The 55,571-nt window shown below is 71.9% G+C and carries 56 protein-coding genes (2 of these 56 cut by a window edge); 24 read left to right on the plus strand and 32 right to left on the minus strand.

What is annotated here, in order from left to right; translation table 11 throughout:
- Nucleotides 1-969, minus strand: the 5' portion of a protein-coding gene (locus OG408_RS15440; protein WP_266779540.1) for a peptidoglycan recognition protein family protein. The gene continues 360 nt to the left of window position 1, outside the view; only the first 969 of its 1,329 coding nucleotides appear in the window; its start codon is at nt 967-969; the stop codon falls past the left edge of the window.
- A gap of 138 nt (nt 970-1,107) precedes the next feature.
- Here OG408_RS15440 and OG408_RS15445 point away from each other — a divergent pair, with 138 nt between their 5' ends.
- The 4 genes from OG408_RS15445 to OG408_RS15460 all read left to right on the plus strand — a co-directional run bounded on the left by OG408_RS15445 (nt 1,108) and on the right by OG408_RS15460 (nt 7,211).
- Entirely contained in the window at nt 1,108-1,857 is a 750-nt protein-coding gene (locus OG408_RS15445; RefSeq protein ID WP_326670361.1) for a TIGR03089 family protein, read from the plus strand.
- A 234-nt stretch (nt 1,858-2,091) separates the two neighbouring features.
- The gene (locus OG408_RS15450) at nt 2,092-3,471 is read left to right on the plus strand and encodes an LCP family protein (RefSeq protein WP_326670363.1); all 1,380 of its coding nucleotides are present in this window, start codon (nt 2,092-2,094) and stop codon (nt 3,469-3,471) included.
- A gap of 447 nt (nt 3,472-3,918) precedes the next feature.
- Complete coding sequence (locus tag OG408_RS15455) at nt 3,919-5,457, plus strand: LCP family protein (RefSeq protein ID WP_266779546.1); 1,539 nt, start codon at nt 3,919-3,921, stop codon at nt 5,455-5,457.
- A 266-nt stretch (nt 5,458-5,723) separates the two neighbouring features.
- Nucleotides 5,724-7,211, plus strand: coding sequence for an LCP family protein (locus tag OG408_RS15460; protein WP_323178041.1), 1,488 nt, complete (start codon nt 5,724-5,726; stop codon nt 7,209-7,211).
- 63 nt (nt 7,212-7,274) lie between these two features.
- Here the strand turns inward: OG408_RS15460 and OG408_RS15465 are convergent, their stop codons facing one another.
- On the minus strand, nt 7,275-8,306 hold the full coding sequence (locus OG408_RS15465) for a glycosyltransferase family 2 protein (protein WP_326670366.1): 1,032 nt from the start codon (nt 8,304-8,306) through the stop codon (nt 7,275-7,277).
- A gap of 120 nt (nt 8,307-8,426) precedes the next feature.
- Between OG408_RS15465 and OG408_RS15470 the strand changes: the two genes are divergently transcribed.
- Nucleotides 8,427-9,950 carry an LCP family protein gene (locus tag OG408_RS15470; protein ID WP_442806031.1) on the plus strand — a complete coding sequence of 508 codons (1,524 nt, stop codon included), beginning with the start codon at nt 8,427-8,429 and terminating at the stop codon, nt 9,948-9,950.
- A 33-nt stretch (nt 9,951-9,983) separates the two neighbouring features.
- Here OG408_RS15470 and OG408_RS15475 read toward each other — a convergent pair whose 3' ends face one another.
- Nucleotides 9,984-10,532 carry an acyl-CoA thioesterase gene (locus OG408_RS15475; protein WP_266779576.1) on the minus strand — a complete coding sequence of 183 codons (549 nt, stop codon included), beginning with the start codon at nt 10,530-10,532 and terminating at the stop codon, nt 9,984-9,986.
- Nucleotides 10,533-10,651: 119 nt separating this feature from the next.
- Between OG408_RS15475 and OG408_RS15480 the strand changes: the two genes are divergently transcribed.
- Nucleotides 10,652-11,944 carry an LCP family protein gene (locus tag OG408_RS15480; protein WP_326670371.1) on the plus strand — a complete coding sequence of 431 codons (1,293 nt, stop codon included), beginning with the start codon at nt 10,652-10,654 and terminating at the stop codon, nt 11,942-11,944.
- 61 nt (nt 11,945-12,005) lie between these two features.
- On the opposite strand, the gene OG408_RS15485 is transcribed toward OG408_RS15480, so the two are convergent.
- The 8 genes from OG408_RS15485 to OG408_RS15520 form a co-directional block, all read right to left on the minus strand.
- On the minus strand, nt 12,006-12,812 hold the full coding sequence (locus OG408_RS15485) for a class I SAM-dependent methyltransferase (RefSeq protein ID WP_326670373.1): 807 nt from the start codon (nt 12,810-12,812) through the stop codon (nt 12,006-12,008).
- Nucleotides 12,809-13,285: a hypothetical protein gene (locus tag OG408_RS15490; RefSeq protein ID WP_266779582.1), complete on the minus strand. Its 477-nt coding sequence runs from the start codon at nt 13,283-13,285 to the stop codon at nt 12,809-12,811. The genes OG408_RS15485 and OG408_RS15490 overlap by 4 nt, the downstream gene beginning before the upstream one ends.
- Nucleotides 13,286-13,332: 47 nt before the next feature.
- A complete protein-coding gene (locus OG408_RS15495; RefSeq protein ID WP_266779584.1) occupies nt 13,333-13,779 on the minus strand; it encodes a hypothetical protein in 447 nt (148 codons plus the stop codon).
- Between the two features lie 275 nt (nt 13,780-14,054).
- On the minus strand, nt 14,055-14,648 hold the full coding sequence (locus tag OG408_RS15500) for a GrpB family protein (protein WP_326670377.1): 594 nt from the start codon (nt 14,646-14,648) through the stop codon (nt 14,055-14,057).
- Nucleotides 14,649-14,691: 43 nt separating this feature from the next.
- Nucleotides 14,692-15,147: a hypothetical protein gene (locus OG408_RS15505; RefSeq protein WP_266779588.1), complete on the minus strand. Its 456-nt coding sequence runs from the start codon at nt 15,145-15,147 to the stop codon at nt 14,692-14,694.
- Between the two features lie 60 nt (nt 15,148-15,207).
- Nucleotides 15,208-15,987: an NAD(P)-binding domain-containing protein gene (locus OG408_RS15510; protein WP_326670379.1), complete on the minus strand. Its 780-nt coding sequence runs from the start codon at nt 15,985-15,987 to the stop codon at nt 15,208-15,210.
- A gap of 54 nt (nt 15,988-16,041) precedes the next feature.
- A complete protein-coding gene (locus tag OG408_RS15515; RefSeq protein ID WP_326670381.1) occupies nt 16,042-16,500 on the minus strand; it encodes a hypothetical protein in 459 nt (152 codons plus the stop codon).
- 53 nt (nt 16,501-16,553) lie between these two features.
- A complete protein-coding gene (locus OG408_RS15520) occupies nt 16,554-17,516 on the minus strand; it encodes an alpha/beta hydrolase (protein WP_326670383.1) in 963 nt (320 codons plus the stop codon).
- A 109-nt stretch (nt 17,517-17,625) separates the two neighbouring features.
- On the opposite strand from OG408_RS15520, the gene OG408_RS15525 reads away from it, so the two are divergent.
- Nucleotides 17,626-18,264 carry a TetR/AcrR family transcriptional regulator gene (locus tag OG408_RS15525; RefSeq protein WP_266779593.1) on the plus strand — a complete coding sequence of 213 codons (639 nt, stop codon included), beginning with the start codon at nt 17,626-17,628 and terminating at the stop codon, nt 18,262-18,264.
- Between the two features lie 82 nt (nt 18,265-18,346).
- Here the strand turns inward: OG408_RS15525 and OG408_RS15530 are convergent, their stop codons facing one another.
- Complete coding sequence (locus OG408_RS15530) at nt 18,347-19,504, minus strand: acyl-CoA dehydrogenase family protein (protein ID WP_266786201.1); 1,158 nt, start codon at nt 19,502-19,504, stop codon at nt 18,347-18,349.
- Nucleotides 19,505-19,678: 174 nt separating this feature from the next.
- Between OG408_RS15530 and OG408_RS15535 the strand changes: the two genes are divergently transcribed.
- Together OG408_RS15535 and OG408_RS15540 are read left to right on the plus strand one after the other, a co-directional pair.
- Complete coding sequence (locus tag OG408_RS15535) at nt 19,679-21,022, plus strand: UDP-glucose dehydrogenase family protein (RefSeq protein WP_266779595.1); 1,344 nt, start codon at nt 19,679-19,681, stop codon at nt 21,020-21,022.
- A 63-nt stretch (nt 21,023-21,085) separates the two neighbouring features.
- Entirely contained in the window at nt 21,086-21,457 is a 372-nt protein-coding gene (locus OG408_RS15540; RefSeq protein WP_285564894.1) for a VOC family protein, read from the plus strand.
- A gap of 27 nt (nt 21,458-21,484) precedes the next feature.
- Here the strand turns inward: OG408_RS15540 and OG408_RS15545 are convergent, their stop codons facing one another.
- From OG408_RS15545 to OG408_RS15555, 3 genes are read right to left on the minus strand one after another with little or no spacing between them, the layout of a single operon-like run.
- Complete coding sequence (locus tag OG408_RS15545; protein ID WP_266779599.1) at nt 21,485-22,681, minus strand: dipeptidase; 1,197 nt, start codon at nt 22,679-22,681, stop codon at nt 21,485-21,487.
- Between the two features lie 5 nt (nt 22,682-22,686).
- On the minus strand, nt 22,687-23,226 hold the full coding sequence (gene purE / locus OG408_RS15550; protein ID WP_266779601.1) for a 5-(carboxyamino)imidazole ribonucleotide mutase: 540 nt from the start codon (nt 23,224-23,226) through the stop codon (nt 22,687-22,689).
- Nucleotides 23,223-24,362, minus strand: a complete 1,140-nt coding sequence (locus OG408_RS15555; protein ID WP_326670386.1) for a 5-(carboxyamino)imidazole ribonucleotide synthase — start codon at nt 24,360-24,362, stop codon at nt 23,223-23,225. Before OG408_RS15555 ends, purE begins: the two co-directional genes overlap by 4 nt.
- Before the next feature lie 198 nt (nt 24,363-24,560).
- Between OG408_RS15555 and OG408_RS15560 the strand changes: the two genes are divergently transcribed.
- Nucleotides 24,561-25,100 (plus strand): GtrA family protein, encoded by a 540-nt coding sequence (locus OG408_RS15560; RefSeq protein ID WP_266779605.1) that lies wholly within the window; start codon nt 24,561-24,563, stop codon nt 25,098-25,100.
- A 25-nt stretch (nt 25,101-25,125) separates the two neighbouring features.
- Here the strand turns inward: OG408_RS15560 and OG408_RS15565 are convergent, their stop codons facing one another.
- Both OG408_RS15565 and OG408_RS15570 read right to left on the minus strand, forming a co-directional pair.
- Complete coding sequence (locus OG408_RS15565) at nt 25,126-26,394, minus strand: ATP-binding protein (protein ID WP_266779607.1); 1,269 nt, start codon at nt 26,392-26,394, stop codon at nt 25,126-25,128.
- A 15-nt stretch (nt 26,395-26,409) separates the two neighbouring features.
- Nucleotides 26,410-27,087, minus strand: coding sequence for a response regulator transcription factor (locus OG408_RS15570; protein WP_018524728.1), 678 nt, complete (start codon nt 27,085-27,087; stop codon nt 26,410-26,412).
- Between the two features lie 419 nt (nt 27,088-27,506).
- Here OG408_RS15570 and OG408_RS15575 point away from each other — a divergent pair, with 419 nt between their 5' ends.
- Nucleotides 27,507-29,003, plus strand: coding sequence for a peptide MFS transporter (locus OG408_RS15575; RefSeq protein WP_326670388.1), 1,497 nt, complete (start codon nt 27,507-27,509; stop codon nt 29,001-29,003).
- 79 nt (nt 29,004-29,082) lie between these two features.
- Here OG408_RS15575 and OG408_RS15580 read toward each other — a convergent pair whose 3' ends face one another.
- The 6 genes from OG408_RS15580 to OG408_RS15605 form a co-directional block, all read right to left on the minus strand.
- Nucleotides 29,083-30,435, minus strand: coding sequence for a hypothetical protein (locus OG408_RS15580; RefSeq protein WP_266786203.1), 1,353 nt, complete (start codon nt 30,433-30,435; stop codon nt 29,083-29,085).
- Nucleotides 30,436-30,473: 38 nt separating this feature from the next.
- Nucleotides 30,474-31,607 carry a hypothetical protein gene (locus OG408_RS15585; RefSeq protein ID WP_266779612.1) on the minus strand — a complete coding sequence of 378 codons (1,134 nt, stop codon included), beginning with the start codon at nt 31,605-31,607 and terminating at the stop codon, nt 30,474-30,476.
- 17 nt (nt 31,608-31,624) lie between these two features.
- Nucleotides 31,625-32,671, minus strand: coding sequence for a COG1470 family protein (locus OG408_RS15590; protein ID WP_326670390.1), 1,047 nt, complete (start codon nt 32,669-32,671; stop codon nt 31,625-31,627).
- 45 nt (nt 32,672-32,716) lie between these two features.
- The gene (locus tag OG408_RS15595; RefSeq protein ID WP_266779616.1) at nt 32,717-33,382 is read right to left on the minus strand and encodes a peptidase; all 666 of its coding nucleotides are present in this window, start codon (nt 33,380-33,382) and stop codon (nt 32,717-32,719) included.
- A gap of 192 nt (nt 33,383-33,574) precedes the next feature.
- The gene (locus OG408_RS15600) at nt 33,575-34,123 is read right to left on the minus strand and encodes an ATP-binding protein (protein ID WP_326670393.1); all 549 of its coding nucleotides are present in this window, start codon (nt 34,121-34,123) and stop codon (nt 33,575-33,577) included.
- A 226-nt stretch (nt 34,124-34,349) separates the two neighbouring features.
- Nucleotides 34,350-34,718 carry an STAS domain-containing protein gene (locus OG408_RS15605; protein WP_285564910.1) on the minus strand — a complete coding sequence of 123 codons (369 nt, stop codon included), beginning with the start codon at nt 34,716-34,718 and terminating at the stop codon, nt 34,350-34,352.
- A gap of 281 nt (nt 34,719-34,999) precedes the next feature.
- Between OG408_RS15605 and OG408_RS15610 the strand changes: the two genes are divergently transcribed.
- Entirely contained in the window at nt 35,000-35,977 is a 978-nt protein-coding gene (locus OG408_RS15610; protein WP_266786205.1) for an RNA polymerase sigma factor SigF, read from the plus strand.
- 88 nt (nt 35,978-36,065) lie between these two features.
- Here the strand turns inward: OG408_RS15610 and hutI are convergent, their stop codons facing one another.
- The 4 genes from hutI to hutU all read right to left on the minus strand — a co-directional run bounded on the left by hutI (nt 36,066) and on the right by hutU (nt 41,636).
- On the minus strand, nt 36,066-37,253 hold the full coding sequence (hutI, locus tag OG408_RS15615) for an imidazolonepropionase (protein ID WP_266779622.1): 1,188 nt from the start codon (nt 37,251-37,253) through the stop codon (nt 36,066-36,068).
- A 53-nt stretch (nt 37,254-37,306) separates the two neighbouring features.
- Nucleotides 37,307-38,671: a formimidoylglutamate deiminase gene (locus OG408_RS15620; protein ID WP_326674545.1), complete on the minus strand. Its 1,365-nt coding sequence runs from the start codon at nt 38,669-38,671 to the stop codon at nt 37,307-37,309.
- Between the two features lie 23 nt (nt 38,672-38,694).
- Nucleotides 38,695-39,909 carry an allantoate amidohydrolase gene (locus tag OG408_RS15625; protein ID WP_326674547.1) on the minus strand — a complete coding sequence of 405 codons (1,215 nt, stop codon included), beginning with the start codon at nt 39,907-39,909 and terminating at the stop codon, nt 38,695-38,697.
- 65 nt (nt 39,910-39,974) lie between these two features.
- A complete protein-coding gene (gene hutU, locus OG408_RS15630) occupies nt 39,975-41,636 on the minus strand; it encodes a urocanate hydratase (protein ID WP_266779624.1) in 1,662 nt (553 codons plus the stop codon).
- Between the two features lie 234 nt (nt 41,637-41,870).
- On the opposite strand from hutU, the gene OG408_RS15635 reads away from it, so the two are divergent.
- The 4 genes from OG408_RS15635 (at nt 41,871) to OG408_RS15650 (ending at nt 44,036) form a co-directional block, all read left to right on the plus strand.
- Complete coding sequence (locus OG408_RS15635) at nt 41,871-42,281, plus strand: hypothetical protein (RefSeq protein ID WP_266779626.1); 411 nt, start codon at nt 41,871-41,873, stop codon at nt 42,279-42,281.
- Entirely contained in the window at nt 42,278-43,075 is a 798-nt protein-coding gene (locus tag OG408_RS15640; protein ID WP_266779628.1) for a transcriptional regulator, read from the plus strand. Before OG408_RS15635 ends, OG408_RS15640 begins: the two co-directional genes overlap by 4 nt.
- 38 nt (nt 43,076-43,113) lie before the next feature.
- Nucleotides 43,114-43,584 carry a roadblock/LC7 domain-containing protein gene (locus tag OG408_RS15645; protein ID WP_266779630.1) on the plus strand — a complete coding sequence of 157 codons (471 nt, stop codon included), beginning with the start codon at nt 43,114-43,116 and terminating at the stop codon, nt 43,582-43,584.
- 74 nt (nt 43,585-43,658) lie between these two features.
- The gene (locus tag OG408_RS15650) at nt 43,659-44,036 is read left to right on the plus strand and encodes a hypothetical protein (RefSeq protein WP_266779632.1); all 378 of its coding nucleotides are present in this window, start codon (nt 43,659-43,661) and stop codon (nt 44,034-44,036) included.
- A 471-nt stretch (nt 44,037-44,507) separates the two neighbouring features.
- On the opposite strand, the gene OG408_RS15655 is transcribed toward OG408_RS15650, so the two are convergent.
- Entirely contained in the window at nt 44,508-45,353 is an 846-nt protein-coding gene (locus OG408_RS15655) for a MurR/RpiR family transcriptional regulator (RefSeq protein ID WP_266779634.1), read from the minus strand.
- Between the two features lie 100 nt (nt 45,354-45,453).
- A complete protein-coding gene (locus tag OG408_RS15660) occupies nt 45,454-45,900 on the minus strand; it encodes a MarR family winged helix-turn-helix transcriptional regulator (RefSeq protein WP_266779636.1) in 447 nt (148 codons plus the stop codon).
- A 59-nt stretch (nt 45,901-45,959) separates the two neighbouring features.
- Between OG408_RS15660 and OG408_RS15665 the strand changes: the two genes are divergently transcribed.
- From OG408_RS15665 to OG408_RS15675, 3 genes are all read left to right on the plus strand, one after another.
- Entirely contained in the window at nt 45,960-46,343 is a 384-nt protein-coding gene (locus tag OG408_RS15665) for a hypothetical protein (protein WP_326670399.1), read from the plus strand.
- Nucleotides 46,340-46,669 carry a YrdB family protein gene (locus OG408_RS15670; protein WP_326670400.1) on the plus strand — a complete coding sequence of 110 codons (330 nt, stop codon included), beginning with the start codon at nt 46,340-46,342 and terminating at the stop codon, nt 46,667-46,669. The genes OG408_RS15665 and OG408_RS15670 overlap by 4 nt, the downstream gene beginning before the upstream one ends.
- 63 nt (nt 46,670-46,732) lie before the next feature.
- Nucleotides 46,733-47,158 (plus strand): hypothetical protein, encoded by a 426-nt coding sequence (locus tag OG408_RS15675; protein ID WP_266779642.1) that lies wholly within the window; start codon nt 46,733-46,735, stop codon nt 47,156-47,158.
- Between the two features lie 20 nt (nt 47,159-47,178).
- On the opposite strand, the gene OG408_RS15680 is transcribed toward OG408_RS15675, so the two are convergent.
- Nucleotides 47,179-47,940: an SDR family oxidoreductase gene (locus OG408_RS15680; protein WP_285564917.1), complete on the minus strand. Its 762-nt coding sequence runs from the start codon at nt 47,938-47,940 to the stop codon at nt 47,179-47,181.
- Between the two features lie 150 nt (nt 47,941-48,090).
- Here OG408_RS15680 and OG408_RS15685 point away from each other — a divergent pair, with 150 nt between their 5' ends.
- Complete coding sequence (locus tag OG408_RS15685; protein WP_326670403.1) at nt 48,091-48,966, plus strand: helix-turn-helix transcriptional regulator; 876 nt, start codon at nt 48,091-48,093, stop codon at nt 48,964-48,966.
- Nucleotides 48,967-49,229: 263 nt separating this feature from the next.
- Here the strand turns inward: OG408_RS15685 and OG408_RS15690 are convergent, their stop codons facing one another.
- A complete protein-coding gene (locus OG408_RS15690) occupies nt 49,230-50,642 on the minus strand; it encodes a cystathionine beta-synthase (RefSeq protein ID WP_266779648.1) in 1,413 nt (470 codons plus the stop codon).
- A gap of 163 nt (nt 50,643-50,805) precedes the next feature.
- On the opposite strand from OG408_RS15690, the gene OG408_RS15695 reads away from it, so the two are divergent.
- Nucleotides 50,806-51,867 (plus strand): SGNH/GDSL hydrolase family protein, encoded by a 1,062-nt coding sequence (locus OG408_RS15695; RefSeq protein ID WP_266786211.1) that lies wholly within the window; start codon nt 50,806-50,808, stop codon nt 51,865-51,867.
- A gap of 17 nt (nt 51,868-51,884) precedes the next feature.
- On the opposite strand, the gene OG408_RS15700 is transcribed toward OG408_RS15695, so the two are convergent.
- On the minus strand, nt 51,885-52,598 hold the full coding sequence (locus OG408_RS15700) for a GntR family transcriptional regulator (RefSeq protein ID WP_326670406.1): 714 nt from the start codon (nt 52,596-52,598) through the stop codon (nt 51,885-51,887).
- Between the two features lie 166 nt (nt 52,599-52,764).
- On the opposite strand from OG408_RS15700, the gene OG408_RS15705 reads away from it, so the two are divergent.
- The 3 genes in view from OG408_RS15705 to OG408_RS15715 are tightly spaced (each overlapping or abutting the next) and all read left to right on the plus strand, a layout consistent with a single transcriptional unit that may run on beyond the window.
- The gene (locus OG408_RS15705; RefSeq protein WP_326670408.1) at nt 52,765-53,763 is read left to right on the plus strand and encodes a BMP family protein; all 999 of its coding nucleotides are present in this window, start codon (nt 52,765-52,767) and stop codon (nt 53,761-53,763) included.
- Nucleotides 53,760-55,364 carry an ABC transporter ATP-binding protein gene (locus tag OG408_RS15710; protein WP_326670410.1) on the plus strand — a complete coding sequence of 535 codons (1,605 nt, stop codon included), beginning with the start codon at nt 53,760-53,762 and terminating at the stop codon, nt 55,362-55,364. Before OG408_RS15705 ends, OG408_RS15710 begins: the two co-directional genes overlap by 4 nt.
- Nucleotides 55,361-55,571 carry the 5' portion of an ABC transporter permease subunit gene (locus OG408_RS15715; RefSeq protein WP_266779656.1) on the plus strand. Its footprint extends 842 nt past the window's final position, so 211 of the gene's 1,053 nt are visible here — the first part of the coding sequence; it begins with the start codon at nt 55,361-55,363; the stop codon falls past the right edge of the window. The genes OG408_RS15710 and OG408_RS15715 overlap by 4 nt, the downstream gene beginning before the upstream one ends.

The following is a 55,571-nucleotide window of genomic DNA, read 5'->3' on the forward strand; positions in this document are numbered from 1 at the left end:
GATGTTTCCGCACTTGTCGACGGCGAAGTTGTACCCGATGTCACGCCAGCCGCTGCTCTTGACGTGGTAGCGGTAGATGCCGCGCAGGACCGAGGGCGCCTGGGAGCACTTGTAGTTGTTGCCGGTGGCGCTGTGGTGGATGAAGGCCGCCTTGACGGTCTTCGTGTACGCGAAGCCGCTCTCGCGGAGCTTCTCGTCGGCGCCCCAGCCCTTGCGGGTGACGATGCGCGGGCGGGGCCCGATGAACGGCTTGGCGCCGGGCGCGAGGCCGGCGGCCTCCTCGGTCGCGGTCCTGCTCAGGGCGGGGAGCGCGGTGGCGCCGAGCGGGGCGGTGCGGTCGGCGCCCGCCGCTCCGGTGGCGGTGGTCTCCTGCGGGTCCCTGCCGGGGTCGACGAGTTCGAGGTGCAGCCCGGCGGGCAGCGGTACGGGGGTCGCCGAGGCGTCCCTGGTGTCCGGGGTCTCGGGGCGCACCCGGACCTCGACGCCGTCGGAGTCGCCGACCCAGAGCGGGGCGGTGGAGCCGCGGGCGGCGCCCGAGTCGCGTTCGGCGGTGCCGGCGTCGGCGGAGTGTTCGGCGTTGTGCGTCTCCAGGTCCTGCCAGTCGGACCACCGGCCGGTGCCGGTGGCCCGGGTGCGGACCTGGGCGGTGCCGTGGAGTTCGGTGTTCACGTCGTCCCAGACGACGCCGACCATGGAGAACGGCCGGACGTCACGCTCGGGCAGCCCCTGCTCGGCGGCCGCCGCCGCGGGTGCTCCGGTGGCGCGTACGGACGGGGAGGCCAGCGGGTCCAGGGCCAGGGACTGCGTCGAACCGGGCACTTCGGCGGGGCCGGACGCCTCGGCGGGACGGGATCCCGCGGTGGTCGGGTGGGCGGGGGTGTCGGGGGCGGCGCCCGCGGGCGCGGCGAGCGGCAGTACGAGAGCTGCCGCGCAGGTGACACCAATGGAGGATGCAATGAAGGCACGCATACAAATGATCCTGGGCACAACCGGACAACTCCGGCGACCGGGGTTTCGCCGGGTAATTGACGGCCCGTCTGCCGAACCGGTGTACCGGACACCCGCCGCGCCCCGCCCCCTCCGTCACCGGCGCGTACCCTTCTGCGCATGAACGCCAGCGACCGCACCCCTGCCGACCTGCTGCGTTCCGCGCTCGCCGCGGACCCGGCCCGCCCCATGGTCACTTTCTACGACGACGCCACCGGAGAGCGTGTCGAACTGTCGGTGGCCACCTTCGCCAATTGGGTGGCCAAGACCGCGAACCTGCTGCAGGGCGACCTCGCCGCGGAGCCGGGTGACCGGGTCGCGCTGCTGCTGCCCGCGCACTGGCAGTCCGCGGTCTGGCTGCTGGCCTGCGCCTCGGTCGGCGTGGTCGCCGAGGTGCAGGGCGATCCGGCCGCCGCCGATCTCGTCGTCTCCGGGCCGGACAGCCTGGAGGCCGCGCGGGCCTGCCGCGGTGAGCGGATCGCCCTGGCGCTGCGCCCGCTGGGCGGCAGGTTCCCGCAGGCTCCCGAGGGCTTCGCGGACTACGCCGTCGAGGTGCCGGGCCAGGGCGACCGCTTCGCCCCGTTCGCGCCGGTGGACCCGGACGCCCCGGCCCTGACGGTCGGCGGTGCCGGGTTCACCGGGGCGGAGCTGGTCGCCCGGGCCCGCGAGGACGGTGCCGCGCTCGGTCTGGACGCCGGGTCACGGCTGCTGTCGGGGCGTACGTACGACACCTGGGACGGTCTGAGCGCCGGACTCTTCGCACCGCTGGCCACCGGCGGTTCCGTGGTCCTGTGCCGGCACCTCGGACAGCTGGGCGCGGACGCGCTGGCCCAGCGGGTGGAGAGCGAGCGGGTCACCCGGACCGTCTGACGGAGACGCGGGGACGCGAGGGGTACGGAGCAGCGGGGGTGCGCCGTACCAACACCGCGGTATGACAAGCGGTCTGAGGGCCACCCGTCCGGCCCAGCGTGGGCCGAGCCCTCCCGCCGATGCGTCAACTCCGGTACATGATCTGCGGTACAGACCACTCGAGGCACAACCAAGCGTGAGGTTCAGCCGTCTACTTGTGCGACCGGCGGCCCAGCGCGCTGCCGAACGTGAAGGATGGACGCAGACGTGACCGAAAGTGCCGGCACGCCGGCCGACCCCGACGACTCGGCCACGGGTGAGAACCAGCAGCCGGACAGCTCGGCCGCGGACCAGGAACGGACACCGGACGGATCGTCCGGCAAGGAACCCGGCGGGAAGGGCGCCCCGGAGGGCGGCCCGGGCGGTGAGACACGCAGCGGGTCGGGCAGCGGCCCGTCGTCGCACGAACCGTCGCCGTCCGGGGGTTCCGCGCCCGGTCCCACCCTCGACATCGTCGTCAAGCGCAAGCGGCACTGGCTGCGTTGGACCGCGCTGGGCGCCTCGTTCGTCGTGCTCGTCGCCGCGGGCGCCGGCTGGTGGCTGTACAAGAAGCTGGACGGCAACATCCGCACGGACACCTCCGCGGCCGCCGAACTCAAGGCGTACGAGAAGGAGCGTCCCGCGTCCGTCGTCCATGACGCGGAGAACATCCTGCTCATCGGCTCCGACAGCCGGGCCGGCGACAACCGCAAGTACGGCCGCGACGACGGCGGCAGCCAGCGCTCGGACACCACGATCCTGTTGCACCTGGCCGCGAACCGGAAGAGCGCCACGGCCATGTCCATTCCGCGCGATCTGATGGTGAACATCCCGGAGTGCCACAAGCCGGACAAGACCGTGAGCAAGCCGCAGTTCTCCCAGTTCAACTGGGCCTTCGAGTTCGGCGGCACCGCCTGCACCATCCGTACCGTCGAGAAGATGACCGGCATCCGCGTCGACCACCACATGGTCGTCGACTTCAACGGTTTCAAGAGCATGGTCAACGCGGTGGACGGGGTCGAGATCTGCCTCAAGAAGCCGATCGACGACAGCGACGCGCACCTCAGGCTGCCGGCGGGCCGCCACAAGCTCAACGGCGAGCAGGCCCTCGGATACGTACGGGCCCGCAAGTCCATCGGCAACGGCAGCGACACGGAACGCATGGACCGCCAGCAGCAGTTCCTGGGCGCGCTGGTGAACAAGGTGCAGAGCAACGGCGTCCTGCTCAACCCGACCCGGCTCTACCCGGTCCTGGACGCGGCCACCAAGGCACTGACCACCGATCCGGGGCTCGACAGCCTGAAGGACCTGTACGACCTTGTGCGCGGCATGCGCAACGTACCGACCGAGAAGGTGCAGTTCCTGACCGTCCCGCGGCAGGCGTACTCCGCCAACGTGAACCGGGACGAACTGGTACAGCCCGATGCGGACAAGCTCTTCAAGCAGTTGCGTGACGACGAGCCCGTCGCCGTGGTGCCCGCGGATCAGCTGAAGGATGACGACGGGAAAAACGCTGACGCGGACGACGCCTCCGGGCCGACTCCCACACCCACCTATTCGGGGAACAATGCGGCGACCGACCTGTGCAAGCAGTAAAGCAATGGCCAAGCGGACATCTACGTTCGGCGTGCAATGGGAAGAATGCCCTGTTGTAAGGGCCGTGGAATGTGTCACGCCCGTCGCTGGACGGCGAACGGGACGGATAGTGTGACGCGATCCGGTGCTACCGGCCATACGGCCGCGCACTTCCGGAGCGAAGAATGAGCGCCTTATCGGGGGAGGCGCCTCGCGTGGCACCGACGGAGGACTCAAGCGACCGTGGATGCAAAAGGCCGTGGGCGGGCGGAAGAAATCGACCCCGCAGACCAGTGGGTTCTCAACCCGGACACCGGCGACTACGAACTGCGACTGAATCAATCCGGAGGGGATTCGGGCAGAGCGTCGGGCGGTTCGGCCCCCCGGAGTTCCGGGCGCAGAAGTGCCGTACGTGACGGCGACGGCGCACGTCGCCCGGCGGGCGAGGGATCGCGTCGCGGGCGTGAGGTGCCGCGCCAGGGTGGCCGCCGTTCGGGCTCCGGCCCGCGCGGCCAGGAGGCTGCCGGCTCCGCGGAGAACAGCGCGGGCCGGCGCAAGCGCAAGGCCCCGAAGGCCCGTCGCAAGAAGGCGCTGCTCTGGACGGGCGGGGTGATGGCCTTCCTGCTGGTCGGCGTCTCGGCCGGCGGGTACTGGCTGTACCAGCACTTCAACGGCAACCTGAGCTCCGTCGACATCGGCGACCGCGGCAACAAGGACGTCGTCACGGCCAACGCACCCCTCAACATATTGGTCATCGGTACGGACAAGCGGACCGGCGCGGGCAACGAGGGCTACGGCGACGCGGGCAGCGTCGGGCACGCGGACACGAACATCCTGTTCCACGTGTCCAAGGACCGCACCAACGCCACCGCGGTGAGCATCCCCCGTGACCTCATGACGAACATCCCGGACTGCAAGGCCAAGCAGGAGGACGGTTCCGAGAAGACCATCCCGGGCACGCAGAACGTCCGGTTCAACACGAGCCTCGGCCAGGACGGCCGCGACCCGGGCTGCACGATGGACACCGTCAAGGAGCTCACCGGTCTGAAGGTCGACCACTTCATGATGGTCGACTTCAACGCGGTCAAGACCCTGTCCACGGCGGTAGGCGGCGTCGACATCTGCCTGGCCCACGCGGTCAAGGACGACAAGTCGCACCTCAACCTGTCGGCGGGCCCGCACAACGTGCAGGGCGAGCAGGCACTGGCGTTCGTACGGACCCGGCACGCCTACGCCAACGGCAGCGACCTCGACCGGATCAAGGGCCAGCAGCAGTTCCTCGGCTCGATGGTCCGGGAGATGAAGTCGGACGACACGCTGACGAGCCCGAAGAAGCTGTTCAAGCTGGCGGACGCGGCGACGAAGGCGCTGACGGTCGACTCGGCCATCGACTCGGTGCCGAAGCTGACCACGCTGGCCAAGGAACTCACCAAGATCGACACGAAGAACATCACGTTCGTCACGCTGCCGGTCATCGACAACCCGGCGGAGCCCACACCGGTCACCGTGGTCGTGGACCCGGTCAAGGCGCCCCAGCTGTTGTCGATGATGCAGGAAGACACCTCGCTGACCGAGGTGGCCGCGCAGAAGAAGGCCGCCAAGAGCAAGCAGGACGCGCTCCTCAAGGGAACCAAGGCGGCGGCGGCCGACGTCCGCGTCGATGTGTACAACGGTGGCGGGATCTCCGGCGCCGCCCAGCAGACCGTCACCTGGCTGCAGAACGAAAAGGGCGTTCTGAAGTCGACGAACAAGGCCAACGCCCCGGCGAAGGCCGCGAAGACGACGCTCGAGTACGCGCCGAACCAGGCCGACCAGGCCCGGGCGCTCGCCGAGATGATGGGGCTTCCCGCCACGGCGCTGAAGCCGGGCACCAAGGATGCCGTGGGACTGCAGGCGATGGTGCTGACACTGGGGGCTGACTTCAAGGGCGCGGGCACCCCCATCGCCGGGCCGGCCAAGATCGACATTCCGAAGGCCAGCGCCGACAAGGAAGTGTGCGCCAAGTGACACCGGGTCACCGCGCGATACCGCGAGTCTGAAGCAGCAGGGGGGTCCTGGTGGGACGAAGCAGCACGCCCGGGGAGGGGACGCGACCACGCGTCCGGCATGCCGGCCAGCTCGGCTGGGACGACGGCCTCTACGCGGAGGACGGCCCGGGCCCGCTCGCTGCGGAGGGCGAAGGCGGCGAGGGCGGCGAGAACGGAGGCGCCCGTTCGAGCCACCGGCGCGCCAAATCGCGGAAGCGGGCGGCCGCGAAGTCCCGCAAGCGCCGCGTGTTCCGGTGGGCGGCCATCACACTGGCCCTGCTGATATTCGGGACGGCCACGGCCGGGTACCTCTACTACCGGCATCTCAACAACAACATCCGCAGCAGTGCCCGCAGCGGCGGCGAGAGCGGTGTGAAGAAGGCCGCGCCCAACGCCGCGGGCGACACCCCGCTCAACATCCTGCTGATCGGCTCGGACAGCCGGAACAGCGCGGAGAACGTGAAGCTGGGCGGCAGCAGGGACACGGTCGGGGACAAGCCGCGGGCCGACGTCCAGATGCTGCTGCACATCTCGGCGGACCGGAAGAACTCCTCGCTGGTCAGCATTCCCCGCGACACGATCCTCCACATCCCCGATTGCACGGACTCCAAGACCGGTCAGAAGTACCCCGCGACGGACAACAGTCCGATCAACGAGTCCCTTCAGCGCGGTGGCCCCGGCTGCACGCTGACCACCTGGGAAAAGCTGACCGGCGTCTACATCGATCACTGGATCATGCTCGACTTCGCGGGCGTGGTGGCCATGGCCGACGCGATCGGCGGCGTGGAGGTCTGCGTGAAGACGGGTGTGTGGGACAAACCCACCCGCCTCGTCCGCGGCGGCTCCGGCCTCAAGCTGCCGGCGGGCCCCAACACCGTGCAGGGCAAGCAGGCTCTTCAGTGGTTGCGTACGCGGCACGCGTTCGGCAACGACCAGAACCGCGCCAAGGCCCAGCACATGTACATGAACTCCATGCTGCGCACGCTCAAGAAGCAGAATCTCTGGTCGGACGCGGGGCGGCTGACGAACCTCGCGGAGACGGCGACCAAGGCGCTCCAGGTGTCCGACGAGATCCGTTCGGTCAAGAAGCTCTACGACCTGTCGATGCAGCTCAAGAGCGTGCCGATCGACCGCATCACCATGGCGACCATGCCCACGGCCGAGTGGTCCCAGGACAGGAACAAGCTCGTCCCCGTCGAGAAGTCCGCGGACTCCCTGTGGCGGCTGCTCCGCGACGACGTGGCGTTCGACAAGAACGGCAAGGCCAAGACGAAGCCGAAGGCGAAGCCCTCGGGTCCCCCCGCGGCGGCCCCGGCCACCCTCGGTGTCTCGGTGGTGAACGGCACCGGTGTCGGCCAGGCGCCCAAGGACGGGCGGGCCGCCGAGGTCGCCGGCATCCTGCACGGCAAGGGCTTCGCCCAGGCCGATACGGAGAACGCCGAGCCGAGCAAGGACACGGAGGTCCGGTACCCGAAGGAGGACGGGGACCAGGGCAACGCGGACGCGCAGTCCGTCGCCAAGGCGCTGGGCCTGCCGACCACCGCGGTCAAGGCGGACCCGAAGGCCGGCGAGCTGACCGTCGTCGTCGGCGCGGACTGGCGCGACGGAACCGTGTACAAGGCCCCGAAGGTCGAGGCGGGTGATCTTCCGGACGGCGCGGACGACATCAACGCCGCGGACAAGAGCCAGTGCATGGACATCTACTCCGTCTACCGGTGGGACGGAAAGAGCTGACAGGCGGTACGCGAGAGGGGGCGCCCGGTCCGGCCGGGCGCCCCTTCTCGTCGTCTCTGCCGGTCAGGCCACCGGCGCGCCCGGCGCGGCGACCGCCGGCCGCCGGCTCGCGATGACCCGCTTCGCCAGCGAGCGCGGGCTCGTCAGGAAGCCGTAGCCCCACGACATGTGCATGGTTGCCAGCGCCACCGGGATCTGCGCCCGGGCCTTCAGCGGCAGGCCCTTGCCCGCCGGCAGGGAGCCCGCGACGATCGCCGCGACGTAACCGGCCGGGACGACCAGCGCCCACGGGGTGACGGCCGCGCCCACCACGAGGCCCGCCGCGATGGCGACGACGGCGGTCGGCGGGGCGAGGTAGCGGAGGTTGATCGAGCCGGAGTGGTAGCGCGCGACGACGTGGCGCCAGCGGCCGTAGTTCTTGTACTGCTTGGCCAGCTCCCGCACGGAGGGGCGCGGGCGGTACTGCACCCGCAGCTCGGGCGAGAACCAGATCAGCCCGCCGGCCTCGCGGATGCGGAAGTTCAGCTCCCAGTCCTGGGCGCGGATGAACTCGATGTTGTAGCCGTCCGCCTTCTCCAGGGCCTGCCGCCGGAAGACACCCAGGTACACGGTCTCGGCCGGTCCCGCCTCGCCGCCCGTGTGGAAGGCGGCGTTGCCGACGCCGATCTTCGACGTCATGGCCGCGGCGACGGCGTCCTCCCAGGCGTTCTCGCCCTCCGCGTGCATGATGCCGCCGACGTTCTGCGCGCCCGTCTCCTCCAGGAGCCGGACGGCGGTCGCGATGTAGTTCGGCGAGAGCATGCCGTGGCCGTCGACGCGCACCACTACGGGGTGGCTGGAGGCCTTGATCGCGGCGTTGAGCGCGGCGGGGGTGCGGCCGGTGGGGTTCGGCACGGTCTGGACCCGGGGGTCCTCCGCGACCAGCTCGGCGGCGATCTCGTCGGTACGGTCCGTGGACGGGCCGAGCGCGATCACCACCTCCATCTCGCCCGCGTACTCCTGTTCCAGGATGTGCCGGACGGAGTTCCGGAGGTGCCGCTCCTCGTTGAGAACCGGCATGATCACGGAGACGGCGGGGTGCTGCGCGGCAGACATGTGGTCCTCGGGGGGTCCTCGGGGGCGCCGGGGGTTCGCACCCCTCCAGGCGGCGGTATTCGGCCGCCACGTTACCGCGAATGGGGGACAGGGGCGCGCGCCGCCGGTCTGCTTCCCGGGATGCAGATCGTATGGGCCTACCGTGCGACAGATCCCCTTGCACCGCGGAGGTGTCCCCCCGTGCCCACGCCGCACCGCTCCCCCCGTCCGCCGCGGCCCCGTGCCGCTCCCCCGCAGCGCAGGCGGCCCAGAAAGCAGGACGAGAGACCGCGCTGGGGCATGCGGGTGGCGACCGGGCTCTCCGTTCTGGTGCTCGGCGCCGGCGGTATCGGCCATGCCGTGGTGACCAACCTGGAGACGGGCATCGACCGGATCGACCCGTTCAAGGACATGAAGAACCGGCCCCGGGCCGGCAACGGCATGAATCTGCTGCTCGTCGGCACCGACGGCCGCGACAAGATCACGGCGGCGGAGAAGAAGAAGTACCGGCTGGGCGGTGCGCCCTGCCACTGCACCGACACGATCATGCTGGTGCACCTGTCCGCGGACAAGGAGCGCGCCAGCATCGTCAGCCTGCCGCGCGACAGTTACGCCGAGATCCCCGCGCACCGGGACCGGACCACCGGCAAGGAGCACGCGGCCCACCCGGTGAAGCTGAACGCCGCCTACGCCGAGGGCGGCCCGAATCTGACCGTGCGGACCGTCGAGCACATGACGGGCGTCAAGGTCGACCACTACCTGGAGGTCGACTTCACCAGCTTCATGACGACGGTGGACACGCTCGGCAAGGTGAAGATCTGCACCACCCGGCCGATGAAGGACTCGTACACCGGACTCGACCTCGCGGCCGGCACCCATGAGCTGGACGGCGGCCAGGCACTCCAGTACGTCCGCTCCCGGCACATCGACGGCGCCGCCGACCTGGGCCGGATGCAGCGCCAGCAGAAGTTCATGGCCTCGCTGATCAAGCAGGCGACCAGCAGCGGTGTGCTGCTCAACCCGGTGAAGTTCCGCGAGGTCGCCTCGACGATGCTGAGGTCGGTCCGGGCCGACAAGGGCTTCGGTACGGAGCAGATGCTGGACCTCGGGCAGGCGATGCGGGGCTTCTCCGCCGCCTCGTCCGAATTCACCTCGGTGCCGATGGGGAACGTCGCGTACCAGGTCAAGGGCATCGGCTCGACGGTCAAATGGGACCCGAAGAAGTCGAAGCAGCTGTTCCAGGCGCTGCGGGACGACAAACCGCTGACCGTCGCCCGGCCCAAGCAGGCGCCGGCGAAGAAGGTCGACGTCGCCCCGCAGCAGATCCGGGTGCAGGTCTACAACGGCACCCCGAAGGACGGCCTGGGCTCCACGGTCGACGCGGCGCTGCACGCCACCGGCTTCAACACCACCCGCGCCCCGCTCACCGCGCCGCAGCGCGACCTCAAGCACACCCTGATCACGTACGACCCGCGCTGGGACCGGTCCGCGAAATCCCTGTCCGCCGCGCTGCCGGGTGCCGAGCTGAAGGCCGTGAAGGGGCAGGGCGGCACGATGAAGGTGACCGCGGGCGCGGACTACCGCGCGGTGGAGCGGGTCCGGGCCGAGGAGCCCGATCCGGGCAGGTTCGGCGCGGTGAAGGGCGACGAGGTGGCCTGCCCGTAAGGACCCGAGGCTTGCGGGGCCCTCGCGGGGCCCTCAGTCCTCGATGCCGTCGGCCGCGCGCTTCTCGCGCAGCTCCTTGATCGCGCGGCGGCGGGCCAGCCGGTGGGTACGGCGGATCTGCGCCTCCTGGTAGCGCCGGTTGTCGCGTTCCGTCTCCGGGACGACCGGCGGCACCCGGCGCGGCCTGCCGTCCGCGTCGACCGCCGCGAACACCAGGTACGCGCTGCCGACCTGCTGGGCGGGGGTCGACTCGTTCCACCGCTCGGCCATGACCCGGACGCCGACCTCCATGGAGGAGCGGCCGGTCCAGTTCACCTGAGCCCGGACGTGAACAAGGTCACCGACGCGGACCGGCTCCAGGAAGACCATCTCGTCCATCGAAGCCGTCACCGCGGGGCCGCCGGAGTGCCGGCCGGCCACCGCGCCCGCCGCGTCGTCGACCAGCTTCATGATCACGCCGCCGTGCACCGTACCCAGCAGGTTCGTGTCGCTGCCGGTCATGATGTGGCTGAGGGTGGTCCGGGACGCCGCGGTCGGCTTGCCCGGAATGTCACCCTCCGGGTGCGGGGCCTGATCTGTCATGCCCTCCACCTTATGCGGGGGCCACGAGTGCGTCGCAATGCATCAGCTTGGCAACAGCCCTGGTCCGATTTCCCTCACACCCTGTAATAGCAGTGGCCCGGACCTGCACACTGGATCGCATGAACGATAGGCCCGAGGGCTGGAACGGCGACGACCGCAGCGGAAACCGCTACGGGCAGGGAAGCGCGAGCGACCGGCCCGAGAGCGCCCGCTCGATGCCGCACGTCCAGCGGCGCCCCGCCCCGCCCCAGCAGCGCCCGGCGCCGCCGAGGCAGCCGCAGCTGCCGCAGCAGCCCGGCGGCTACGGCGACTCCCCGGAGTACGACAGCGGCTACAACACGGGCCAGGTCTACGGCGGCGGCAACGGCGGCCGCGGTGGTGGGCACGGGAGCGGGCCGGGCGACAGCGGCTATGTCCAGGGCCGGCCGGGGGCCGCGCCGAACTGGGGCCGCCGGATCAAGATCGGCGTGCTGAGCCTCGTGGTCGTGGTGCTCGCCGTCTCCGTCGGCACGTACTTCTGGGCCGACTCCAAGCTGAAGCGCGACGTCGACCTCTCCAAGGTCATCGAGCGGCCGAAGAGCGGCGACGGCACGAACTATCTGATCGTCGGGTCCGACAGCCGCGAGGGCATGACGTCCGAGGACAAGAAGAAGCTCCACACGGGCTCCGCCGAGGGCAAGCGGACCGACTCGATGATGATCCTGCACGACGGCTCGAACGGCCCGACGCTGGTCTCGCTGCCCCGTGACTCGAACGTCGAGATCCCCTCGTTCGTCGGCTCCGAATCGGGCAAGCGGTTCGAGGGCAAGGGCCGCACCACCAAGCTGAACGCCGCGTACGCCGAGGACGGACCCGAACTCCTGGTCCGTACGGTCGAGTTCAACACCGGGCTGCACATCGACCACTACGTCGAGATCGGCTTCGGCGGCTTCGCCAAGATCGTGGACGCGATCGGCGGCGTGGAGCTGGACATCCCCAAGGCGTTCAAGGACAAGTACTCCGGCGCCGACTTCCAGGCCGGCAAGCAGACCCTCGACGGCCAGCAGGCGCTCGCCTTCGTGCGGACCCGGCACGCCTTCACCTCCGACCTGGACCGTACGAAGAACCAGCAGAAGTTCCTCGCGGCGCTGGCGAGCCAGACGGCCACGGCGTCGACGATCCTCAACCCGTTCAAGCTGTACCCGACGATGGGCGCCGGTCTCGACACCCTCGTCGTCGACAAGGACATGTCGCTCTGGTCCCTGGGCCAGATGTTCTTCGCCATGAAGGGCGTCACCGGCGGCGACGGCGCCTCGCTCAACATGCCGATCTCCGGCTCCACGGGCGGCAACCTGGTCTGGGACAAGGCCAAGGTCAAGCAGCTGGTCGAGCAGCTGAACAACGACGAGAAGGTCACGGTCACCGGCAGCTGACCGCGGGCGGACATCGGCGGGGGCCCGGACGGCGGAAGCGTCCGGGCCCTTCGCTGTGCGGCTACACCCTCCCGTGGGCGAGCACCGCCACGTGCGGAAGCGTCAACAGCCCGTCCTCGCCCTCGAACTCCCGGCACATGACGTCGTACTCCCGCTTGGCGGCGGCCACCCCCTGCGGCCCCCGGCTGTTGACCAGCTGCCCGATCGCGGCCACGCCGGACGCGGGTCCGGCCCACCACTCGTCCGCACCGCTCCGGTGGTCCCAGGACAGCGACGTGCCGCGTACGTCCCCGAGTCCGGCCGCCGTCAGCAGGGCGCCCAGACCGTCCGGGGTGCGCGGGAAGTTGTGCTCCTCGTCGACCGTGGCCAGCCAGTCGGGCCGGGTCAGTCCTGCGGCCTGCGCGGCGCGGCCGATCAGCGCCTGGCCCGGGGCGTTCGGCACCTGCCAGACCGTGACGGCGATCCGGCCGCCGTGGCGGGTGATGCGGCGCATCTCGACGAGCGCGTCCAGCGGCCGGCCGACGTGGTTGAGCACGAAGTTGGCCACGACGGCGTCGAACTCACCGTCCGGGTAGGGAAGCTGGGGCAGCGAGCCGGAGCGGACCTCGGCCCCGGGGGCCGCCCGCCTGGTCGCCGCCACCATGCCCGGTTCGGCGTCCACGGCCCGTACGACGGCACCGCGCCCGGCGGCGGCCACCGTCACGCTGCCGCTGCCGCACCCCACGTCGAGCAGGCGCGTCCCGGCGCCGGTGTCCGCGGCGTCCAGCAGGGCGGGCACCGTGTGGGCGCAGAGGCGGGCGAAGGTGCGGGCGTAGCTCTCGGCGTGACCGTCCCAGATCCGCCGCTCGCTCACGTCGAACGCGGTCACGAGGCACCTCCCGCCGGGCCCTGCGGCTCCGCCTCGTCCAGGTCCTCGTGGAGCGCGTCCAGGATCCGGCCCGTCGGCCGGCCCTCCGGTGACAGTTCCGCCAGGCACCAGCCGGGCAGTTCCGCCTCGGTCTCCGGCGGGAGATCGCCGTCGGCGGGTTCGGCCAGCCCGTAGAGGAGACCGAACGCGGTCTCCTTGGCCACCTCCCGCGCTATCTCCCCCAGTTCACCGGCCGTCAGCCCGAGCCGCACCGCACGCTCCACGGCCCCGCCCGCCAGACCTTCCTTCCGGTAGGCCCCGACCCAGTCGGGGGCCGCAGTGCTCCACGCGTCGATGTCCTGCCAGACCATGCGCAGGAACCGGTACCGGGCCAGCTGAGGAAGGTTCTCCTCGGCCTCCGACTCGGCCCAGCCCGGGGCGTCTTCGGCCCCCAGCGCCTCGAACAGGCCGGTCAGTCTGTCGATGTCCGTCATGGACAGGGAAGGTACGCCACCGGGCGCGGCTCATGAAGGCGCGCCGCTCATCCGAACATCGATGCGGCGATCAGCCCGACGACCACGGCGGCGCAGACCAGCACGGTCGTGCCCCGCCCGCTCCTGCCCCGCCGGAAGCCTTTCCGCGAACCGTTCCGGGAGCCGTTCCGGGACCGTCCGCCGCGTGCCGGGGCGGGCGCCTGAGTCCCCGGCGTCCCCGCGTCGGCCGTCTCGGCCAGCAGGGCGCGGCAGCAGGCCGCGAGACGGGCGATGTCGCCGTCCAGGGGGACGGTGGTCTCCGCGCGGGCCGGGGCGGTGGTGCCGCCGTCCAGGATGCGGCCGGTGCGGACGCGAACCCGGCCCACCCCGTGGGCCGTCAGGCTGATCCACCGGCCGGCGTCCTCGCCGCGGATCACCACGGTGCCGCCGCGCTCGCGGTAGACGGTGTGCTGCCGCCAGAGCAGCCTGGCGAGCGGCGCGGGAAGGTCGGACACCGCCGCCGCCTGCCGTCTCTCGTCGCTCAGTGACATCGGCCCGCCCGTCGGCTCATGGAGTGCGGACGGGTACGGGCCCGGGGTCTGCGCCCCGGTATGTGCGTGGACAACGTGTCGGTCCTTTCGGGCACGCCGGTCGGCGTGATCACCGCAGGATTGTAGGCGGGAAGCAACGCCCCTTGTGCGCAAGGGGACTTACCGCGCATGCATGCTCCGTCACGGTTGCCTGGACCAACCGACGGGCCGCGGCGTCCGCGACTGTCCGAAGACGGCCGCTACGGCGTCCAGCCCGTCGCCCGCGCCCAGGGCTCCGCCACGGTGACCACCAGGTCCACCACCGGGTCCTTGACGTCCGCGTACGTCCCGGTGTCCGGGACCGACGCGGCGAGGGTCCGCTTGAACGCCGCATAGGCGGGCACGGCCTCCGGGTGGGCCCGGAACCAGTCGCGGAACAGCAGCGCGAGGCGCTCGTTGGGCGAACCGGCCACCCGCACATGCAGGTTGACGTCCTCGGCCGCCGCACCGGAACCACCCCGGCGCACCCAGAGACGCTTGGCCCAGCGCGCCGGATCGTCGCCGGAGCCCGCGGGGACGTGGTCGCGTTCGTACGGGGAACGGCCGAAGCCCAGCCGGGCCAGCGGGAGTTCGAAGGCGAGGGCCGCCGCCCCGAGGTCCGCGACGCTGGCCTGGAGGTCGAAGACCGGCTTGGCCGCCATGCCGGGAATCGCGGTGGAGCCGATGTGCTCGACGCGCAGCGCGGCCGGGCCCATCTCCGCGCGCAGCCGGTCGGCCAGGGCCCGGCCGCGCTGCTCCCACGCGGGGTCGGCGGGGACGACGACAGGGCGGTCGGAGGCGATGCCGTGGGTCATCCGGCCGATTCCAGAAGCCCCCGCGGTGCCGCCCGTGCCGTCCTCAGCCACGGAAGTTGCGGGAGAGCCAGGGGCTGAGCATGGTGCGCGGTACGAGTTCCCTGTAGGTCTCGTCGCCGGGCAGCGGGACGACGAGCCACTGGCCGGGCGGGAAGAACTTCCCCTTCACGAAGGCCGTCCCGCCGTACACGGAGCGCAGGAACGCCGGCACGGAGTCGCGGGGAAGGTCCGCGAACTCCACCCCGTCGACGGTGATCTTCGCGTCGTCCTCGGGAAAGACCTGGACGGTGACGGCGGGTGCGCCGCCCAGCTCGATGAACGCCTCGTGCGGGAGCGACCCGTCCGTGTCCAGCACCGCGAAGGCGCCCGCCGAGGTGCGCCGGGAGGTCTGGTCGGCCCCGATGTCGTCGGTGACGGTCAGCTCCAGGTTGTACGTGCGCGCGACCTCACGGACTGCGGTGACGGCGGCTTCGGTGGTCGGCAGATGAGGGTGTCCCATGCCCATGATCATGCCTCAGCGGGTCCTGGCCGGGCCCTCGGGCCCGGCCTTCGCCGCACGTCAGGCCCGGGGCTGCCGCAGGTCCGCGAGGAGGCCGTCGAGGGTGCTGCCGAGCGCCTCGGCGTTGGCCGGGCCGAACCACGTGGTGCGGACGCGTTCGTTGTTCCCGCCGGGGGTCTCGTGGTCGGCGGCGAGCTGCCGCAGGGAGCGGGTGTCGTCGCTCAGGGTGCGGCCGACGCCCCGGAAGAGTCCGCGGACGTAGCGGTCGGCGTCGGCGGAGGCGATGCCGTGGTCCGCGGCCCACGTCGTGAGCGTGGCGAGGTACGCGTAGTGGGCGGTCAGAGTCCCCGTGAGCGCGGAGAAGACGTCGAAGGCCGCCTCGTCCGAGACGGGGAGGGCCCCGCCCAGCTCGTCGAAGAGGGCGTCCGCCACCGGGTGCGACGGGTGGACGACCGTGACGGAGCGGCGTTCGCGTACGGCGGGCAGCGGGATCGCCCGGACGAGCGCGGCGCCGGTGTCCAGGATCCGGCGCAGTTCCTCGGTGGCCACGCCGGCCATCACGTTGATCACGGTCGTGCCGTCGGCCACCCGCAGGCCCGCGAGCGCCTCGTGCCGGTCCCGGCGGCGTACGGCGATGACCAGCACCTCCGCGCGGTCCGCCACCTCCTGGTTGTCCGCGCAGACCCGTACGTCGGGGTGGCGCGCGGCCAGCTCAGCGGCCGTACCGGCCCCGCGTGGGGAGAGGAACACCTGCGGCGGCTTCTCGACGCCGTCGCAGAGCCCCGCCACGAGGGCGCGGCCGATCTCGCCCACCCCGATGATCCCGATGCGCTTCAGCACTGTCTCTTCCTCCGTGGTGCGTGGTGGCCGGCGGTGAACCATGAGGTGATGCCCTCAGCCCCGGCCCGGAACCCGCGGCCGCCGCCACAGCAGCGCGACCGCCAGGAGTGCGGCCAGGCAGGGCGCCATCCCGGCCCAGCCCAGTTCCGGCGGCAGGCCGGTCTCGCCCGAGGTGTCCCTGGTGAGCAGTCCGGTCAGGCCGGTGCCGACGCCCAGGACGAGCAGCACGGTCGCGGCCGGCCGGGCCCACCGTTTGTCCGCCCTGACGGCCCAGGCCGTCCAGATCCAGGCCGCGACGCCCAGGACCCCGATGACGGACAGCAGGACCAGCCAGGTGGTGACGGCCGAATCGACCCGCGTCCGGGTGTACGAGGGATAGCCGGCCCGGATGTGGTCGGCGAGCCGATGGGTGGTGGCGCGGTCGACGTACGGGAGGACGGTCGCCGCGACGGTGAGCCCGAGGCCCGCGTACATCGCGCCGGCCGCCCCTCGCGCGGAGCGTGTCTTCGTCATCGGAGTGCTTCCTTTCCGGTCACGTGGTCGTTGCGGTCGTGCGGCTCCTCCGGTCACCCGGCGAGGGCTGCGCGGAGGAAGCCGAGGATCTCCGTCCGTGCGGCCTCGGCCTGGGGTTCCACGCCCGGCAGGGTGAGGAAGGCGTGCCGGGCGCCCGAGTACTCGGTGAGCCGGGCCGGCGTCCCGGCCTCCCGCAGGCGTTCGGCGTAGCGGCGGCCGTGATCGGCCACCGCGTCCTGGGTCGGCACCACCACGAGCGCGGGGGCCAGCCCGCTCAGGCTGTCGGCGTACAGCGGCGAGAGCGCGCGTGCGTCGGTGCCCGGCGGGGCGGAGAGCTGCCGGAAGAAGCGCAGCAGCGGTGCTGCGCGCGTCGGGCTCTCCGCGTACTCGGTCATCGAGGCGTAGTCGAACATCGTCCCGGTCACATCGACGGCGGGGTTGACCAGCACCTGCGCCCGGAGCTCCAGCCCGGACTCCCTGGCCCGGATCGCCGTCAGGGCGCTGATCAACGCACCGCAGCTCTCGCCGAACACGGCCGTGCGCGCGGGGTCGACGCCCCACTCCGCCGCATGCCGCAGCACGTGCCGGAGCACGTCCCAGCCGTCGTCGGCGGCAGCCGACAGCGGGGTCCCCGGGGCGAGGAGGCGGTGCTCGACCGAGACGACGACCGCGGGCAGACGGGCGGCGAGGTGGCTGTTGGCCCAGTCGCACTGCGCCGCCGTCCCCACGAAACTGCCTCCGTGCACATGGAGCACCAGCGGCAGCCCTGCCCCCTCGGCGCCTTCGCCGTCGCGCGCGGGGGCCGGCCGGTACACCCGGACCGGGAGCGCGCGGCCGGGCAGCACCACCTCCTGCCAGCCGATCCCGGCACCGGGATCCGGCTCGCCGAGGAACGCCCGGGCCGCGCCGGACGCCCGCCAGCGGTTCTCCGCGTCGCGGTAGGCGATCAGCTCCCCGGCCGTCACCGCCTCCCAGTCGGGCTCCGGCGGCCGCTCGACGGCAGTGGTCTCAGTCATGGCTCCTCCTTCGTCGGACTCATGGACCGGCGCTTAAAACCTACGCCGTAGGTTTGCGATCCGCACGGTAGTTTCTACGGTGTAGGTTTGGCAAGGAAAGGGAGTGGCCGTGGCCGGACGAACCCAGGGGACCTCGGCGGGACTCGACCGCGGGCGCATCGCCCGCGCCTCCGTCGCGCTGGTCGACCGCGACGGGCTGGAGCGCTTCGGCGTGCGGCGGCTCGCTCAGGAGCTCGGGGTCGACCCGATGTCGATCTACCACCACATCAAGGGCAAGGCGGCCCTGCTGGACGCGGCGTCCGAGGCGGTGCTCGACGAGGTGGCGGCCGCCACGGACGAGGACACGGCCGGTGAGTGGGAGGACGTCGCCCGCCGGACGGCGCACGCCTACCGCGACATGGCCTACCGGCACCCCCGGGTGTTCCCGCTGCTGGTGACGCGCGCCCAGACCTCACCGGTCGCCATCACCGCCCTGGAGCGGCTGGTCACCGCGATGCGTGCGGCCGGCCTGCCCGACCGGGTGGTCGCGGACGCGCCGATGGTGCTGTTCAGCTTCCTCAACGGACACCTGCTGGCGCGCACCGGCGACGGGCCCGAGGGCCCGGCTCCGGTGCCCGCGTTCGACGCCGGGGCCCATCCGTCCCTGGCCGCCCTCGCCCCCTTCATGGACGGCTTCGGGTCCGTGACGGAGTTCGACCGGATGCTCGACACCGTGCTCGGCGGGATCAGGGACCGGGCCGCGGGCTAGGACGCGGACCACCGGCACGGCAGAGCGCCCCGCCCCGGGAATCCGGGTGCGGGGCGCTCTGCGATGCCGGTGCGCGGGCGCGTTACGGCAGGTTGCGGGCCATCACGATCCGCTGGACCTGGTTCGTGCCCTCGTAGATCTGGGTGATCTTCGCGTCGCGCATCATCCGCTCCACGGGGTAGTCCCGCGTGTAGCCGTAGCCGCCCAGCAGCTGGACCGCGTCCGTGGTGACCTCCATCGCGACGTCGGAGGCGAAGCACTTGGCCGCGGCACCGAAGAAGGTGAGGTCGCCGTCGAGGCGCTCGGACTTGGCGGCGGCCGAGTAGGTGAGCTGGCGGGCCGCCTCCAGCTTCATGGCCATGTCGGCGAGCATGAACTGCACGCCCTGGAAGTCGCCGATCGGCTTGCCGAACTGCTTGCGCTCCTGGACGTAGCCCTTGGCGTAGTCGAGGGCGCCCTGCGCGACGCCGAGGGCCTGGGCCGCGATCGTGATGCGGGTGTGGTCCAGGGTCTTCATCGCGGTGGCGAAGCCCGTGCCCTCCTCGCCGATCATGCGGTCGGCGGGGATACGGACGTTGTCGAAGTAGACCTCGCGGGTCGGGGAGCCCTTGATGCCGAGCTTCTTCTCCGGGGCGCCGAAGGAGACGCCCTCGTCGGACTTCTCGACGACGAAGGCCGAGATGCCCTTGGAGCGCTTGGTCGGATCGGTGACCGCCATGACCGTGTAGTACTCGGAGACGCCCGCGTTGGTGATCCAGCGCTTCACGCCGTTGAGGACCCAGAAGTCGCCGTCGCGTACGGCCTTCGTCTTCATGCCGGCGGCGTCGGAGCCCGCGTCCGGCTCGGAGAGGGCGTACGAGAACATCGCGTCGCCCTTGGCGAGCGGGCCCAGGTACTTCTTCTTCAGGTCCTCGGAGCCGGAGAGGATCACCGGGAGCGAGCCGAGCTTGTTCACGGCGGGGATCAGGGAGGAGGAGACGCAGGCGCGGGCCACCTCCTCGATCACGATGACCGTGGCGAGCGCGTCGGCGCCGGCGCCGCCGTACTCCTCGGGTACGTGGACCGCGTGCAGGTCGGCGGCGGTGAGGGCGTCCAGCGCCTCCTGCGGGAAGCGGGCCTCCTCGTCGACCGCGGCGGCGAACGGGGCGATCTTCGCCTCGGCGAGCGCACGCACCGTCTCCCGGAGCATGTCGTGCTCCTCGGCCGGACGGTACAGGTCGAAATCGGTCGAACCCGCCAAGACGCTCACTCCCCAAGATGCTAACTACCGTTAAGTAACCCAATTTTAGGCGCCGCACCCCGCCCAGGCATACGCGCGCGGGCCGTGAGCTTCACGACAGCCGGAATGGGACGTTTCAGAGGCAGGACTATGCTCGTTCACCGCACGTCTGTCCGCATCTCACAGGAGCACTACATGGCCCTCAGGATCACTGTGATCGGCACCGGCTATCTCGGCGCCACCCACGCCGCGGCCATGGCGGAACTGGGCTTCGAGGTCCTGGGGCTCGACGTCGTGCCCGAGAAGATCGAGATGCTGTCCGCCGGCCGGGTCCCGATGTACGAGCCGGGGCTCGAGGAGATCCTGAAGAAGCACGTCGCGGGCATCGAGGGCGCCACCGGGCGGCTGCGCTTCACCACCTCGTGGGAAGAGGTCGCCGAATTCGGCGATGTGCATTTCGTCTGCACCAATACGCCGCAGAAGCACGGCGAGTACGCCTGCGACATGAGCTACGTCGACAGCGCCTTCGACTCGCTCGCCCCCCTGCTGACCAGGCCCGCCCTCGTCGTCGGCAAGTCAACCGTGCCGGTCGGCTCCGCGGCCCGGCTCGCGGCCCGGCTCGTCGAGCTCGCCCCCGTGGGCGAGGGCGCCGAGCTGGCCTGGAACCCGGAGTTCCTCCGCGAGGGCTTCGCCGTCAACGACACCCTGCACCCCGACCGGATCGTGGTCGGCGTGGAGAGCGAGCGGGCCGAGAAGCTGCTGCGCGAGGTGTACGCCGCGCCGGTCGCGGAGGGGTCACCGTTCGTGGTGACGGACTTCCCGACCGCCGAGCTGGTGAAGACCTCCGCCAACTCCTTCCTCGCCACCAAGATCTCGTTCATCAACGCCATGGCGGAGGTCTGCGAGGCCGCCGACGGCGACGTGGTGAAGCTGGCCGAGGCGATCGGCCACGACGAACGCATCGGGAAGAAGTTCCTGCGCGCCGGCATCGGCTTCGGCGGCGGCTGCCTCCCCAAGGACATCCGCGCCTTCATGGCGCGCGCCGGTGAGCTGGGCGCCGACCAGGCGCTGACCTTCCTCCGCGAGGTCGACTCCATCAACATGCGCCGCCGCGGCCACATGGTCGAGCTGGCCCGGGAGGCCGTCGGCGGCGACTCGTTCCTCGGCAAGCGCGTGGCCGTGCTCGGCGCGACGTTCAAGCCGGACTCGGACGACGTACGGGACTCGCCGGCGCTGAACGTCGCCGGACAGATCCACCTCCAGGGCGGCCAGGTCACGGTCTTCGACCCGAAGGGCATGGACAACGCACGGCGGCTCTTCCCCACCCTCGGCTACGCCGACACCGCCCTGGACGCCGTGCGCGGCGCGGATGTCGTGCTGCACCTCACCGAGTGGCGCGAGTTCCGCGAGCTGGACCCGGAGGCGCTGGGCGAGGTCACCGGCCACCGCATCATCCTCGACGGGCGCAACGCCCTGGACCCGGCCGTGTGGCGCGAGGCCGGCTGGACCTACCGGGCGATGGGACGGCCGAAGGCCTGACCCGCACCGCCGCCGTCTCCGCCTCTCCGCCGACCGATCAGATCCGCCCAAGGAGGAAACGTCATGGCCATCGCCACACTGGGTGCCGTCGTCCTGGACTGTCCGGACCCCCTGGCCCTCGCCGGCTTCTACGCCGGGCTGCTGGGCGGCAAGGTCACCGTGATGGAGGACAACGACGACAGGTGGGTCGACCTCACCGGCGACTTCGGCACGCCGCTGGCCTTCCAGGCCGCGCCCGGCTTCGTACCGCCGCGGTGGCCGAGTGCGGACGGCTCGCAGCAGTCGCACCTCGACCTGAAGGTGCCGGATCTGGACGCTGCGGAGCGGGAGGCGCTGGCGCTGGGTGCGACGGTGCTCGACGCGGCGGACCGGGAGCGGACGTTCCGGGTGTACGCCGATCCGGCCGGGCACCCGTTCTGTCTCTGCGCCTGCTGAGAACCGGCCGGCCGACGCCCCGGGGGTTCAGGCCTCGGGGGCGTCCAGCTGCTCGATCGTCGCGTGGGAGGGGCCGCGGCGGGTCCGCAGGTCCCGGGCCACGTCCTCGGCGGCGCGCAGCACCCGTACGGCGTTCTGCCAGGTGAGCTTCGCCAGGTCGGATGCGGACCAGCCGCGGCCGAGCAGCTCCGCGATCAGGTTCGGGTAGCCCGCGACGTCCTGGAGGCCCCGCGGGAGGAACGCGGTGCCGTCGTAGTCGCCGCCGATGCCTACGTGGTCGATCCCGGCGGCCTCGCGCATGTGGTCGAGGTGGTCGGCGATGGTGGCCACCGTCGCCATCGGGCGGGGGTTCGCCGCCTCGAACGCGGCGTGGACCTTCATCCCGCGCTCGGTGGTGTCCAGGTGGTGCAGTCCCTGGGCGCGCATGTTCTCGTCGGCGGAGATCGTCCAGGCGACGGCCTCCGGCAGCACGAACTTCGGCACGAAGGTCGCCATCGCGATGCCGCCGTTGGCCGGGAGCTTGGCCAGGACGTCGTCGGGGATGTTGCGCGGATGGTCGCAGACCGCCCGCGCCGAGGAGTGCGAGAACATCACCGGTGCGGCGGAGGTGGCGAGCGCGTCGCGCATCGTCGTCGCAGCGACGTGCGAGAGGTCCACCAGCATGCCGGTGCGGTTCATCTCCCGTACGACCTCGTGGCCGAACGGGGAGAGTCCGCCGACGCCCGGGGCGTCCGTCGCCGAGTCCGCCCACGCGATGTTGTCGTTGTGGGTGAGCGTCATGTAGCGGACACCGAGGGTGTGCAGGGCGCGCAGGGTGCCCAGCGAGTTGTGGATGGAGTGGCCGCCCTCGGCCCCCATCAGGGAGGCGATCCGGCCCTCGGCGCGGGCCGTCTCCATGTCGTCGGCCGTCAGCGCGCGGCGCAGGTCGGCGGGGTACCGCTCCAGCAGCTCGGCGACCACGTCGATCTGTTCCAGGGTGGCGGCGACGGCGTCGTCGCCCGCCATGTCGGACCGTACGTAGACGGACCAGAACTGGGCCCCGACTCCCCCGGCACGCAGCCGGGGGATGTCGGTGTGCAGATGGGCCGACTGGTCGGTGGCGATGTCGCGGGCGGCCAGGTCGTAGCCGACCTGTTCGCGCAGCGCCCACGGCAGGTCGTTGTGCCCGTCGACGACCGGGTACTCCGCGAGGAGTTCCCGGGCGTGCTCCAGCCGGTCCGTCACGGTGCCTACTTCCCGAAGCCGAAGGAGTCGGGGTTCCCGACCTTGTTGCGCAGCCGCTTGCCCTTCTCGGTGGCCTGGTCGTTCAGGTCCGAGAGGAACTCCGTCATGCGGGTCCGCAGCTCGCCGTCGTGTGCGGCGAGGATACGGACGGCCAGCAGGCCCGCGTTGCGCGCGCCCGCGATGGAGACGGTGGCGACCGGGATGCCGGCGGGCATCTGCACGATGGACATGAGGCTGTCCATGCCGTCCAGGTACTTCAGCGGGACCGGCACGCCGATGACCGGCAGCGGGGTGACGGAGGCGAGCATGCCGGGCAGGTGGGCGGCGCCGCCCGCACCCGCGATGACCGCCTTCAGGCCGCGGCCCGCGGCGTTCTCGCCGTACGCGATCATCTCGCGCGGCATGCGGTGGGCGGAGACGACGTCGACCTCGTAGGGGATCTCGAACTCGTCGAGGGCCTTGGCCGCCGCTTCCATGACGGGCCAGTCGGAGTCCGAGCCCATGACGATGCCGACGACCGGCGCGGTGGAGGCGGGGGAAGTCATTCGGTGATCGTTCCTCGCAGGTAGTCGGCCGCGTGCCGGGCGCGCTCGCGCACGTCCGCCAGATCGTCGCCGTAGGTGTTGACGTGGCCGACCTTGCGGCCGGGCTTCACGTCCTTGCCGTACATGTGGATCTTGAGCTGCGGGTCGCGGGCCATGCAGTGCAGGTAGGCCTGGTACATGTCCGGGAAGTCGCCGCCCAGCACGTTGGACATGACCGTCCAGGTGGCGCGCGGGCGCGGGTCGCCGAGCGGGAGGTCCAGGACGGCCCGGACGTGGTTGGCGAACTGCGAGGTGATCGCGCCGTCCTGGGTCCAGTGCCCGGAGTTGTGCGGGCGCATCGCCAGTTCGTTGACGAGGATCTGCCCGTCGCGGGTCTCGAAGAGCTCGACGGCCAGGTGGCCGACGACACCGAGCTCCGCCGCGATCCGCAGGGCGAGCTGCTGTGCCTCGCCCGCGAGCCGCTCGTCCAGCTCGGGGGCCGGGGCGATGACCGTGTCGCAGACGCCGTCGACCTGGATGGACTCGACGACCGGGTAGGCGACGGCCTGGCCGTGCGGCGAGCGGACGATGTTGGCCGCCAGCTCCCGTACGAAGTCGACCTTCTCCTCGGCGAGGACCGGGACACCGGCCCGGAAGGGGTCGGCCGCGTCCGCCTCGGAGCGGACCACCCAGACGCCCTTGCCGTCGTAGCCGCCGCGCACGGTCTTGAGGATGACCGGGAAGCCTCCCGCCTCCTCGGCGAAGGCCGCGGCGTCGGCCGGGTCCTTCACGATGCGGTGGCGGGGGCAGGGCGCGCCGATCTCGGTGAGCTTCGCGCGCATCACCCCCTTGTCCTGGGCGTGCACCAGGGCGTCGGGGCCGGGGCGCACGGGGATGCCGTCCGCCTCCAGGGCCCGCAGGTGCTCGGTGGGCACGTGCTCGTGATCGAAGGTGATCACGTCACAGCCGCGCGCGAAGGCGCGCAGCGTCTCCAGGTCGCGATAGTCGCCCACGACGACTTCGCTCACCACCTGGGCCGCCGAGTCCTGCGCGGTGTCACTGAGGAGCTTGAACTTGATGCCGAGGGGGATGCCCGCCTCGTGGGTCATACGGGCGAGCTGACCGCCACCGACCATGCCGACTACCGGGAACGTCACTCCTCCAGGGTATCCGCACCCTCCGGGACCGTCCGACGATGCCCCGGGGGCCCGGGGAGCGGGCACCCGGCCGGGTGGCGGGTGTCACAGCCTCGCCACACCTCCACCGGTACTCACGGGCAGCCGACGGGCGGCCTGGTTAGCATGGCTGGGTTGACGGAACCTGGAGCCGAACCGACAGACGGGCTAGCGATCACCATGAGCGAACGGGGCGCACTGCGGGCCCGGCTGGATCTGCTGGCCCGGGAGGTCGCCAAGTTCGGCGTCGTCGGCGCGATCGGCCTGGTCGTCAATATCGCCGTATCCAACCTGCTGTGGCGGTACACGGACATCCCGACGGTGCGGGCGGGTCTGCTGGCGACGTTCGTCGCGATCCTCTGCAACTACGTCGGCTTCCGCTACTGGACGTACCGGGACCGCGACAAGAGCGGCCGGACCCGGGAGCTGACGCTGTTCCTGCTGTTCAGCGCGGTGGGTGCGGTCATCGAGACCGGTGTGCTGTACGCGGCGACCTACGGCTTCGGTTGGAACAGCCCGGTGCAGAGCAATGTCTTCAAGATCATCGGCATCGGCATCGCGACGCTGTTCCGCTTCTGGTCCTACCGGACGTGGGTCTTCCGGGCGCTGCCTGACAAAGAGCCGGTGCTGAGCCCGGACGACTTCGTGCAGCAGGGGCGGGGCACGACCGTTCCCGCGCCCGCGGTCCGGGTCGAGGCCGCCGATCCGGCCCGGCGCTAGGACTTCCCCACCGGACCGCCCCCGGTCACCTCACCGGGCGTTCCGGTTCTTTTCTGTTCTGGGCCACCTGGCTGCTGAGGAACAGCGCGAAGACCGGCGGCTGCTGCTGGAGCAGTTCGAGGCGGCCGCCGTCCGCCTCCGCCAGGTCGCGGGCGACCGCGAGGCCGATGCCCGTCGAGTTGCGGCCGCTGATGGTCCGCTCGAAGATCCGCGCGCCCAGGTCCGCGGGGACCCCGGGGCCCTCGTCCGTCACCTCGATGACCGCCTGGTTCCCGGTGACCCGGGTGCGCAGCGCGACCGTGCCGCCGCCGTGCATGAGCGAGTTCTCGATCAGCGCGGCCAGCACCTGCGCGACCGCGCCGGGCGTGCCGACGGCGCTCAGTCCGTGCTTGCCGGAGCAGACGATGGCCCGTCCCTCGCTCCGGTAGGCCGGGCGCCACTCCTCGATCTGCTGCTTGACGATCTCGTCGAGGTCGAAGACGACGGCGGAGCCGGTCCGCGGGTCCCGGGCGTTGGTCAGCAGCCGCTGGACCACGTCCGTGAGGCGCTCGACCTGGGTGAGGGCGATGTTCGCCTCCTCCTTCACCGTCTCCGGGTCGTCGGTCACCGAGATCTCCTCGATGCGCATGGAGAGGGCGGTGAGCGGCGTACGGAGCTGGTGGGAGGCGTCGGCGGCGAGCCGGCGCTCCGCGGTCAGCATCCGGGCGATCCGTTCGGCGGAGGAGTCCAGGACGTCGGCGACCCGGTCCAGCTCCGGCACCCCGTACCGCTTGTGGCGCGGGCGCGGGTCGCCCGAGCCCAGGCGTTCCGCGGTCTCGGCGAGGTCGGTGAGCGGGGAGGCCAGCTTGTTGGCCTGGCGTACGGCGAGGAGCACGGCGGAGACGATGGCCAGCAGCGCCACCGCGCCGATGATCATCAGGGTGCGGCCGACCTCACGGGTGACGGCGGAGCGGGACTCCTCGACGGTGACCTTCTCGCCGTGCTCGCCCTCCTCCGTGGCGCTGATCACGCTGCCGCCCGGGCGGTCGCCGACCTCGATGGGGGCGCGGCCGGGCATCTTGACCAGGGCGTAGCGCTTGTCGTCGATCTGTTCGGCCAGCACTCCGGGGTTGATCCGCTCGGCACCCAGGAGGCGGCTCTCGATGACACTGATCAGCCGCAGCGCCTCGGAGTCGACGCTCTCCTGGGCGCTGCTGCTGATGGTGCGGGTCTCCACGATGACGAGGGAGACGCCGAAGACGGCGATCACCACGAGCACCACGGCGAGGGTGGAGTTGATCAGTCTTCGGCGCATGACTGCTTCTGTACGTCAGCTCTTCTCGAAGCGGAAGCCGACGCCCCGGACCGTGGCGATGTAGCGGGGATTGGCGGCGTCGTCCCCGAGCTTCTTGCGGAGCCAGGAGATGTGCATGTCGAGGGTCTTGGTGGAGGACCACCAGGTGGTGTCCCAGACCTCGCGCATCAGCTGGTCGCGGGTGACGACCCGGCCGGCGTCCCGGACCAGGACCCGCAGCAGGTCGAACTCCTTGGCGGTGAGCTGGAGTTCCTCGTCGCCCATCCAGGCGCGGTGCGACTCGACGTCGATCCTGACGCCGTGGGTGGCGGGCTGCGGGGCGGGCTCGGTGGCGCCGCGGCGCAGCAGGGCCCGGACCCGGGCCAGGAGCTCGGCCAGCCGGAAGGGCTTGGTGACGTAGTCGTCGGCGCCGGCGTCGAGGCCGACGACCGTGTCCACCTCGTCGGCGCGGGCGGTCAGCACCAGGACCGGCACGGTGTGGCCCTCGGCACGGAGCCTGCGGGCGACTTCGAGGCCGTCCATCCCGGGCAGCCCCAGGTCCAGCACGACCAGGTCGATGCCGCCCTGGAGGCCGGCGTCGAGCGCGGTCGGACCGTCTTCGCGGACCTCGACCTCGTAACCCTCCCGACGCAGGGCACGAGCCAGTGGCTCCGAGATGGATGCGTCGTCCTCGGCGAGCAGTACACGGGTCATGCAGTGATGGTAGTCCGCGTGGACGACAACGAGTGAGGTGATCCAGAAGCCCTGCGGGTCTGCGCCCCGCTCGCACCCGGACCTTCGAATGTGGGAGTGTGTCCGCTCCTGGACCTGTGATCCATGTCTCAAGTCCTTTCATATCCCGCTCAGTCGTGTCGTATGGTGTTTCAACGCCTGTTGCACTACTCAAGGACCCTTGGGCAGCTCTTAACGCCGAGGGTCTCTTCTGTGTGCGGGGCCGGTACCCGCCGGCCCGGAAGTCCAGTGAATGACCTGTGGGCCGGGCCCGTACGCCGACGAGGGCGGAACGGGTGTGGATCCCGACGCGGTGGGCGTACCCGCGTCGGTGCCGGCCTCCCCCCACCGGGCGCGTACCGCTCACGAGGCGACGCGTCCCGACCAAGCAAGGATCGATCATGGCGTCCAGCCTGACGAAGGACCCGGCGAGCACCGCGGGCGGCGAGAAGACGTTCTTCGGCCACCCCCGCGGCCTGGCCACGCTCTTCATGACCGAGATGTGGGAGCGGTACAGCTTCTACGGCATGAAGGCGCTGCTCCCGCTCTACCTGATCGCGCCCGGTGGCATGCACATGAGCGCCACCACCGCGACGGCGATCTACTCCGTCTACATGGCGATGGTCTACCTGCTCGCCATGCCCGGCGGCTGGATGGCCGACCGCTTCTGGGGGCCGCGCAAGACGGTCGCCATCGGCGGCGGCGTGGTCATCCTGGGCCACATCACGCTCGCCGTGCCCAACTCCGCGACGTTCTTCGCGGGGCTCGTGCTCGTCGCGCTCGGTTCCGGCCTGCTGAAGGCCAACATCTCCACGATGGTCGGCCACCTCTACAAGGGCCCGGAGGATCCGCGCCGTGACGGCGGCTTCACGCTGTTCTACATCGGCATCAACATCGGCGCCTTCCTCGCCCCGCTGACCATCGGCACCGTCGGCGAGAACGTGAACTGGCACTTCGGCTTCGCGCTCGCCGCGATCGGCATGGCGCTGGGCCTCGCCCAGTTCATGCTCGGCACCCGCCACCTGAGCCCGGAGAGCGATGTCGTCTCCACCCCGGCGACGGAGCAGGAGAAGCGCTCCGTCCTGCGCAAGGGTCTGGTCTGGCTGATCGTCGCGGGCGTCTTCTACACCCTGCTCGCCGTCACCGGTAACTTCGCCGACTGGGCGCTGCTGCCGATCACCGTCGCCGGCCTGATCATCCCGGTCGCCGTGCTGGTGCGCATGAAGCGCGACAAGGAACTGACGACCACCGAGCAGTCCAAGCTGTCGGGCTACATCTGGTTCTTCGTGGTCGCCGCCGTCTTCTGGATGATCTACGACCAGAACGGCTCGACCCTGTCGATCTTCGGCGAGAACTCGACGACGAACACCCTGTTCGGCTTCGACTTCCCGACGTCCTGGTACCAGTCGCTGAACCCGGTCTTCATCATGGCGATCGCCCCCGTGGTCGCCTCGGGCTGGCTGTGGCTGAACAAGCGCGGCAAGGAGCCGAGCACCGCCGTCAAGTTCGCCTCCAGCCTCGTGCTGATCGGCATCTCGTTCGTGGTCTTCATGATCCCGCTGATCGACACCGCCGCCAACGGCGGCCGGGTCAGCCCGATGTGGCTGGTGGCGATCTACTTCATCCAGACGGTCGCCGAGCTCTGCCTCTCCCCGGTCGGCCTGTCGGTCACCACGAAGATGGCTCCGGCGAAGTACAGCTCCCAGATGATGGGTGTCTGGTTCCTCGCGGTCACCGCGGGCGACTCGGTGACCGGTCTGCTCACCTCCCCGCAGCTCGGCGTCGACCTGAACACCACGGGGGCGGTCGCCTTCGAGGCGGTCCTCGCGGTCATCGCCGGTGTCGGCATCTGGATGTACCGCAGGAAGGTCACCCAGCACATGAGCGACGCGGGCTGACCCTCCCGTTCCGCGCGCAGGGGCCGCCGCACCGTTTCCACGGTGCGGCGGCCCCTTCCGTGTGCGTACGCGCCTCAGCTCACCGGCCGGTGCGCAGCCTGCGCCACGGGGTGAACGTGAACACGGCGCCGCCCAGCAGGATCGCCGTGCCGGCGACCAGGCCGAGTGCGCGCAGGGACCCGTTGTCCTCGGCCCCGGTGGCCGCGAGCCCGCCGGAGGCCGTGCCGCCGCCCGCCGCCGCCGCTCCGCCGGAGCCCGCGGTGTCACCGCCCGACGCGCCGCCCTGCTGGGCGGTGGTGTCGAGTTCGAGGGACGCCTTCGTGGCGCCCTTGACCGTGCACGGGATGTTGATCTTCGAGGCGCCCAGCGTGACGTCGATCGTCAGGGTGCCGGGAGTCAGGGTCGACTTGCCGGAGGCGCCCGGCTTGTACGTCCCGGTCATGTCGGGCAGGTCGACGGGCTTGCCCGTCTTCAGGGGCTCCGGGTTGCCGGGCCCGGTGACCTTCACCGAACCCTTGTCGGCGCCGCCGACCACGATCTGCATGGACGGCTTGAGCGCACCGGCCGGCAGGTCCGCGGGGCTGTTCATGACGCCCTTGGCGGTCTTGACCGTGAGCCCGTAGCTGCCGCCGCTCTTCTTCGCGTTGATCGTCACCTTGCCCGCGATGTCCGGCGGACCCGGCGACTTGCAGGTGAAGTTGACGGCGACCTCCTTGCCCGGGAAGTCGGTGGCGCCGCCGCTGCCGCCGGAGGCCGTACCGCCGGAGGTGGTGCCACCGGCCGTCGTGCCGCCCGAGGTGGTGCCGCCCGAGGTGGTGGTGCCGCCCGCGGTGGTTCCGCCGGCCGTCGTGCCACCGGCCGTGGTGCCGCCCGCCGTGGTGCCGCCCGCGGTCGTTCCCCCGGCCGTCGTGCCGCCGGTGGTGCCGCCGCCGTCCGTGACCTTGATCGTCGCGCCCGGCTGGACCGTCTCCTTCGGGGAGCACTTGGTGTCGGTGGAGATCGGCTTGGAGACGTTGATGGTGTACCCGTCGGGCGTCAGCGTCAGATCACCCGCCTTCTCCAGCTTCAGCGAGCCCTTCATGTCCGGCAGGATCATCGGGCTGTTCTTGGGGATCGCCGGGTTCTGCCGCGGGCCCTCCATCTTCAGGTCGCCGGTGGCGGCGCCGCCCAGCTTGATCGTGCCGGTCGGCTTGACGGTGTCCTTGTCGAGGTCGAGGACGTCGGGGTTGTTGGAGGCGGCCTGGACCGTCTTCCACACGACCTCGACGGTGTCCCCGACCTTCGCCTCGGCGGGCGCGGTCAGCTGCACCTTGGTGGTGCCCTGTACGGCCGGCAGTCCGGAGATGGCCGGGGGTATGCACTCCGTCTTGTACGAGATGTCGGCGGCCTGGGCCGGGCTCGCGGCCAGCAGCATGCCCGCCCCGCCGATCATCATCGCGACTCCCGCCGCGACCGTCCTGCGTTGCGTACTCACGAATGTCCCTTCGTCGTCGGGCTGTGCTCTGACGGTGCGGAATCAGGGGTGAACCACGGCAGTGCGGCCGTGGTGGTATCGGGGCCCGTGGCGGGCGCGGGACCGGTGGCCTGCGCCGGTGCGCGCCGCAGCTTCGGGAGTCTCACGCTCACGCCGGCGCGCGGGGACGGCCCCCGCCTGCGCCGGCCCGCCGCGTGCGCGGTGCGCGGCCGTACCTTGTCGACGACCGCCATGCCGATACGGAAGACGGCCGCGGGCACGACGAGGCAGAGCAGGATCCAGAAGAGCGTCACGCCCCAGGGGCGGCCGACTCCCCACGGCTGCTCGGCCAGCACCTTCGTGCCGTACTTCAGTGAGATCTGGTAGTCGCCGTGGGCGCCGGCCGTCAGCTCGACGGGCAGTTCGATACGCGCCTTGCGGCCGGGCTCGACGGTCCCGCGCCACTGCCGTTCCTCCCACTGCGCGGCGAAGACGCCGTGTGCGGTCCCGACCTGGAAGACCGGGTCCTTGACCGGGGCGGAGCCCAGATTGCCGACCGTGAAGACGAGCCGGCGGGACGGCGGGGCGCCGAACCAGGTGAGGATGGAGCTGTCGCCCTCCAGGCGGGTGGCGGCGAGGACGGCGAGCTTCCCGTCGCCCGTCTGCTTCGGCAGGGCGGCGACCGGATGGCCCGCGACCACGAACACCGCGTCCGCGAGGGACTGTTCGCCGGTGACCGTGGCGACGTGGACCACGCAGGGGCACGGCACCGGCGGCTCGGCGACCGGCAGCTTCTTGGCGAAGGCGCCCTTCTTGTCGGTGGTGACGGCGCGGCCGTCCGCGTTGGCGCAGGAGTTGGTGCCGCCGATCACGCCGCGCGCGGGGGTGGACTGCCCGCAGACCAGCATCATGAGCAGGGTGCCGGGCCGCCAGCCCGTGCCCCGGACGGTGACCTCGCCGCCCTTGCCCGCCTGCTTCTGCGAGAGCGTGACCACCGGTTTCGGGTCGGCCGCGCTCCGGGCCGCCGCCCCGGCCCCGGTCGCGGTCAGCAGCAGGGCGGGCAGGAGCGCGGCCAGCAGGACGGCGCCCAGGACGGCCGCCCTGCCCCGGCCGTCGTTCCTGGATGGAGCAGGTCCGGTCCGTCGAGTCACGCTTCCCGTCCGTCCTGTCACGATTCCGCTCCCGCCTTCACCAAGTGCCTCTCGTCGGAGTGCTGTCGAAGTTCCGCGGCCGGGGCCGCCCCGTCGTCGCCGGGTGCGCCGCGCCGGGCGGCCCGCCTGCGCCGGATGCCGTACACGGCCGCGGCGCCGGCCACCAGGAGCAGGAGCGCGCCGCCGGTCACGGGCGCCCAGGGGACGAAGGCCGCCGACGCGGTCGCCTCGGCGTGCGCCCCGCCCGCCGCCGTGACGCTCAGCCGTACGGTGACGGAGTCCAGGGCCGGGGCGTCCCGCCACGGCTCGGTGAGCCTCACCCGCTGACCGGGCAGCAGCTCCACCGGAAGGGTGCGGGCGTCGCGCCTGAACAGGGCGCCGAACAGCCCGTCCGCGCTGACGGACAGGCGGGGCACGAGGACCGCGTTGCCCCGGTTGACCAGCGTGTAGTGGATGGTCCGGCCGGACACCGCCACGTCCTCCACCGTGAGCGCCGCCAGCGTCGGACCGCCGACCCGCAGCTGGACCCGTACGCCCACCGAGCGGCCGCCGCTCTCGGCGACGATCGCGCCGGGGTGGTCGCCGGGCACCGCGTCCTGGGGCACGGTGAAGGAGACGGGCACGTCGGCACGGGTCCGGCCGGGCACGGTCACCTCGGTGCTCGCCGTCCGGAGCCAGGCCCCGGTCCCGGTGGAGCCGTGTGCGCCGCGCACCGCGAATCCGCCGCTCCCCGTGTTGTACGCGTCGGCGCCGCGCAGCCGTACCGTGACCGGCTTCGGCCCCGGGTTGCTGAGCGAGAGCCGGTCCTGGAGGACGCTGCCGGGCAGGCCCTCCAGGTAGAAGTACGGTCTGCCCTCGTCCCGGCCCGGGCCGTTCGCCGCGGGCTGCGCCGTCCACGCCGGACCGGTGGGGTGCTCGGTGGCCCCGGCCGCCGGCGCCGTGGCGGCGGTGCACCACAGGACGGCGAGCAGGGTCAGGACGAGCGCCGGACGCCGCACGGCGGACGGCGGTCCGACGGCGGGCCCCGGGGCGGGGCGGATGGCGTGACCGGTCAACGGCGGCATGGGCGGCTCCCTGGTGCGTGACGGCGGCTGCGGCTCTCGCGGGGGTCAGCCCGTGGCCCGCTGCCCGCGCCTGGTCAGCCACAGCACTCCGGCCGCACCGGTCAGCAGCACCGTGCCGCCGAGGGTGCCGAGCGCCACCGCCGAGTCCAGCGGTCCGGTCTTGGGCAGCGAGTCGTTGGTGTCCGGCGCGCTCGCGGCGCCGCCGGCCGCGGTGACGTCGAGGGAGAGCGAGGGCCCCGGGTTGTTCGACGGGGTGCAGGTCGTCGTCGTACCGAGCGCCTTGATGGTGAGCACTCCGGCGGTGAAGTCGACCTTGCCGCTCTTCTTCGGGGTGTACGTCCCCGAAAGGTCGTTGATCTTGATGGGGCTGTTGGCGGGGATCGCCGTGGAGTTGGCCGGTCCGGAGACGCTGACCTGTCCCGGGTCGGCGCCGCCCACCTTGATCACCGCACTGGGGTTCATCGCTCCCTTGCCCAGCTCGACCGGGCTGGAGGAGACACCCTTCTGGAAGGACATGGTGAGCTTGTAGCCGCCGCCGCTCTTCACGCTCTTGATGTCGATCGGCGACACGGCGGCCTTGTCGCCGATCGGGGTCTTGCACTGGTAGTTGACGTCGACGACCGTCGCGTGGGCGGCGGGCGCGGCCATCAGCACCACCGCACCCGCAAGCCCGGACGCCAGCGCGAGAGCTGTTCGCTTCTGGTACGACACCTCGAGTTCCCCTCATGCCGGGAGTCGCCGCGCGCCGCTTCGTGCGGCACAAATAACTGACGACACATCAGATTGGGCGCTCAAGGTACGCCCGGGGCCTTGTGGAGGGAAGACAAAGAGCGCGCCGGATCGGCGCGCTCTTCAAGGGGCGTACGGGCCCAGGGGGACGAGCAGGGGAAACCCGCCCGGGGGCTACACGGGGGCGGCCAGTTCCGCCCAGACGGTCTTGCCGGGCTCGCCGGGCACCCGGACGACTCCCCAGTCCAGGCAGAGCCGCTGCACGATGAACATGCCGTGGCCGCCGGGCCGGCCGGCCCGGTGCGGGGTGCGGGGCGCGGGCTGGCCCGCTCCGCCGTCGGCGACCTCCACCCGCAGCGCCTTCGACGAGCGGGCGATGCGCAGCTCGTCGGGACCGTCCGCGTGCAGACACGCGTTGGTGACCAGCTCGGAGACGACCAGCAGGACGTCCTCGGCGGCGGCGCGGCGGTCGGCGGAGGCGGCGGGCAGCCAGCCCCAGTCGTGGAGCGCCTGGCGGGCGAAATCGCGGGCCGTCGGCACGATGCCGCTGACCTGCCGCAGGGACAGCGTGCGCCACTGCCGCTCCGCGGACTCCACCTGCCCGGAGGAGGGAGCGCCGACGCCCGCGTCCGCGCGGATGCCCGCATCGGCGCGTGCGCCAACCCCAGCGCCCTCCGGCTCGCGGCCGAGGTCGCCCGGCGGATGCTGCCGGGTGGTGCCCATCAGCGCTTCACCTCACCGATTCACCATGTCGCCATTGAACAGATACAGATACGAATACTGGTACGGAAACCGATACGAATACCGGAGGGACACGACGTGCGCCGGTCGCCGGGGCTCGCCGGGGTGTCTCCTGCCCGGCCGAATCGTGACAACACCCACTTCGGCTACGCGGATCGCGTGACACGGGCAACAGCTGGGGCGCCCGGGGCATCGAAACGCGTCACGATCAGGTTTCCAGGGCCTCTTCGAGGGAGTCGTGGACGGTGAATACCGCCTCGGCCCCGGTGATCTCGAAGACCCGCGCCACCACCGGCAGCATTCCGGCCAAATGGACCCCTCCCCCGGCCGCCTCCGCCTTGAGGCGGGCACCGAGCAGCACGTTCAGCCCGGTGGAATCACAGAATTCGAGTTGCGAGCAGTCGACGACCAGGCGCACGCGCCCCTGCTCGACCGCGTGCTCCAAGGGCTCGCGCAGGAGGTCCGCCGTGTGGTGATCGAGCTCACCCACAGGCGTCACCACCTCACTGCGCCCCTCTGTCCGGGCCCCGACCTGAAGCCGGCCCCGGTTCGCACTGCCGACCGTCCCGCGGTCCATGCCCGATCCCTCTTCGCTCGTCACTGTCCGCATCAATGTGCATGCAGATGCGTTGCAGCTGTCGCTGACGTCTCTAAAACAGTACGCGTTCTGTGCGCCACGCGGTAGCCGAAGACCTCAACAAAGCGGACATATGGCGTCAATTGGCGCTTGTAACGACCCGCACGGACCGGGTAAGGGTAGGGGGACACCCAAAACACGGCCGGCTTCGGAGGCGCCGCTTCACCGCAGGAACACGTATGGGCATCGGCAGCCATATGCCGAGAACGATGGAGGAGACCATGTCACCCCGGCTCGACGAACCGCGTACCCACAACGCGACGTCGGCATGTCCTCAGGGACTGACCGAATCAGACTCCCCTGCTGCGGCCGTCCTGGACGGCACGCGCAACAGCACCACCAGCAGTGGCAGTGACACCAGCAGTACCGAAGACGACCACGGCGTGACCGACGGCCTCGAGGGACTCCCCGAGATCCCGCCCTACGCCGAAGTGGGCCCGCTGGACGCCAGGGCCCTGTCGAAGACGCTCTTCGCCCGGCTCGAATCCCTCGAAGAGGGCACGTACGAGTACTCCTACGTACGGAACACGCTCGTCGAGCTGAACCTGGCCCTGGTCAAGTTCGCCGCCTCCCGGTTCCGCTCGCGCAGCGAGCCGATGGAGGACATCATCCAGGTCGGCACCATCGGCCTGATCAAGGCGATCGACCGCTTCGAGCTCAGCCGGGGCGTCGAGTTCCCGACCTTCGCCATGCCGACCATCATCGGCGAGATCAAGCGCTTCTTCCGCGACACCAGCTGGTCCGTGCGCGTCCCGCGCCGCCTGCAGGAGCTGCGGCTCGACCTGGCCAAGGCGGGCGACGAGCTCGCCCAGCAGCTGGACCGCGCGCCCACCGTGGGCGAGCTCGCCGACCGCCTGGGCATCAGCCACGACGAGGTCGTCGAGGGCATGGCCGCGAGCAACGCGTACACCGCGAGCTCGCTGGACGCCAAGCCCGAGGAGGACGAGAACGAGGGCGCGCTGGCCGACCGGATCGGCTACGAGGACCACGGTCTCGAAGGCATCGAGTACGTCGAGTCCCTGAAGCCGCTGATCGCCGCGCTGCCGGGACGCGACCGCACGATCCTCTCGCTCCGGTTCGTCGCCAACATGACGCAGTCGGAGATCGGTGAGGAGCTCGGCATCTCGCAGATGCACGTGTCGCGGCTGCTCTCCCGCACCCTGGTCAAGCTCCGCAAGGGACTGACCCTGGACGAATGAGCGGGCACCCGCAACCCGCTTGCGAGGACTGCCGGATCAAGGACCTGCCCCGTCGAGGGGCAGGTCCTTCCGCGTTCAGCGGGCCCGGTCAGCCACTGTGCGGTGCCACGGCGCGCTCGCCGCGCCGCCAGACCTCGTGGACCAGCGGTACACCCGGCCGGTAGGCGAGGTGGACATGGCTGGGGGCGTCGAGGACCACCAGGTCGGCGCGGGCACCGGGGGCGATCCGGCCGATGTCGTCGCGGCGCAGGGCGGCCGCGCCGCCGGCCGTGGCGGACCAGAGCGCCTCGTCGGGGGTCATCCCCATGTCGCGGACGGCGAGGGCGATGCAGAAGGGCATCGACGAGGTGAACGACGAGCCCGGGTTGCAGTCCGTGGAGAGCGCGACGGTGGCGCCCGCGCCGAGGAGGCGGCGGGCGTCGGGCCAGACGGCCCGGGTGGAGAACTCGGCGCCGGGGAGCAGGGTCGCGACGGTCCGCGACTGGGCCAGCGCGTCGACGTCGGCGTCGGTGAGGTGCGTGCAGTGGTCGGCGGACGCGGCATCGAGCTCGACGGCGAGCTGGACACCGGGACCGTGCCCGAGCTGGTTGGCGTGCACCCGGGGGTGCAACCCCTTGGCGCGGCCCGCGGTCAGGATCGCCCGCGCCTGGTCGCCGTCGAAGGCGCCCTTCTCGCAGAACACGTCGATCCAACGGGCGTACGGGGCACAGGCGTCGAGCATCGGGCCGGTGACCAGGCCGACGTATCCGGCCGGGTCGTCGGCGTAGTCCGGGGAGACGATGTGGGCGCCGAGGAAGGTGACCTCGTCGGTGTGGCGGGCCGCGATGCGCAGCGCGCGGGCCTCGTCCTCGACGGTGAGGCCGTAGCCGGACTTGGTCTCGAAGGTCGTGGTGCCCTGGCGCAGCGCCTCGGCGAGGTAGCGCGCGACGTTGGCGGAGAGCTCGTCGTCGGTGGCGGCGCGGGTGGCGGCGACGGTGGTCCTGATCCCGCCTGCGCTGTAGGCGCGGCCGGACATGCGGGCGTTGAACTCCTGGGTGCGGTCGCCCGCGAAGACGAGGTGGGAGTGGGAGTCGACGAAACCGGGGATCACGGCCCGGCCGCCCGCGTCGACGGCGTTGTCAGTGGCGGGTGCTTTGCTTGATTCACCGGTCCAGACGACCCGGTCGCCCTCGATGACGACGGCCGCGTCCTGGATCAGTCCGAGGGGGGAACCGTCACCGAGGGAGGGGTCGTTGGTGACCAGTGCGGAGATGTGGGTGAGGGCGGTCGTCGTCATCGGGGGGCTGCTCTCCTTGCGGGTGGGCGGTGCGGGGGTCTGCGTCCCGCTGCTCAGCGGTGCAGGGCCGCGACGGCTGTGGCGAGCGCCCGGGGGACGTCGGCGACCAGCTCGTGATGTCCGTCGCGCACGATGTGCCGGCCCGCGACCACCGTGTGGCGCACATCGGCCGCGGAAGCGGCGAATACGGCGGTCTCCGCTGCCAGCCTGGGCACCGGCCCCGCGGTCCTGACGGAGTCCAGGGCGATCGTCACCAGGTCGGCGGGGGCGCCGGGTTCGAGCGTTCCCGCCTCCGGCCGGCCGAGCGCGGCGTGGCCGTCGGCGGAGGCGGCGCGCAGCAGTGCGGCGGCCGTCCAGTGGCCGCGGGTCCGGGTGCGCAGGCGTTCGTTGAGCTCCATCGCGCGCGCCTCCTCGAAGAGGTCGATCACGGCGTGGCTGTCGCTGCCCAGCGAGAGCGGCGAGCCGGCCCGCTGGAGGGCGACGGCGGGGCCGATGCCGTCGGCCAGGTCGCGTTCGGTGGTGGGGCACATGCAGGTGCCGGTGGCCGTCGAGCCGATGAGCTCGATGTCCTCGGCGGTGAGGTGCGTGTTGTGGACGCCGGTGGTGCGCGGTCCGAGGACCCCGTGGTCGGCGAGGAGCCGGGTGGGGGTGCGGCCGTGGGCGGCGAGACAGGCGTCGTTCTCCGCGGTCTGTTCGGAGAGGTGGACATGGAGCGGTGCCTGCCGCTGGTCGGCCCACTGGGCGACGGTGGCGAGCTGGTCGGCGGGGACGGCCCGCACCGAGTGGATCGCGGCGCCGATCAGGGTGTGCTCGTCGCCCTTGAGGAGGGAGGCGCGCTCGGCCCAGGCGTCGGCGGTGGTGTCCGAGAAGCGCTGCTGGTGCCGGTCGGGCGCCTGGTACTGGGAGGGCCGGCGGCCGAATCCGGCGGCGAGGTAGGCGGTGTCCAGCAGGGTGATCCGGATGCCGGCCTCGCGGGCGGCCGCGATCAGGGCCTCCCCCATCGCGTTCGGGTTGTCGTAGGGGACGCCGCCCGGCGCGTGGTGCAGATAGTGGAACTCACCGACCGCGGTGATGCCCGCCAGTGCCATCTCGGCGTACACGGCACGGGCCAGTTCGTAGTACGTGTCGGGGGTGAGCCGGGACGCGACCTGGTACATGATCTCGCGCCAGGTCCAGAAGGTGCCGGAGCCGACCTGGACGGTGGAGCGCAGGGCGCGGTGGAAGGCGTGCGAGTGGGCGTTGGCGAGCCCGGGCAGGGTGAGCCCGCGCAGCACGGTCGCGCCCGGCGGCGGCGCCTCGACGCCGGTCCGCACCCCGGCGATCCGTCCGCCGGCCACCTCCAGGACGACACCCGGCTCGACATGGGTGCCGAGCCAGGCATGGGCCAGCCAGTACGTCACGGCACCGGGCCTGCTCATGGGCTCCGTCGTCAGCTCCGTCGTCAGCGGCACGCGAGACCTTCCAGTACGTCGGCGAGTGCGATCACCCCGGCCACGCAGTCGTCCTCGGCGGCGTGTTCGGCCGGCGAGTGCGAGATCCCGGTGGGGTTCCGTACGAACAGCATGGCGGTTGGCACCGAAGCGGACAAAATACCCGCGTCGTGTCCCGCTCCGGTGCCGAGCACGGGCACGTCGCGCCCGGTGTCCCGGACGGCGGAGCCCTTCAGGAGCGCCCCCAGCTCGTCGCGCAGGGCGTGCTGGAACTCCACGACGGGCGTGAACGACTCCCGTACGACGTCGAGGTCGATGCCGGCCCGCTCCGCGTGGTCCCGGGCGGCGCGTTCGATGCCGGCGACGACGGTGTCCAGGGTGTCCTGGTCGGCGGCGCGGGAGTCGAGCCAGCCGCGCACGAGGGAGGGGATCGCGTTGACCCCGTTCGGCTCGACGGCGATCTTGCCGAAGGTGGCCAGGGCGCCGGCCAGTTCCGCCTCCCGGCGGGCGGCGAGCACGGTCTCGGCGTACGTGAGCATCGGGTCGCGGCGGTCGGCGAGCCGGGTGGTGCCCGCGTGGTTGGCCTCGCCGCGGAAGTCGAACCGCCAGCGTCCGTGCGGCCAGATCGCGGAGGCGATGCCGACCGGGTCCCCGGACAGGTCGAGCGCGCGCCCCTGCTCGACATGGAGCTCGACGAACGCGCCGATACGGGCGAGCCGCGCGGGGTCGGGTCCGATGGCGTCGGGGTCGTACCCGGCCGCCTCCATGGCCTGCGGCAGGGTGACGCCGTCGCCGTCGCGCAGCCGGTGCGCGGCCTCGACGGTCAGCTGCCCGGCGGCGAGCCGGGAGCCGACACAGGCCAGACCGAAGCGCGCGCCTTCCTCGTCACCGAAGTTGGTGATGGCCAGCGGCCGGGTGAACTCCACTCCCCTGCGGCGGAGTTCATCGAGCGCGGCGAAGGAGGAGACGACGCCGAGCGGCCCGTCGAAGGCCCCGCCGTCCGGGACGGAGTCGAGGTGCGAGCCGGTGACGACGGCGTCCCCGGCCAGCGGGTCGCCGAGCCAGGCCCACTGGTTGCCGTTGCGGTCGGTCTCCAGGACCAGCCCGCGCGCCTCGGCCTGCGCCCGGAACCAGGCGCGGCAGTCGGCGTCGGCGGCGGTCCAGGAGTAGCGCCGGTACCCGCCGCTTTCCGGGTGCCGCCCGAGCGGCGCCAGCTCCCGCCACATGTCCTGGAACGAGGGCTGCGGGCCGCCGCCCGGCCGTCCGCCCGCCGCCGCGGAGCCCGGAGCCGTCACGCCTCGCCCTCCGCCATCGGCACCCGGACACCCTTGTCGGCCGCCACGGAGTCCGCGATGTCGTACCCGGCGTCCACATGCCGGATGACGCCCATGCCCGGGTCGTTGGTCAGCACCCGGCGGATCTTCTCGCCCGCCAGCTTCGTACCGTCGGCGACGGTCACCTGGCCGGCGTGCAGGGAGCGGCCCATGCCGACCCCGCCGCCGTGGTGGATGGAGACCCAGGAGGCTCCCGAGGCGACGTTGACCATCGCGTTCAGCAGCGGCCAGTCGGCGATCGCGTCGGAGCCGTCGAGCATGGCCTCGGTCTCGCGGTACGGGGAGGCCACGGAACCGCAGTCCAGGTGGTCGCGCCCGATCGCCAGCGGCGCGGCGAGCTCGCCGCTCGCCACCATGTCGTTGAACCGCTCGCCGGCCCGGTCCCGCTCGCCGTAGCCGAGCCAGCAGATGCGGGCGGGCAGTCCCTGGAAGTGGACGCGCTCGCCGGCCATCTTGATCCAGCGGTGCAGCGACTCGTTCTCCGGGAAGAGCTCCAGCATCGCCTTGTCGGTCTTGTGGATGTCGGACGCCTCACCAGACAGGGCGGCCCAGCGGAACGGGCCCTTCCCCTCGCAGAACAGCGGCCGGATGTACGCGGGCACGAAGCCGGGGAAGTCGAAGGCCCGCTCGTACCCGGCGAGTTGAGCCTCGCCGCGGATCGAGTTGCCGTAGTCGAAGACCTCCGCGCCCGCGTCCATGAAGCCGACCATCGCCTCGACGTGCCGGGCCATCGACTCGCGGGCGCGCTGGGTGAAGTCTGCGGGCTTCTCGGTGGCGTAGTCGGCCATGTCGTCGAAGTCGACTCCGAGCGGGAGGTAGGCCAGCGGGTCGTGCGCGCTCGTCTGGTCGGTGACGATGTCGACCGGGGCGCCCTCGGCGAGCATCCGGGGCAGCAGCTCCGCCGCGTTGCCGAGCAGCCCGATCGACAGAGGCCTGCGCGCGTCCCGCGCCTCGGTGGCAAGCTGGAGGGCGTGCTCCAGGTTGTCGGCCTTCACATCCAGGAAGCGGTGCTCGATACGGCGCTCGATGGCGCGCGGGTCGCAGTCGATACAGATCGCGACGCCGTCGTTCATCGTGACGGCGAGCGGCTGGGCGCCGCCCATGCCGCCGAGCCCGGCGGTCAGCGTGATCGTCCCGGCCAGCGTGCCGCCGAACTTCTTCGCGGCGACCGCGGCGAACGTCTCGTACGTGCCCTGGAGGATGCCCTGGGTACCGATGTAGATCCACGATCCGGCGGTCATCTGGCCGTACATGGTGAGCCCGAGCGCCTCCAGGCGGCGGAACTCCTCCCAGTTCGCCCAGTCGCCGACCAGGTTGGAGTTGGCGATCAGGACCCGGGGAGCCCACTCGTGCGTCTGCATGACGCCGACCGGCCGCCCCGACTGGACGAGCATCGTCTCGTCCTGCTTGAGCGTCTGCAGCGTGCGGACCATCGCGTCGAACGAGCGCCAGTCGCGGGCCGCCTTGCCCGTGCCGCCGTAGACGACGAGCTTGTCGGGGTGTTCGGCGACCTCGGGGTCGAGGTTGTTCTGCAGCATGCGCAGGGCGGCTTCCTGCTGCCATCCCAGGGTGCTCAGTCCGGTACCGCGCGGTGCCCGTACGGGGCGGGGTCCTGACATGACAGATGCCTCCTCGCGACTGTGAATTTTCTATTCACATCTTGGTTGCCTGAATAGCTTCAGTCAACAGGGCGGGACGGGAGACCTCCGGACCGGCCACCTCCGGTTCCGTGGCGGGGCATTCTCCCCAACCTCGCGCATGTACCAATGGAAAATGCCAGAACCTCCACCTGGCGTGAGCACGTTGCGTAACCTCGGGGTCACAGCCGCACGCACCGTCGGAGGGGAGTCCGCGTGCCCGGAATCGACGAGTGCCTGCTCGATGTCATGAGACTGCCCGGTGCCCGTGGTGCCGCCGTGGTCGACTGGACGAGCGGTCTCGCCCTCGGCACCATCGGCGACTCGCCCAACGGCGATCACGAGGCCACCGCGGCGGAGACGGCGGAGGTGGCCCGCATGGCCGCCGAGCAGCCCGCCTTCGCGTCCGCCTCGCCCGAGCCCTCAGGCACCGAAGCCGAGGCGATACCTGCCCCGGTCGAGGACGTCATCGTCACCACCCGCGCCGGCTACCACATCCTCCGGTTCGTCGAGACGGACTTCGACAGCAGCGTCTTCCTCCACCTGTGGCTGGACCGCGCGGAGGGAAACCTGGCCCTGGCCCGGATACGGCTGGGCGAGATGGCCGAGCGGCTGGTCCTGGCATGAGTGCGGCAGCCCCCTCGACCGCCCCCGGCCCGGCAGGTGTCCTCTCACCCATGCTCCAGCGCCTCGCCTCCGAACGCGCCACCGGCGCCCTGATGCGCGACCGCGGCACCCTCTACCTCGCCGACGGCAAGGTGGTGCACGCCGAGAGCCCGGCCACCCCCGGCATCGACGTCCTGCTCACCCGGGGCGGTGCGCTCCGCCGCGAGGGCTGGTGGGACGCGGTCGCCCAGGCCGGTGCCGGGCAGCGAGTCGGCCGCTACCTCGTCGACAGCGGCCGGGTGCCCGGCGGCGCGCTGGAACTGTGCCATCTGGGCGCCCTGTACGACGCGGCGTTCTTCGCCCTCGCCCCGACCCGGACCCCGGCCCGCTTCCGCTACGGGGTCGCGCACTGGATCGGCCCGGTCCGCCCCGTCCCCGTGGACGCCGTGCAGCGCGAGACGCTCCGGCGCCGGGAGTTACTGGACCGGATCTGGCCCGAAGCGGTCACCGACAGCGCCCCGCTGGTGCGGACCGGCCAGGCGGCCGACTCCCCCGTGCCGCCGCGCCAGCGCCGCGTGCTGGAGCGCGTGAACGGGGTGCGTACGGCCACGGACATCGCGCAGGAGCTGGGCAGGTCCGCGTTCCACACCCTGGTCGACCTGCGCCGGCTGGCAGCCGCCGGACTGGTCGCGGCGGTACGCGAGGCGACGGACACCGCCGCCACCGCCGCCGGCCGGATCACGCTCCCCGAGGTCACGGCCGACCCCGACGTCGCCCTGTTGCGCCGGCTCCGAGACGCATTGGAGGCCCTGTGATACGCGCGCTCAGACAGCGTGCCGGGAGGAGACAGCTGATGGTGCCCGAGGCCGAAGTGCAGGATGTCCTGGCCGAGCTCCAGCGGTTACGGGCACGGGTTCCGCTCCTCTCCGGCGCCCTGGCGGCCAGCACCGACGGCCTCGTCCTGGCCCACGACACCCCGGGCGTCGAGGCGGAGGGCGTCGCCGCCCTGACCGCGGCCGCGCTCGGCGTCGCGATCCGGATGACGGACGCGACCGGCCGGGGCGGCTTCCGCGAACTCCTCGTCCGCGGCGAGTCCGGCTACATCGCGACGTACGCGGCAGGCTCCTCGGCCGTCCTGACCCTCCTCGCCGAGGACCGGATCAACGTCGGCCGGCTCCATCTGGAGGGCCGCAGGTCCGGCTCCCGGATCGGCGAGCTCGTCGACACCGCCCTGGAACGCGCCCCGCAGCCGGCTCCCGGCCCGCGCGCCCCGGCGCCACGCACCCCCCAACAGCCGGGACCGCTCCCGCACCGCACGACATGACCCCGCACGAACCCGGCAGCACCCAGAAACGGAACCGGTCCACCCGACCGGTCAGGGAAAGGAAACGAGCACTCATGGCGAACACCGAAGCGTCACTGAAGGAAGCGATGTCGTCCATCGAGGGCACCACCGGTGTCGCCCTCGTGGACTACACGAGCGGCATGGCCCTGGGCACCCTCGGCGGCGGCAAGGAATTCAACCTGGAGGTCGCGGCGGCGGGCAACACCGACGTCGTACGCGCCAAGCTCCGCACCATGGAGCACCTCGGGATCCAGGACGAGATCGAGGACATCCTGATCACCCTGGGCAGCCAGTACCACCTGATCCGGCTCCTCAAGACCGCCCGTGGCAGCAACGGCCTGTTCCTCTACCTCGTCCTGGACGCGAGCCGCGCCAACCTGGCCATGGCCCGCCACCAGCTGAAGAAGATCGAGGCGGACCTGGACGTCTGAGCGGGGTCCTTGTGGTGCGGGGGTCCGTCCTCAATCGCCGGACGGGCTTTTGTGCGGGTCCCCCGCGGGGTGCGCCTTTGTCCGGTGGGTGGGGGTGGGGGCCCTCCGGGGCGTCTCCTCAAAAACTGGCGTGGCAACCGGAGACGTTGCGGGGGCCGGGTATTACGCCATTTTTCTGCGGGGACCCCCCTGCACGCCCCCACCCACTCTCACGTACGTCTGAACACCGACGAAACGACTGCCGCAGACGCAAGGCGGCCGGGTCCGGGGCCGTGCAGGGGAGTCCCCGCAGGACGACGAACGCATACCGGGGTCGCTCGCGTGGGACTGGAAACGTTCGTCGTTTGAGGAGACGCCCCGGAGGGGCCCCGGACCCCCACCCACCGGACAAGGGCGAACCGGCGGGGGACCCGCACCCAAGCCCGTCCGGCGATTGAGGACGGAACCCCGCACCACGGACGAGGAGCAACGTCACTCGATGAACAGGCCCCGGGCCACCGCCCCCGCGTCGAACTCCTCCAGGCGGGCCTGCGCTTCGGGGAGGCTGTCGCACATGGCCTCCAGCAGGACCCGGCCGAGGAGCATCGGCGCGCACGCGGTGTCGAAGGCGAGCCCGGTCCCTACGGCGGCCGGGATCAGCAGGTCGCTGTGGCGGGCCACGGGGGCGAAGGCGGAGTCGGCGACCGACACGACGGTCAGCCCCTGGTTCCGCGCGTAGCCGAGGGCGTCCACGACCTCGCGGGGGTGGCGCGGCAGCGCGAAGCAGATCAGGGCCGTGGCCCCGGCACGCCGGGCCGCGTCGATCCGGTCGTGCAGCATGCTGCCGCCCTCGTCGAGCACCCGGACGTCGGGGTGCACCTTGGCGGCGAAGTAGCCGAAGCCCCGCGCCTGCGAGGACGCGGCGCGCAGCCCGAGCACGGGCAGCGGGCGTGAGGCGGCGAGCAGCCGGCCGGCCCGTTCGACGGGGCCCGGGTCGGCGAGCAGTTCGGCGAGGTGGCGCAGGTTCTCGATCTCGCCGAGTACGGCCTGCTGGTACTCGTTGTACGTGTCCTCCGCTGCGCCGTCGGCCGCTCCGGCCGGGGCGACCTCGCGCAGGTGCTTGCGCAGTGCGGGGTAGCCGTCGAACCCGAGGGCGACGGCGAAGCGGGTGACGGAGGGCTGGCTGACCCCGGCCAGTTCGGCCAGTTCGACGCTGGAGAGGAACGGCGCGTCGCCGGCCCTGCGCACCATCGAGTGCGCGATGCGGCGCTGGGTGGGTGTGAGCCTGCGCCCCTCGAACAGCTGTTGCAACCGCGCGGCCGGGCTGCTCCCGCTCATCCTGTCCCCTCGGTAGACCGTGCGCGCCGAGACCGGCACCGACGGATCCATTCAGCCAGCAAGGCGTCTGCATGTCCATATGCAGTCGCCTGTCGCGCGGCTATCCGGGCAGACCGGCCCGCTCGGCGAGCACGGCGAGGGTCTCGCGCAGCCGGTCCCGGAAGGCGTCGTCGAGGCCGGCCGTCAGCTCCTCGTCGATGGCGCTCGCCGTCGACGTGCAGATGCCGAGCAGTTCACGGCCCCGGTCGGTGAGGGTGAGGATCTGGCGGCGCCGGTCGCCGGGGTCGCGCTCCCGGCCGACCGCGCCGAGTTCCTCCAGGTGATCGGCGAGGCCCACGACCAGGCTGGGGGTGACCCGCATGGTGCGGGCGATCTCCTGCTGCGAGGCGGCGGCACCACTGGCCAGCAGGGCCATCAGCCCGGCGTGCTTGGGCTTGAGCCCGTGCGCGGCGATCCGTTCGGCGAACAGCTCGGCGGTGATCGCGCCGACCGTGCCGAGCCGGAAGCTCACGGTGTCGGTCAGCTTGTCCCGCTTGACATCCTTCACGCGTCGCACCATATCATCGGGTAATAATTCAGAGTCTTAATGATTCACGAGGTGACGAGATGCGACGTTCCCTGACCGTCCTCAACGCGGCCTTGGCGGCCGGTTCGGCGGCCGCGGCCGTGATCGGAGTGGTGCGCCCCGCGCTCCTGCTCCCGCCCGGCACCGAGCCGACGGCCGGGCTGCGGGTCTACGCGGAGGCGTACGCGGTCCGCGCCGTCCCGCTCGCCGCCGCACTGGGGTACCTGCTGCGCGGGGAGCGGCGCGGGCTCGTCCCGGTCCTCGCGGTGGCGGGCGCGGCGCAGCTCGGCGACGCGTGCATCGGGATCACCCGGGGGATCCCCGGCATGGCGGTCGGCGGGACGCTCTCGGCGGGCGTCCACCTCGCCTCCGCCTGGTGGCTGACCCGCCGTACCGGGGCAGCCGCCCTCGGGAGCGCGGCATGAAGTCGCTCAACCTGCTGATCGTCTTCCTGTCGGAGCTGGCCGTCATCGGGTCCGTCGCCACCTGGGGCTTCGCCCTCGGCACGGGGTGGATACCGCGGCTGATCGCCGGCATCGGCGGGCCGGTCCTGATGATCGCGCTGTGGTGGCTGTTCGGCGCGCCCGACGCACCCCACAAGGTGCACGGCGCGGCGCGGGTGGTCTTCGAGACCGGCTGGTTCGGCGCGGGTGCCGTGGCCCTGGCGCTGGCCGGGTACGCCGTTCCGGCCCTGGTCCTCGCCCTCGTCATGGCCGCCTCCAAGGGCCTCGCCGTGGCCTGGCACCAGTAGGCCCCCGAAAAACGGGGGGTTAGCCCCACTGACCCGGCCGCCCCCGGTTCGTACCGTAGGACCATGGACGCACCCGACACCGAGCTCAAGAAGGAGCTCAACGCCACCCTCCAGGCCCGCGGCGAGCTGGGGTCCGAGTACGAGTCCGCGCTCGTCGAGTCGTTTCTGGAGAAGGTCGAGCAGCGGCTCGACAGCACGCTGGACCGGCGGGTCCGGCGCCATCTCGCCGAACAACAGATCGTCGTCGCCCGTGGGGCGCGCTCCCCGGAGCCGGCGATGGGGCATTTCGGTGAGCGCTTCGGATTCGCGATCATCTCGCTGGTCCTGGCGATCCCGCTGTCCGCCATCGGGGTGGCGAACGCGGGGCTCGCGGGGCTCGTCGTGGCGTGGCTCGGCATCGTCGGGGTCAACGCCTTCCAGGCGGGCCACGCAGGGCGGCTGTTCCGGCGGCGCGAGCAGCGGCGTACGGAATCCGACTGGGAGGACTGAGCGGGTCCGTACGGCGGGGCTCATGCCTGACGGGTCGGCAGGACGACCATCTGGCGCAGGTTGATGTGGCGTGCCCGGCTGGTCGTGTAGGCGATCAGATCGGCGATCTCGTCGCTCGACAGCCCGCCGAGCGCGTCGAACATGCCGTCGAGCTGGCCGCTCAGTTCGGCGTTGTCGACGTGGCCGGCCAGTTCCGAGTCCGTGAGGCCCGGCTCGATGTTCGTCACCCGGACGTCGCGCGGGCCCAGTTCGGTGCGCAGTGACGCCGAGAGGTAGCTGAGCGCGGCCTTCGTCGCGCCGTACACCGCGTAGTTGGGGAACGTGATGTGCGCGCCGATCGACGAGATGTTGACCAGGTCGGCGGTGCGTCCCTCGGCGGCGGCCGCCACCAGGTCGGCGGTGAAGGCCCGGATGACGCGCAGGGCGCCCGCCACGTTGGTGTCGAGCATCCGCTGCCACTCGTCGGTGCGGCCCGCGTCCACGGGGTTGGGCAGCATCACACCGGCCGCGTTGACCACCAGGTCCACCCGGCCGAACTCCGCGTGGATCCGCTCGGCGGCGGCGTCCACGGATGCCTGGTCGGTGACGTCGGTGACCACGGCGAGCGCCCGGCCGCCGTCGGCGGTGATCTTGCCGGCCAGTTCCTCCAGCCGCTCCGCGCGGCGGGCCAGCAGCGCCACGCTGACGCCCTGGGCGGCGAGCAGCCGGGCGGTGGCGTTCCCCATGCCGCTGGCGGCTCCGGTGATGACGGCGGTGCGGCCTGCGAGCGTTCCGTACGACATGTGCGTGCTCCTCGGTGTGCGGTGCCGCCGGGACGTCCGCCCGGCGTTGACCCCACTGTGCGGCGGCGCGCGACGGCTACCCAGGGGGGCGTCCTTCCTGGGTCCGGCAGTACCAGGCTGGGCGGCGGCGGGTCTTCTACGATCGGCGGCATGGACGGCGACCTCGGAGACTTCCTCCGCTCACGACGCGCACGTATCCAGCCCGAGGACGTGGGGCTCAACTCCTACGGGCGCAGGCGCGTCCCCGGGCTCAGGCGCGAGGAGGTCGCGCAACTCGCGGGCGTCAGCGTCGACTACTACATCCGGCTGGAACAGGGGCGCGGCCCCAGCGTCTCGGACGCCGTGCTCGACGCGATAGCCCGGGTGCTCCGGCTGGACGGGACGGAGCACGCCTACCTGCGCACGGTGGCCCGCCCCGCGGCGCGCAAGGCGGCGCCTTCCGCCGCGCAGCGGGTGCGGCCGGGGCTGCGGCTGCTCCTGGACACGCTCGACCGGGCGCCCGCCTTCGTGCTGGGCCGCCGGATGGACGTACTGGCGTGGAACGCGCTGGCCGACGCGCTCGTCGGCTTCTCCCGGATGGCCGCCGGTGAGCGCAACATGCCGCGCCAGACGTTCCTGGAGCCGGCGGCGCGGGAGCTGTACCCGGACTGGCCGGCGGTGGCGGCGGAGACGGTCGCGTATCTGCGACTGGACGCCGGACTGCACCCCGACGACAAGCAGCTCGCCACCCTGGTCGGGGAGTTGTCGATGAAGAGCGAGGAGTTCCGCCGGCTGTGGGCGGACCACCAGGTGAAGGCGAAGACGTACGGCGTGAAGCGGATCGACCACCCGGTCGTGGGCGGGCTGACGCTCCCGTACGAGACGCTCGGGGTGCCGGGTGATCCGGGCCAGTCGCTGGTGGTCTACACCCCGGAGCCCGGTTCGGAGACCGCCGAGCGCGTCGCGCTGCTGGCGAGCTGGGCGGCCGCGCCGCGGGCGGACGACGGGGAGGAGAGGGCCGGGGACACCCCGGGTCTCCGCGCATAGATGTATCGCGGGGACCGCCGCACCCCCGGTTTCCCAGGGGGCGGGACGACGGCGGTCCCCGCGAGGGACGCGGTCCGGGTCAGGGCCGGTCTCCGCATCCGGGCGACGGTGGAGGTCCGGGAGCCGCTCCGTAGTCCGTGTCGCCGTACTCGGTGCCGGCGGGTTTCCCTGCCGACACCCACTAATCTGCCCGAGCCGTGTTAAGCCGGTGCTGCGGGTACGTGTCGCGCTCGTACCGTTTTCGCGAAGCCCGCGCTCCCGCCCTACGGCGTGACGGTGGCGGCCGTCGCGTCCTTGGCGAGGAACGCCAGCAGGTCCTGGCGGCTGACGACGCCCTTGGGCTTGCCCTCCACCAGCACGATCGCCGCGTCCGCGGCCCCCGTACCGCCGAGCACGGCCATCAGGTCCTCGACCGGTTCGCCGGAGCCGACCTGCGGCAGCGGCGGGGACATGTGCTTCTCCAGCGGGTCGGAGAGCGAGGCGCGCTGGGCGAAGAGCGCGTTGAGCAGTTCGCGCTCGACGACCGAGCCGATGACCTCGGCGGCCATCACGTCCGGGTGGCCCGCGCCGGGCTTCACGATCGGCATCTGGGAGACGCCGTACTCGCGGAGCACGTCGATCGCCTCGCCGACGGTCTCCTCCGGGTGCATGTGGACGAGCGTCGGGATCGGGCCCGCCTTGTAGTCGAGGACGTCCGCGACCCGGGCGGAGGGGCCGGTGTCCTCCAGGAAGCCGTAGTCGGCCATCCACTCGTCGTTGAAGATCTTCGACAGGTAGCCGCGGCCGCTGTCCGGCAGCAGGACGACGACCACGTCGTCGGGTCCGAGCCGCTTCGCGACCTCCAGGGCGCCCACGACCGCCATACCGCAGGAACCTCCGACGAGCAGCCCCTCCTCCTTGGCGAGCCTGCGGGTCATCTGGAAGGAGTCCTTGTCGGACACGGCGACGATCTCGTCCGTGACCGTCCGGTCGTACGCCGACGGCCAGAAGTCCTCACCGACGCCCTCGACCAGATACGGCCGGCCGGAGCCGCCGGAGTAGACCGAGCCCTCCGGGTCCGCGCCGATCACCTGGACGGCGCCGCCGCTGGCCTCCTTCAGATAGCGGCCGGTGCCGCTGATGGTGCCGCCGGTGCCGACCCCCGCGACGAAGTGGGTGATCTTCCCCTCCGTCTGCTCCCACAGCTCGGGACCGGTGGTCTCGTAGTGCGAGCGCGGGTTGTTGGGGTTCGAGTACTGGTCGGGCTTCCAGGCGCCCGGCGTCTCACGGACCAGCCGGTCCGAGACGTTGTAGTACGAGTCCGGGTGCTCGGGGTCGACGGCCGTCGGGCAGACGACGACCTCGGCACCGTAGGCGCGCAGTACGTTGATCTTGTCCGTGGACACCTTGTCCGGGCAGACGAAGATGCACTTGTAGCCCTTCTGCTGCGCGACGATCGCCAGGCCGACGCCCGTGTTGCCGCTGGTCGGCTCGACGATCGTGCCGCCGGGCAGCAGCTCGCCGCTCTGTTCGGCGGCCTCGATCATGCGCAGGGCGATCCGGTCCTTGACCGAACCGCCGGGGTTGAAGTACTCGACCTTGGCCAGGACCGTCGCCTGGATGCCGGCCGTGACACTGCGCAGCCTCACCAGCGGGGTATTGCCTACGAGACTGATCATCGAATCGTGGAATTGCACCGTGTACTCCGGGGTCTCCGAGATGGTGCGGCAAGAGTATGCGTACGGGCACGAGATTGGGCGAAGCGATTGAACGACGGTCACTTGGGGGCAGTTAGCTCTGTGTACGGCGGTACGGCAGCACGGCGACGAGGAGGTGGACCGGACTGTGTCGAGGGCGAGGGTGGCACGGCGGATCGCGGCGGGCGCGGCCTACGGCGGTGGCAGCATCGGGCTGCTGGGCGCCGCGGCGGTAGGCGTCCTGCTGGCGGAGGTCCAGCTGGCGAAGCGGCAGGTGGGCGGTGGTGTCGCACCGGTCCCGCCGAGTGCGGACGGGCGGTACGGGGTGGCGTTCGCCGGCCCCGCGGAACCCTTGCGGTTCGGGCTGCTCGGTGACTCCACGGCGGCCGGGCAGGGGGTGCGCCGGGCCGGGCACACCCCGGGGGCGCTGCTCGCCTCGGGGCTCGCGGCGGTGTCGGAGCGGCCGGTGGATCTGCGCAATGTGGCGCAGCCGGGTGCCCGTTCGGACGATCTGGAGCGGCAGGTCTCGCTGCTCCTCGCGGACCCGGCCCGGGTGCCGGACGTCTGCGTGATCATGATCGGGGCGAACGACGTCACGCACCGGATGCCCGCCACCCAGTCGGTGCGCTGTCTGACGACGGCGGTGCGCAGGCTGCGGACGGCGGGGGCCGAGGTCGTCGTGGGCACCTGCCCCGACCTGGGCACGATCGAGCCGGTCTACCAGCCGCTGCGGTGGCTGGCGCGGCGGGTGAGCCGGCAGCTGGCGGCGGCGCAGACGATCGGTTCGGTCGAGCAGGGCGGGCGGACGGTGTCGCTGGGCGATCTGCTGGGCCCGGAGTTCGAGGCGAACCCGCGGGAGCTGTTCGGCCCGGACAACTACCACCCGTCGGCGGAGGGCTACGCGACGGCGGCGATGGCGCTGCTGCCGACGCTCTGCGCGGTGCTCGGGCTGTGGCCGGAGACCGATCATCTGGACGGGGCCCGGCGCGAGGACATGCTGCCGGTGGCCAAGGCGGCGTCCCAGGCGGCCAGGGAGGCCGGTACGGAGGTCACCGGGGCCCGGGCGCCCTGGGCACTCCTCAAGCACCGCAGGCGGCGGCGTCTGCCCTCGGCCACGGAGCCGCATCCCCATCCGCACCCGGAGATGCACGGGGAACCGGGCGGCTCCACCCGGGTGGAGCGCCGGCCGGGCACGGACACGGGCACCTCGCCCCGGCACGCCTGACCGGAGCGGCGGCCGCGTCAGGCCGCCGGGGACTCCGGGGCCCGGCGGCGCCGGCGTGAGGCGACCTCGGCCGGGTCGACCTCGGGGTGCGACCAGCGGGCGGCCAGCTCCGTGCTGGTCGCCCGGCCGCTCGCCACGTGTGCGTGGGCCAGGGCGGCGGCCCGGTCCGCGTCCCGGGCCGCGATGGCCTCGTACAGCACCTCGTGCTCGGCGCACTGCTCGTCCGCGTCGCGCTGCGCGGTCAGCCGGAACAGCCAGTGCGTACGGGCCTCCAGCGGGCCCATGATGCCGCTGAGCAGCGGGTTGGCGGCCAGTTCCACGATGTCGACGTGGAAGCCCGCGTTCGCCTCGGCGATGGCCCGCCAGTCCCCGGACCTGGTCGCCGACCTCGCCTGCTCCAGCCGCTCCGCCAGCCGGGCCAGCCCGGTCTCGTCGTGGCGCTCGGCGGTGAGCCGGGCCGCGAGGGACTCCAGTGACTCGCGTACGTCGAAGAGGTCCCGTACGTCGGCGGGCGTGAACGGCGCCACCAGCGCGCCCCGGTGCGGGACCAGCACGACCAGTCCCTCCGCGGCGAGCAGCCGCAGTCCTTCGCGCAGGGGAATGCGGGAGACCTTCAGCTCGGCGGCGAGGTCCCGTTCCACGAGGCGCCGGCCCGGCGGGAGGTCGACCTCTACGATCCGCCGCCGCAGGGTCTCGTACACCAGGTCCCGCAGCGAGCTGCGCTCCGTCACGTTCCTCCTCCTGCCGTCCGTCAACCACAGGTTACGCGGGCGGGGCGAGGGCGCCGCCATTGCTAACCGACGCCTAACACGGCCGCAACACGGCGGGCCGACACTGAGCCGCGTAACGGTATACCAGTAACCGGCCCGTGGGCCGCACGTCCTCCTGGAGGCACCCGTGGTGCACCTGCGCAACTCCGTCACGGCCTCGGCACTGGCCGCGGGCCTGCTCCTGCTCACCGCCTGCGGTTCGGACGGGGGCTCATCGGCCGAGGGCTCCGGCGAGGCCGTCAGGGTCGGCGTCCTGTTCGCCGGATCGGTCTCCGACCAGGGATTCATGCAGTCCGCGCACCTCGGGTACCTGCGCGCCGGGAAGGCGCACCAGGGCAAGGCGCGGCTCACCATGGTCGAGCAGATCCCGGCCGCCGACTACGAGGCGGCCCTCGTCCGCTTCGCCGGCTCCTCCGACCTGGTGATCTCGCTCGGCGGCCAGACCGACGCCTCCGTCCGCAAGGTCGCCCCGCGCTTCCCGGAGGTGAAGTTCGTCGAGATCGGCGGACCCGCCGACGGGAAGCCGCTGGCCAACCTCGGCCTGTACGACCCCCAACAGGCCGAGGCCGCCTTCCTCTCCGGCGCGTCCGCCGCCCTGCTCAGCAAGAAGGGGACCGTCGGGTTCGTCGGCGGCGCCGAACTTCCCGCGATCGTCAACGCGGCCGAGGAGTTCGCCAACGGGGCGAAGGCCGCGAAGCCGGGTGTGCGGGTGCTGCCCCCGCAGTACCCGGGCGACTTCAACGACGTCGCCAAGGCCAAGCAGTCCGCACTGGCCGACTTCGGCGCCGGGGCGGACGTGCTGGGCCAGGTCCTGAACCTCGGCCAGAAGGGCCTGGCCCAGGCCGCCTCGCAACGCGGCGGCCGGATCGTCGGCGGCCCGATCCCGGCGGAGTGCGGCAGCGCCCCGGCGTACGCGGGATATGTGAAGACGGACATCGGCGCCGAGATCGAGTACGCCGTCGCGCACGCGCTCGACGGGACCTGGAAGGCCGAGAACGTGAAGTTCGGCCTCACCGCCGACAAGCCCGCCAGCGACCTCCTGGTGTGCGGCGCGGACGCGGCCACCCGGCGCAAGCTCGACGAGCTGAAGCAGCGGATCGCCACCGGGAAGATCACCACCCTGTGAGCGCGCCCGCCGCTCTGGAGATCGCCGGACTGACCAAGTCGTTCGGTGACACCCGCGCCCTGGACGACGTCGCCCTGCGGGTCGAGGCGGGCACCGTCCACTGCGTCCTCGGCGAGAACGGCGCGGGCAAGTCCACGCTCTGCCACCTCGTCGGCGGCGGCCTCACCCCCGACGCGGGGACGATGCGGCTGTACGGACAGGGGTACGCGCCCGCCCGTCCGGCCGACGCGCTGGCCGCCGGGATCGCCACCGTGCACCAGCACTTCTCCCTCGTACCGACCCTGACCGTGGCGGAGAACCTGCTGCTGCCGGCTGCCCGCTCGCTGCGGCTGCCGCGCCGCGAACTCGCCACCAGGCTCGACCGTCTGGAGGAGGCGTACGGACTCGGGGTCGACCCCGCCGCCCGGATCGCCGACCTCCCCGTCGGCATCCGCCAGCGCGTCGAGATCGTCAAGTGCCTGCTGCGCGATCCGCGGCTGCTCCTGCTGGACGAACCGACCGGCGTGCTGGCCCCGGCGGAGGTGGACGCCCTGCTCGACACCTGCCGCCGCATCGCGGCGGACGGCCGGGCCGTCGTCCTGATCACGCACAAGCTCGGCGAGGTGGCCCGGGCCGGTGACGCGGCGACCGTGCTGCGCGGCGGCCGCGTCGCGGGCAGCGCCCCGCTCTCCGAGCTGCCCGCCGAGAAGCTGGTCCCGCTGATGATCGGCCGCGCCCCGGCCGATCTGGCTCCGGAACTCGCGGCCACACTGGGCCTGGAGCCGGAGACGGGTACGCATACGGGCCGGGCACCGGGTGCGGGCGCGGAAGACGCCGTACGGGCCGGGGTCCCCGCCCTGCGCCTGCGCGGGGTCTCGGTCCGGCGCGGCGACGGGTCGTACGCGCTGGAGGACGTCGGACTCGACCTGGCACCCGGCGAGATCCTCGGCATCGCCGGGGTCGAGGGCAACGGCCAGAGCGAACTGATGGCCGTGCTCGGCGGGGCCCTGACCGTCGAGGACGGGCGCGTCGAGGCCGGCGGAACGGACCTGACCCGTGCCTCGCCGCGCACCCGTACCACCGCCGGCCTGGGGATCGTCCCCGAGGACCGGCACCACGAGGGCTGCGTGCCCGAACTGTCGGTCGCGGAGAACCTGTTCCTCGGACGGCTCGGCGCGTTCCGCCGCTTCGGGGTGCTCCTGGACCGGGCCGCGATGCACCGGGCGGCCGGCCGGGTGCTGGCCGAGTACGACGTCCGGGCCGCCGGTCCCGGCGCGCCGATGTCCAGTCTCTCCGGCGGCAACCAGCAGAAGGTCGTCCTCGCCCGGGAGCTGGCCCTCGACCCGCTCGTCTGCCTGGCCGCCGCCCAGCCGACCCGGGGTCTGGACGTCGGAGCGGTGGACGCCGTACTCGGCAGGCTGCGGGAGGCCGCGGCCCGTGGGGCGGGCGTCCTGGTGGTCTCCAGCGAGCTCGACGAACTCCTCGCCCTCTGCGACCGGATCGCGGTCGCCTACCGGGGCCGGCTCCACGGCCCCGTCACCACCGCGGACCCCGGCGCCCGCGCCACCGTCTCCCGTCTGATGCTCGGCGCCGGCACCCCAGAACTGGAAGCGGCCTCATGATCGCGCCCCTCACCCCCTCCTGGCGGCACCCCGCCGTCATCGCCTCGCTGGCCGCCCTCGCGGCCGCCGGCGCCGGACTCCTCCTCGTCATCGGCGCCGGTGCCACCCCGGCCGCTGCGGGCGGCGCCCTGATCGAGGGCATGTTCAGCACCCCGTACGCGATCGGCTCCTCCCTCAACACCGCCGCCGTCCTCGCCCTGATCGCCA

This window comes from Streptomyces sp. NBC_01257 (genome assembly GCF_035917255.1).
Classification (GTDB): Bacteria; Actinomycetota; Actinomycetes; order Streptomycetales; family Streptomycetaceae; genus Streptomyces.

Excerpts from the sequence above, each read along its gene's own strand:
- OG408_RS15445 (WP_326670361.1), top strand. The coding sequence starts at position 1,108 with ATGAACGCCAGCGACCGCACCCCTGCCGACCTGCTGCGTTCCGCGCTC.
- OG408_RS15450 (WP_326670363.1), top strand. The coding sequence starts at position 2,092 with ATGGACGCAGACGTGACCGAAAGTGCCGGCACGCCGGCCGACCCCGAC.
- OG408_RS15465 (WP_326670366.1), bottom strand. The coding sequence starts at position 8,306 with ATGTCTGCCGCGCAGCACCCCGCCGTCTCCGTGATCATGCCGGTTCTC.
- OG408_RS15470 (WP_442806031.1), top strand. The coding sequence starts at position 8,427 with ATGCAGATCGTATGGGCCTACCGTGCGACAGATCCCCTTGCACCGCGG.
- OG408_RS15475 (WP_266779576.1), bottom strand. The coding sequence starts at position 10,532 with ATGACAGATCAGGCCCCGCACCCGGAGGGTGACATTCCGGGCAAGCCG.
- OG408_RS15480 (WP_326670371.1), top strand. The coding sequence starts at position 10,652 with ATGAACGATAGGCCCGAGGGCTGGAACGGCGACGACCGCAGCGGAAAC.
- OG408_RS15490 (WP_266779582.1), bottom strand. The coding sequence starts at position 13,285 with ATGACGGACATCGACAGACTGACCGGCCTGTTCGAGGCGCTGGGGGCC.
- OG408_RS15500 (WP_326670377.1), bottom strand. The coding sequence starts at position 14,648 with ATGACCCACGGCATCGCCTCCGACCGCCCTGTCGTCGTCCCCGCCGAC.
- OG408_RS15505 (WP_266779588.1), bottom strand. The coding sequence starts at position 15,147 with ATGGGACACCCTCATCTGCCGACCACCGAAGCCGCCGTCACCGCAGTC.
- OG408_RS15515 (WP_326670381.1), bottom strand. The coding sequence starts at position 16,500 with ATGACGAAGACACGCTCCGCGCGAGGGGCGGCCGGCGCGATGTACGCG.
- OG408_RS15520 (WP_326670383.1), bottom strand. The coding sequence starts at position 17,516 with ATGACTGAGACCACTGCCGTCGAGCGGCCGCCGGAGCCCGACTGGGAG.
- OG408_RS15535 (WP_266779595.1), top strand. The coding sequence starts at position 19,679 with ATGGCCCTCAGGATCACTGTGATCGGCACCGGCTATCTCGGCGCCACC.
- OG408_RS15540 (WP_285564894.1), top strand. The coding sequence starts at position 21,086 with ATGGCCATCGCCACACTGGGTGCCGTCGTCCTGGACTGTCCGGACCCC.
- purE (WP_266779601.1), bottom strand. The coding sequence starts at position 23,226 with ATGACTTCCCCCGCCTCCACCGCGCCGGTCGTCGGCATCGTCATGGGC.
- OG408_RS15560 (WP_266779605.1), top strand. The coding sequence starts at position 24,561 with ATGAGCGAACGGGGCGCACTGCGGGCCCGGCTGGATCTGCTGGCCCGG.
- OG408_RS15565 (WP_266779607.1), bottom strand. The coding sequence starts at position 26,394 with ATGCGCCGAAGACTGATCAACTCCACCCTCGCCGTGGTGCTCGTGGTG.
- OG408_RS15570 (WP_018524728.1), bottom strand. The coding sequence starts at position 27,087 with ATGACCCGTGTACTGCTCGCCGAGGACGACGCATCCATCTCGGAGCCA.
- OG408_RS15575 (WP_326670388.1), top strand. The coding sequence starts at position 27,507 with ATGGCGTCCAGCCTGACGAAGGACCCGGCGAGCACCGCGGGCGGCGAG.
- OG408_RS15580 (WP_266786203.1), bottom strand. The coding sequence starts at position 30,435 with ATGATCGGCGGGGCGGGCATGCTGCTGGCCGCGAGCCCGGCCCAGGCC.
- OG408_RS15590 (WP_326670390.1), bottom strand. The coding sequence starts at position 32,671 with ATGCCGCCGTTGACCGGTCACGCCATCCGCCCCGCCCCGGGGCCCGCC.
- OG408_RS15600 (WP_326670393.1), bottom strand. The coding sequence starts at position 34,123 with ATGGGCACCACCCGGCAGCATCCGCCGGGCGACCTCGGCCGCGAGCCG.
- OG408_RS15605 (WP_285564910.1), bottom strand. The coding sequence starts at position 34,718 with ATGGACCGCGGGACGGTCGGCAGTGCGAACCGGGGCCGGCTTCAGGTC.
- OG408_RS15610 (WP_266786205.1), top strand. The coding sequence starts at position 35,000 with ATGTCACCCCGGCTCGACGAACCGCGTACCCACAACGCGACGTCGGCA.
- hutI (WP_266779622.1), bottom strand. The coding sequence starts at position 37,253 with ATGACGACGACCGCCCTCACCCACATCTCCGCACTGGTCACCAACGAC.
- OG408_RS15620 (WP_326674545.1), bottom strand. The coding sequence starts at position 38,671 with ATGAGCAGGCCCGGTGCCGTGACGTACTGGCTGGCCCATGCCTGGCTC.
- OG408_RS15625 (WP_326674547.1), bottom strand. The coding sequence starts at position 39,909 with ATGTGGCGGGAGCTGGCGCCGCTCGGGCGGCACCCGGAAAGCGGCGGG.
- hutU (WP_266779624.1), bottom strand. The coding sequence starts at position 41,636 with ATGTCAGGACCCCGCCCCGTACGGGCACCGCGCGGTACCGGACTGAGC.
- OG408_RS15640 (WP_266779628.1), top strand. The coding sequence starts at position 42,278 with ATGAGTGCGGCAGCCCCCTCGACCGCCCCCGGCCCGGCAGGTGTCCTC.
- OG408_RS15645 (WP_266779630.1), top strand. The coding sequence starts at position 43,114 with ATGGTGCCCGAGGCCGAAGTGCAGGATGTCCTGGCCGAGCTCCAGCGG.
- OG408_RS15650 (WP_266779632.1), top strand. The coding sequence starts at position 43,659 with ATGGCGAACACCGAAGCGTCACTGAAGGAAGCGATGTCGTCCATCGAG.
- OG408_RS15655 (WP_266779634.1), bottom strand. The coding sequence starts at position 45,353 with ATGAGCGGGAGCAGCCCGGCCGCGCGGTTGCAACAGCTGTTCGAGGGG.
- OG408_RS15665 (WP_326670399.1), top strand. The coding sequence starts at position 45,960 with ATGCGACGTTCCCTGACCGTCCTCAACGCGGCCTTGGCGGCCGGTTCG.
- OG408_RS15670 (WP_326670400.1), top strand. The coding sequence starts at position 46,340 with ATGAAGTCGCTCAACCTGCTGATCGTCTTCCTGTCGGAGCTGGCCGTC.
- OG408_RS15675 (WP_266779642.1), top strand. The coding sequence starts at position 46,733 with ATGGACGCACCCGACACCGAGCTCAAGAAGGAGCTCAACGCCACCCTC.
- OG408_RS15680 (WP_285564917.1), bottom strand. The coding sequence starts at position 47,940 with ATGTCGTACGGAACGCTCGCAGGCCGCACCGCCGTCATCACCGGAGCC.
- OG408_RS15685 (WP_326670403.1), top strand. The coding sequence starts at position 48,091 with ATGGACGGCGACCTCGGAGACTTCCTCCGCTCACGACGCGCACGTATC.